Origin of the sequence: Methylobacterium sp. XJLW (genome assembly GCF_003254375.1) — a bacterium.
GTDB classification, from domain to species: Bacteria; Pseudomonadota; Alphaproteobacteria; order Rhizobiales; family Beijerinckiaceae; genus Methylobacterium; species Methylobacterium fujisawaense.
The window spans coordinates 3,653,942-3,711,612 of the sequence record NZ_CP016429.1 but is presented as its reverse complement, the minus strand read 5'-3'; the positions used below and the strand labels follow the sequence as shown (position 1 = coordinate 3,711,612).

At 69.2% G+C, this 57,671-nt stretch carries 47 protein-coding genes, 1 tRNA gene and 1 pseudogene (2 of these 49 running past the window's edge); 32 read left to right on the top strand and 17 right to left on the bottom strand.

Annotated elements, in window-relative coordinates:
* Positions 1-545, top strand: partial view of a glucans biosynthesis glucosyltransferase MdoH gene (gene mdoH / locus A3862_RS17205; RefSeq protein WP_100794094.1) — the final stretch only. 1,615 nt of this gene lie to the left of the window's left edge; the window shows 545 of its 2,160 coding nt (coding positions 1,616-2,160); the start codon falls outside the window, past its left edge; the stop codon is at positions 543-545.
* Positions 546-703: 158 nt separating this feature from the next.
* Entirely contained in the window at positions 704-871 is a 168-nt protein-coding gene (locus A3862_RS31565; RefSeq protein ID WP_164706379.1) for a hypothetical protein, read from the top strand.
* 39 nt (positions 872-910) lie between these two features.
* On the opposite strand, the gene A3862_RS17200 is transcribed toward A3862_RS31565, so the two are convergent.
* Complete coding sequence (locus A3862_RS17200; RefSeq protein ID WP_043352604.1) at positions 911-1,111, bottom strand: hypothetical protein; 201 nt, start codon at positions 1,109-1,111, stop codon at positions 911-913.
* A 285-nt stretch (positions 1,112-1,396) separates the two neighbouring features.
* On the opposite strand from A3862_RS17200, the gene A3862_RS17195 reads away from it, so the two are divergent.
* A complete protein-coding gene (locus A3862_RS17195; RefSeq protein WP_043758195.1) occupies positions 1,397-3,715 on the top strand; it encodes a Tex family protein in 2,319 nt (772 codons plus the stop codon).
* A gap of 197 nt (positions 3,716-3,912) precedes the next feature.
* Positions 3,913-5,124 (top strand): ATP-grasp domain-containing protein, encoded by a 1,212-nt coding sequence (locus tag A3862_RS17190; RefSeq protein WP_111473845.1) that lies wholly within the window; start codon positions 3,913-3,915, stop codon positions 5,122-5,124.
* A gap of 93 nt (positions 5,125-5,217) precedes the next feature.
* Here the strand turns inward: A3862_RS17190 and A3862_RS17185 are convergent, their stop codons facing one another.
* Both A3862_RS17185 and A3862_RS17180 read right to left on the bottom strand, forming a co-directional pair.
* The gene (locus A3862_RS17185; RefSeq protein WP_236961358.1) at positions 5,218-5,985 is read right to left on the bottom strand and encodes a glycosyltransferase family A protein; all 768 of its coding nucleotides are present in this window, start codon (positions 5,983-5,985) and stop codon (positions 5,218-5,220) included.
* Between the two features lie 113 nt (positions 5,986-6,098).
* Positions 6,099-6,809 (bottom strand): glycosyltransferase family 2 protein, encoded by a 711-nt coding sequence (locus tag A3862_RS17180; RefSeq protein ID WP_236952954.1) that lies wholly within the window; start codon positions 6,807-6,809, stop codon positions 6,099-6,101.
* Between the two features lie 220 nt (positions 6,810-7,029).
* On the opposite strand from A3862_RS17180, the gene A3862_RS17175 reads away from it, so the two are divergent.
* From A3862_RS17175 to tkt, 11 genes are all read left to right on the top strand, one after another.
* Positions 7,030-8,247 (top strand): flagellin N-terminal helical domain-containing protein, encoded by a 1,218-nt coding sequence (locus A3862_RS17175; protein WP_043353054.1) that lies wholly within the window; start codon positions 7,030-7,032, stop codon positions 8,245-8,247.
* Positions 8,248-8,907: 660 nt separating this feature from the next.
* A complete protein-coding gene (locus A3862_RS31560; protein WP_164706378.1) occupies positions 8,908-9,048 on the top strand; it encodes a hypothetical protein in 141 nt (46 codons plus the stop codon).
* A gap of 397 nt (positions 9,049-9,445) precedes the next feature.
* Positions 9,446-9,676 carry a hypothetical protein gene (locus A3862_RS17165; protein WP_043353056.1) on the top strand — a complete coding sequence of 77 codons (231 nt, stop codon included), beginning with the start codon at positions 9,446-9,448 and terminating at the stop codon, positions 9,674-9,676.
* Between the two features lie 108 nt (positions 9,677-9,784).
* On the top strand, positions 9,785-10,681 hold the full coding sequence (locus A3862_RS17160) for a LysR substrate-binding domain-containing protein (protein WP_043758208.1): 897 nt from the start codon (positions 9,785-9,787) through the stop codon (positions 10,679-10,681).
* Positions 10,682-10,906: 225 nt separating this feature from the next.
* Positions 10,907-11,656: an SDR family NAD(P)-dependent oxidoreductase gene (locus A3862_RS17155; protein ID WP_043758211.1), complete on the top strand. Its 750-nt coding sequence runs from the start codon at positions 10,907-10,909 to the stop codon at positions 11,654-11,656.
* Between the two features lie 10 nt (positions 11,657-11,666).
* Positions 11,667-12,530: a transketolase gene (locus A3862_RS17150; RefSeq protein WP_051044879.1), complete on the top strand. Its 864-nt coding sequence runs from the start codon at positions 11,667-11,669 to the stop codon at positions 12,528-12,530.
* Positions 12,527-13,549, top strand: a complete 1,023-nt coding sequence (locus A3862_RS17145) for a transketolase family protein (protein ID WP_043758213.1) — start codon at positions 12,527-12,529, stop codon at positions 13,547-13,549. The genes A3862_RS17150 and A3862_RS17145 overlap by 4 nt, the downstream gene beginning before the upstream one ends.
* A complete protein-coding gene (locus A3862_RS17140; RefSeq protein WP_111473844.1) occupies positions 13,540-14,427 on the top strand; it encodes an NAD(P)-dependent oxidoreductase in 888 nt (295 codons plus the stop codon). Before A3862_RS17145 ends, A3862_RS17140 begins: the two co-directional genes overlap by 10 nt.
* 131 nt (positions 14,428-14,558) lie before the next feature.
* Positions 14,559-15,575, top strand: a complete 1,017-nt coding sequence (locus A3862_RS17135; protein ID WP_043758218.1) for a TRAP transporter substrate-binding protein — start codon at positions 14,559-14,561, stop codon at positions 15,573-15,575.
* 137 nt (positions 15,576-15,712) lie between these two features.
* A complete protein-coding gene (locus tag A3862_RS17130) occupies positions 15,713-17,605 on the top strand; it encodes a TRAP transporter large permease (protein WP_043353068.1) in 1,893 nt (630 codons plus the stop codon).
* 157 nt (positions 17,606-17,762) lie between these two features.
* Entirely contained in the window at positions 17,763-19,757 is a 1,995-nt protein-coding gene (gene tkt / locus A3862_RS17125; protein ID WP_111473843.1) for a transketolase, read from the top strand.
* Between the two features lie 15 nt (positions 19,758-19,772).
* On the opposite strand, the gene A3862_RS31555 is transcribed toward tkt, so the two are convergent.
* The 6 genes from A3862_RS31555 to A3862_RS17100 form a co-directional block, all read right to left on the bottom strand.
* Entirely contained in the window at positions 19,773-19,937 is a 165-nt protein-coding gene (locus A3862_RS31555; protein ID WP_164706377.1) for a hypothetical protein, read from the bottom strand.
* Positions 19,938-20,286: 349 nt separating this feature from the next.
* The gene (locus A3862_RS17120) at positions 20,287-21,924 is read right to left on the bottom strand and encodes an acyl-CoA synthetase (RefSeq protein ID WP_111473842.1); all 1,638 of its coding nucleotides are present in this window, start codon (positions 21,922-21,924) and stop codon (positions 20,287-20,289) included.
* A complete protein-coding gene (locus A3862_RS17115) occupies positions 21,924-22,958 on the bottom strand; it encodes a TRAP transporter substrate-binding protein (protein WP_043758226.1) in 1,035 nt (344 codons plus the stop codon). Before A3862_RS17115 ends, A3862_RS17120 begins: the two co-directional genes overlap by 1 nt.
* 257 nt (positions 22,959-23,215) lie before the next feature.
* Positions 23,216-23,728 carry an ureidoglycolate lyase gene (locus A3862_RS17110; protein WP_043346533.1) on the bottom strand — a complete coding sequence of 171 codons (513 nt, stop codon included), beginning with the start codon at positions 23,726-23,728 and terminating at the stop codon, positions 23,216-23,218.
* Entirely contained in the window at positions 23,725-24,564 is an 840-nt protein-coding gene (locus A3862_RS17105; RefSeq protein ID WP_043346529.1) for a bifunctional allantoicase/(S)-ureidoglycine aminohydrolase, read from the bottom strand. The genes A3862_RS17110 and A3862_RS17105 overlap by 4 nt, the downstream gene beginning before the upstream one ends.
* Before the next feature lie 51 nt (positions 24,565-24,615).
* Positions 24,616-25,926: a dicarboxylate/amino acid:cation symporter gene (locus A3862_RS17100; protein WP_111473841.1), complete on the bottom strand. Its 1,311-nt coding sequence runs from the start codon at positions 25,924-25,926 to the stop codon at positions 24,616-24,618.
* A 173-nt stretch (positions 25,927-26,099) separates the two neighbouring features.
* Between A3862_RS17100 and A3862_RS17095 the strand changes: the two genes are divergently transcribed.
* Positions 26,100-26,981 carry a LysR family transcriptional regulator gene (locus tag A3862_RS17095; RefSeq protein ID WP_043758235.1) on the top strand — a complete coding sequence of 294 codons (882 nt, stop codon included), beginning with the start codon at positions 26,100-26,102 and terminating at the stop codon, positions 26,979-26,981.
* 281 nt (positions 26,982-27,262) lie between these two features.
* Positions 27,263-29,023 carry an acyl-CoA thioesterase gene (locus A3862_RS17090; RefSeq protein ID WP_335645379.1) on the top strand — a complete coding sequence of 587 codons (1,761 nt, stop codon included), beginning with the start codon at positions 27,263-27,265 and terminating at the stop codon, positions 29,021-29,023.
* A gap of 7 nt (positions 29,024-29,030) precedes the next feature.
* Here A3862_RS17090 and A3862_RS17085 read toward each other — a convergent pair whose 3' ends face one another.
* Positions 29,031-31,364 carry a putative bifunctional diguanylate cyclase/phosphodiesterase gene (locus A3862_RS17085; protein WP_043758239.1) on the bottom strand — a complete coding sequence of 778 codons (2,334 nt, stop codon included), beginning with the start codon at positions 31,362-31,364 and terminating at the stop codon, positions 29,031-29,033.
* 336 nt (positions 31,365-31,700) lie between these two features.
* On the opposite strand from A3862_RS17085, the pseudogene A3862_RS17080 reads away from it, so the two are divergent.
* Positions 31,701-33,319, top strand: a pseudogene (locus A3862_RS17080) (methyl-accepting chemotaxis protein).
* Between the two features lie 101 nt (positions 33,320-33,420).
* Here the strand turns inward: A3862_RS17080 and A3862_RS17075 are convergent.
* Positions 33,421-33,690, bottom strand: a complete 270-nt coding sequence (locus A3862_RS17075; protein WP_043758241.1) for a hypothetical protein — start codon at positions 33,688-33,690, stop codon at positions 33,421-33,423.
* Positions 33,691-33,773: 83 nt separating this feature from the next.
* A complete protein-coding gene (locus A3862_RS17070) occupies positions 33,774-34,724 on the bottom strand; it encodes an SGNH/GDSL hydrolase family protein (protein WP_236961356.1) in 951 nt (316 codons plus the stop codon).
* A gap of 261 nt (positions 34,725-34,985) precedes the next feature.
* Here A3862_RS17070 and A3862_RS17065 point away from each other — a divergent pair, with 261 nt between their 5' ends.
* The 3 genes from A3862_RS17065 (at position 34,986) to A3862_RS17055 (ending at position 39,315) form a co-directional block, all read left to right on the top strand.
* Positions 34,986-36,263 (top strand): lipase family protein, encoded by a 1,278-nt coding sequence (locus A3862_RS17065; RefSeq protein ID WP_052083627.1) that lies wholly within the window; start codon positions 34,986-34,988, stop codon positions 36,261-36,263.
* 147 nt (positions 36,264-36,410) lie between these two features.
* Positions 36,411-37,838 carry a hypothetical protein gene (locus A3862_RS17060; protein ID WP_236961354.1) on the top strand — a complete coding sequence of 476 codons (1,428 nt, stop codon included), beginning with the start codon at positions 36,411-36,413 and terminating at the stop codon, positions 37,836-37,838.
* 259 nt (positions 37,839-38,097) lie between these two features.
* The gene (locus A3862_RS17055) at positions 38,098-39,315 is read left to right on the top strand and encodes a flagellin N-terminal helical domain-containing protein (RefSeq protein ID WP_043346491.1); all 1,218 of its coding nucleotides are present in this window, start codon (positions 38,098-38,100) and stop codon (positions 39,313-39,315) included.
* A 554-nt stretch (positions 39,316-39,869) separates the two neighbouring features.
* On the opposite strand, the gene A3862_RS31840 is transcribed toward A3862_RS17055, so the two are convergent.
* On the bottom strand, positions 39,870-40,919 hold the full coding sequence (locus tag A3862_RS31840; RefSeq protein ID WP_205782295.1) for a hypothetical protein: 1,050 nt from the start codon (positions 40,917-40,919) through the stop codon (positions 39,870-39,872).
* 463 nt (positions 40,920-41,382) lie between these two features.
* Between A3862_RS31840 and A3862_RS17045 the strand changes: the two genes are divergently transcribed.
* The 7 genes from A3862_RS17045 to A3862_RS17015 all read left to right on the top strand — a co-directional run bounded on the left by A3862_RS17045 (position 41,383) and on the right by A3862_RS17015 (position 47,736).
* Positions 41,383-41,631, top strand: a complete 249-nt coding sequence (locus A3862_RS17045; RefSeq protein WP_075380487.1) for a hypothetical protein — start codon at positions 41,383-41,385, stop codon at positions 41,629-41,631.
* The gene (locus A3862_RS17040) at positions 41,628-41,999 is read left to right on the top strand and encodes a hypothetical protein (protein ID WP_075380488.1); all 372 of its coding nucleotides are present in this window, start codon (positions 41,628-41,630) and stop codon (positions 41,997-41,999) included. Before A3862_RS17045 ends, A3862_RS17040 begins: the two co-directional genes overlap by 4 nt.
* Before the next feature lie 758 nt (positions 42,000-42,757).
* A complete protein-coding gene (locus A3862_RS17035) occupies positions 42,758-43,183 on the top strand; it encodes a hypothetical protein (protein ID WP_043388100.1) in 426 nt (141 codons plus the stop codon).
* A 329-nt stretch (positions 43,184-43,512) separates the two neighbouring features.
* A complete protein-coding gene (locus tag A3862_RS17030; protein ID WP_043346489.1) occupies positions 43,513-43,737 on the top strand; it encodes a ribosome modulation factor in 225 nt (74 codons plus the stop codon).
* A 164-nt stretch (positions 43,738-43,901) separates the two neighbouring features.
* Positions 43,902-45,980: a sensor histidine kinase gene (locus tag A3862_RS17025; RefSeq protein WP_111473839.1), complete on the top strand. Its 2,079-nt coding sequence runs from the start codon at positions 43,902-43,904 to the stop codon at positions 45,978-45,980.
* 13 nt (positions 45,981-45,993) lie between these two features.
* Positions 45,994-46,659 carry a response regulator gene (locus A3862_RS17020; RefSeq protein ID WP_043346486.1) on the top strand — a complete coding sequence of 222 codons (666 nt, stop codon included), beginning with the start codon at positions 45,994-45,996 and terminating at the stop codon, positions 46,657-46,659.
* An 84-nt stretch (positions 46,660-46,743) separates the two neighbouring features.
* Entirely contained in the window at positions 46,744-47,736 is a 993-nt protein-coding gene (locus tag A3862_RS17015; RefSeq protein WP_043758247.1) for a DUF808 domain-containing protein, read from the top strand.
* Positions 47,737-47,904: 168 nt separating this feature from the next.
* Here the strand turns inward: A3862_RS17015 and A3862_RS17010 are convergent.
* The 3 genes from A3862_RS17010 to A3862_RS17000 form a co-directional block, all read right to left on the bottom strand.
* Positions 47,905-47,979, bottom strand: a tRNA-Gly gene (locus tag A3862_RS17010).
* A gap of 108 nt (positions 47,980-48,087) precedes the next feature.
* Complete coding sequence (locus tag A3862_RS17005) at positions 48,088-48,552, bottom strand: NUDIX domain-containing protein (protein ID WP_043378448.1); 465 nt, start codon at positions 48,550-48,552, stop codon at positions 48,088-48,090.
* Between the two features lie 13 nt (positions 48,553-48,565).
* Positions 48,566-49,261, bottom strand: a complete 696-nt coding sequence (locus A3862_RS17000) for a fumarylacetoacetate hydrolase family protein (RefSeq protein ID WP_043758285.1) — start codon at positions 49,259-49,261, stop codon at positions 48,566-48,568.
* Between the two features lie 137 nt (positions 49,262-49,398).
* Between A3862_RS17000 and A3862_RS16995 the strand changes: the two genes are divergently transcribed.
* The 3 genes from A3862_RS16995 (at position 49,399) to A3862_RS16985 (ending at position 53,154) form a co-directional block, all read left to right on the top strand.
* Positions 49,399-50,847 (top strand): FAD-binding oxidoreductase, encoded by a 1,449-nt coding sequence (locus A3862_RS16995; protein WP_043758287.1) that lies wholly within the window; start codon positions 49,399-49,401, stop codon positions 50,845-50,847.
* A gap of 258 nt (positions 50,848-51,105) precedes the next feature.
* Positions 51,106-51,399, top strand: coding sequence for a DUF2218 domain-containing protein (locus tag A3862_RS16990; protein ID WP_043352813.1), 294 nt, complete (start codon positions 51,106-51,108; stop codon positions 51,397-51,399).
* A 162-nt stretch (positions 51,400-51,561) separates the two neighbouring features.
* Positions 51,562-53,154 carry an ABC transporter substrate-binding protein gene (locus tag A3862_RS16985; protein WP_043758290.1) on the top strand — a complete coding sequence of 531 codons (1,593 nt, stop codon included), beginning with the start codon at positions 51,562-51,564 and terminating at the stop codon, positions 53,152-53,154.
* Positions 53,155-53,170: 16 nt separating this feature from the next.
* Here A3862_RS16985 and putA read toward each other — a convergent pair whose 3' ends face one another.
* Positions 53,171-56,857, bottom strand: coding sequence for a trifunctional transcriptional regulator/proline dehydrogenase/L-glutamate gamma-semialdehyde dehydrogenase (putA, locus tag A3862_RS16980; RefSeq protein ID WP_111473838.1), 3,687 nt, complete (start codon positions 56,855-56,857; stop codon positions 53,171-53,173).
* A 404-nt stretch (positions 56,858-57,261) separates the two neighbouring features.
* On the opposite strand from putA, the gene A3862_RS16975 reads away from it, so the two are divergent.
* Positions 57,262-57,671, top strand: the 5' portion of a protein-coding gene (locus A3862_RS16975; protein WP_236961353.1) for a hypothetical protein. It continues 1,510 nt past the right edge of the window; the window shows 410 of its 1,920 coding nt (coding positions 1-410); it begins with the start codon at positions 57,262-57,264; the stop codon falls past the right edge of the window.

The window sequence follows — 57,671 nt, the reverse complement described above, 5'->3', positions numbered from 1 at the left end:
ACGGCTCGATCCCGCTGCGGGACATCGTCCGCCGTCACCGCTGGCACACCGTTCTGGGGCTCGTGGCGGGAATCGCGGCCTTCGCGATCGCGACGTCGCTGTTCCTCTGGATGAGCCCGACGATCCTGGGTCTGGTGCTCGCGATCCCGATTTCCTGGGCGAGCGGACAATTGACCCTGGGCCTGGCGCTCAAGCGCCGGATGCTACTCGCCACGCCCGAAGAGGCATCGCCGCCGGAGATCGCGCTGCGGGCAGCGGCGCTTGCGACCCGCAATGCGGCTCGCGGCTACGACGACACCGATTCCCTCGTGGCGATCCACGCCGATCCCGCACTTGCGCACGCCCATGGCCGGATGCTTCCGAAGGGACAGCGGCGGCCCCGGGGCGCGATCGACGCCGACCAGACGCTGGCGGCCGCCAAGATCTGCGAGGCCGAGACGGTGGCGGAGGCACAGCTGTGGCTCTCCCAGAAGGAGCGGATGGCCCTGCTTCACGACCGGGCCCTCGTGGACCGTCTCGTGCGCCTCGAGACCAGCCAAGCCTGATCGCGGTTCGCGCCGGGATCTCGGGCGGGGCGTTCGGCGATCACGTCCTCGCGCTGTGCGCAGCCGTCGCGGCACCGGCTCAAGGGCGCGGCCGGGTGTCGAGAGAAGGGGTTAACCATTCGGATCCTAGACTCGGCCATCGTCACTCGGATCCGGTCATGACCCTGCTGTTCGTGTTCCTGCTCCTGCCGCTCGCGCTTGCCATCGTTCTGGCCCGCGGCGAGCCGGTCCGCACCATCAGCTGCCTCGGCGCGATGGGGGTGGGCTGCGTGATCGCCTGCTTGAGCGTGGCCAGCCTCCTCCGCCACCGGGCGCGGCCGACCTGAGAGGAATCGCCGTCCGGCCCGAAGCCGGGAATCGCTTCCCTACAGGAAGCCCACCGGTCGCGGACCGCCGGTCAAACTCCGCCCGGCCCGCGCAACCAGCTGGGAAAAGGCGAGCGCCGCCGCCGTCGCCTGCGCGCGGGACGGGAAGCTACGCCGCGATTCGAGCACCGGCTCGTCGGTCTCGTTGACGAGAACCCACGACCAAAGCGACCGGCTGTGCTCACGGATCTCGAATTGCACGGGCGCCTGCCTTTCCGGGACATGCGAAGGAAAAGGCTCGCATCAGCCGGTGACATCCCGATGACGACACGGGATGATCGTCACGGCTTTCGAGCCACCCGTCCGGTTCAGGGAAGTCTTCCTCCGGGTTCGGTGCGTCGCCGGCTGGAAACCATGCCGAAGCGCGTGCGGGATCCGGCTGCAGAAGCGGCGGCATGCGAACGGGCCTGACGGACGCCTTGTTTCCGACGGCTTGGCGTTTCAGGCAGACGGCGCATCCCTGCTGCGCACCCCGCCGGAGTTTCCATGAAAGCCGTCAACGCGCTGATCGCCGATGAACTCGGTGTCGGGGAGGCGCAGGTTGCCGCCGCCGTCGCGCTCCTCGATGGCGGTGCGACCGTGCCGTTTATCGCGCGCTATCGGAAAGAGAATACGGGCGGCCTCGACGACACGCAGTTGCGCCGGCTCGAAGAACGGCTCTCGTATCTGCGCGATCTCAACGAGCGGCGCGCCACGATCGTCGCGAGCATCACCGCGCAGGGCAAGATGTCTCCGCCTCTCGCCGCAGCCCTCGAGGCCGCCGATACGAAGGCGCGCCTGGAAGACCTGTATCTGCCGTTCCGACCCAAGCGGCGCTCGAAGGCCCACGCCGCCCGGGAGGCCGGCCTCGAACCTTTGGCCGAGCTTCTCCTGCGCCGGCCCGATAACGCGCCCGAGACGGTGGCGGCGCGCTACCTGTCGGACGCCCATGGCATCACCGATGTCGACGCCGCGCTGGACGGTGCCCGTGCGATCCTGATCGAGCGCTTCGCCGAGGACGCCGACCTCGTCGGGCGCCTGCGCACGGATTACTGGCGGGGCGGCCAGCTCGTCTCCCAGGTCCGGAAGGGCAAGGCGAACGAGGGCGCGAAATTCTCGGATTACTTCGCCTGGAGCGAGCGGCTGGAGCGGATGCCCTCACACCGCATCCTGGCGATCTTCCGCGGCGAACGGGAGGAGATTCTCGAGGTCGGCTTCACCGCGGAGGGTGAGGATTCCGCGCCCGGGATTCCCGGACCGTTCGAAACCGCGATCTGCCGCCGCTTCGACATCGCCCTGCGGGGCCGCCCCGGCGATTCCTGGCTCGTCGAAACCGTCCGCGCGGCTTGGCGGACGAAGATCCGGGTGGGCATCAAGCAGGATCTGCGCAACCGCCTGTTCGAGCGGGCCGAGGATGAGGCCGTGACGGTCTTCGCGGGAAACCTGAAGGACCTGCTCCTGGCCGCTCCGGCGGGCGGCCGCACCACGATGGGGCTCGATCCCGGCTATCGGAACGGCGTGAAGGTGGCGGTGGCGGATCGCACCGGCCGCGTCGTCGCGGTGGAGACCACCTATCCGCACGAGCCCCAGCGCCGCTGGCGCGAGGCGGTGGCGGCATTGGGGCGCCTGTGCCGTCTCCACAACGTAGAGCTTCTGGCCATCGGCAACGGCACGGCCTCCCGCGAAACCGAACGCCTCGCCGCGGAGATCATCGCGTCGAACCCCGATCTTCCGCTCGCGAAAGTCATGGTCTCCGAGGCCGGCGCCTCGGTCTATTCGGCCTCGGAGATCGCCGCGCGGGAATTGCCCGATCTCGACGTGTCCCATCGCGGCGCCGCGTCGATCGCCCGGCGCCTTCAGGATCCCCTGGCCGAACTGGTCAAGATCGATCCGAAGTCCATCGGCGTCGGGCAGTACCAGCACGACGTGAGCGAGGCGAAGCTGTCGCGCTCGCTCTCCGCGGTGGTGGAGGATGCGGTCAACGCCGTCGGGGTGGACGTCAACACGGCCTCCCCGGCCCTGCTGGCGCAGGTTTCCGGCCTCGGCGGCGCGATGGCGGCGCGGATCGTCGCCCATCGCGACGCCCAGGGCCCGTTCCGGACGCGCACGGCGCTCAAGAAGGTCCCGGGGCTCGGCCCGAAGACCTTCGAGCTCGCCGCCGGCTTCCTCCGCATCCAGGGCGGCGACGACCCGCTCGACGGGTCGGGCGTCCACCCGGAAGCCTATCCGGTGGTCCGCCGCATCCTCCAGGCGACGAAGAGCGACATCCACGTCCTGCTCGGCAATGCCGCCCTCCTCGGCCGCCTGGCGCCGGAGCCGTTCGTCGACGCGCGTTTCGGCCTGCCGACGGTCCGCGACATCATCGCCGAGCTCGAGAAGCCGGGGCGCGATCCGCGGCCGGCCTTCAAGACGGCGCGCTTCCAGGAGGGTGTCGAGACGATCGGGGATCTCAAGCCCGGCATGCAGCTGGAGGGCGTCGTGACCAACGTGGCCGCGTTCGGTGCCTTCGTCGATATCGGCGTTCATCAGGACGGGCTCGTCCACATCTCGGCGATGGCGCGGCGCCGGATCGCGTCGCCGACGGAGATCGTCCGGATCGGCGAGGTCGTCCGGGTGCTGGTCCTCGGGGTCGATGTGCCGCGCAAGCGCATCGCGTTGTCGATGCGGCTCGACGATCCGATCGATCCGGCTCAGCCCGCCCGACGCGGGGGCGAATCGAAGATCGACGCGCCGCGAACCCGGCCGAACGCCACCGCGGAATCCGCGCCGACCGGACCGCTGGCGGAAGCGCTCCGTCGCGCCGCCGCATCGGCGCGGCGCAGCTGACCATCGCGAGACACGAGGCAACCGCCGGCGCGGAACGGGAAGCGCCTCGGCTGACGTCCCGCATGCGCCCCGTTATGGTTAGCGCTTCGTAAACCTCCCTCCGGTCACAGATCGGGGATCGTGCCGCCCTGTGCGATCCCTGTGGCCGGATACCGGCGGCCGCATCGCAGCGGCGGCTCCCCTTCTCGGAGGCTGTGATGCAAGCGCGTGCTGCGGGGATCGACAATCCGAGCCCGATGATCGGCCCGGCACGCCTCATCAGAGCCGCCTTCGATGCTTCGGACATGGCCGCGCTGGCCCAGGAGATCCTCGCCAGATCGCCCGATGGCGTCATCGACGCCGGGGCGGCGATGGATCTGGCGACGATCCTGTTGCTGATGCACCGCACCGACGAGGCGCTGCAGCTCCAGACCGACATCCTTCAGGGCCAACGGCTCTTCTCGCTGCGTTCGAACCCGGATCAGGCGCGGGTCCGCGTGCTCATCCTCGTCACGGCCGGCGATCTCATGGCCAACACGCCGATCGATTTCCTGCTGAACGACGACGATTTCAGCCTCACCTATTTCTTCCTCTGCCCCGGCGAAGACATGCCGCGCGACCTGCCGGAGCACGATGTGCTGATCACGGGCATCGCGTATTCGAGTGGCGCCGAGCCGCTTTTGGAAGCCGTCGCGGCAGCCGCCGAAGGGTGGTCGCGGCCGATCGTCAATCACCCGCGCGCGGTTCTGAAGACGTCCCGGCACGGGATCGCGGATGCGCTCCGCGGCGCCGAGGGGATCTTGGCGCCTGCCGTCGCTCTCCTGGACCGGGCGGCGCTGAGCGCCTCGGCGTCCCGCCTTCCCGAGGGCCTGGACTATCCGGTGCTGGTGCGCCCCCTGGATACCCATGCCGGCAACGACCTCCAGAAGGTCGATCGGGCCGAGGATCTGACGCGCTACCTCGACCACGCGACCACGGAGCGGTTCTACGTCACGCAGTTCTGCGACTATCGTGGCCCCGATGGACTATTCCGAAAGCTTCGGGTCGTTCTGATCGACGGTGTCCCGTTCCTGTGTCACCTGGCCATCCGCGACCACTGGATGATTCATTACCTCAACGCCGGAATGCTCGAGGATGCCGAGAAGCGGACGGCGGAGGCCACCGCCATGGCCACGTTCGACGCCGCGTTCGCGCAGCGCCATCGCGCCGCCTTCGCCGAGATCCACCGAAGGATCGGGCTCGATTACCTGATCCTCGATTGCGCGGAGAGCTCGGATGGCCGGCTGCTGATCTTCGAGGCGGATACCGGGATGGTCGTCCACGACATGGATCCCGTGGACCTGTTTCCCTACAAGCTGCCGCAGATGCGCAGGGTGTTCTCCGCATTCCAGCAGGCCGTCCGCGGGCGCGCTCAGACGCGACCCGCCTAGGACGCGCACGGTCGTGCATTCACGCCCTTTCCGAAGCGGGCGGGCCCCGATCCAGGCCTTGCGGGAGTTCGAACGGCGGACAGGGCCGCCCTGTCACCAGGGGATGCGGCCGAAGCGGTCGATCAGCCGCTGATACTCGGCGTCGCTCTCGACTTTCGACGTCCCGCCCTGTCCGACATCCGAGGTTCCGGAGCCGGGATGCACCAGACGGCACACCAGCGGCAGGATGAAGCCGTGGCGCACGAGGTGCGTGTTGGGGCCGCCGAACCGAAGCACGTTGGCGAGCCACGGGCGGACCTGAACGGCGTTCTCGAGAGTGCCGGGCGCCGTCGCCTCGACGAGGTGGGCGCGGCGCAGGCCGGTCTCGGCGAGGCGGCCGAGCCATTCGTTGTCGTAATGCCATTTCGAGGCGGGGTTGATCGCGCCGACCTGCGCGAAGGTGGACCGACGCATCAGCCAGCCCGACGGCGTCGGGAAGTCGTTGATCCGGACGACCTCGCCGGCCTCGTCCGTCTCGACCTGGGTCGAGGAGACGAAATCGAAGCTGTCCAGGGTCCGGAGCGCGAAACCGAGATAGGGCGGCAGCCAATGGTCGTCGTCCTCCAGGAAGCCGACGAAGTCCCAGCTTTCATCGACGGCCCGGATGGCCGCGTTCAGGGCGGGGATCTGCCCCTTGCGCTCGCCGCGCACGAAAGTGATCTGCGGATGCGCGGCGAGCCGCGCCGGGATCTCGGTCTCGGGGTCGGTCCCGACGAAGAAATGGATCGTCGCCGGCCTATCGAGTTCCTGGCTGTTCGCGCTCTCGACCGCGTGTTCCAAGAAGTACTGGCCGGATTTGCCGGCCAGAGTCGAAGGTTTCATCCGGGACGGCGTGATGATCGCAATCCGCATTCCCAGGCCTCATCGTTTGGAGCGCAGCTCGCGGAAACGCGGCGCGCAGTTGCGTCGCGGCCGATCGAATTGCCGGCCGTCACTCAGAGCTTGAAGGACTGTTCGCCGATATGTCCGAGTTCCTTGCTCAGATACGGATCGCACCAGATCCGGTAGCCGGCCGCACGGACTCGGTCGCTGAAGTCGAAGTCCTCGCCGATGTTCACCCCGGCCTCCTCATCGACGCGGAACCGGAAATACGGCCGCTTGAGGCTTTCGAAGACGGTCGATTTGATCAGCAGGAAGCCGGTGGGGATCCGAGCCATCTCCAGCAGGCCCTTGGGGGCGTCGGCCGGCTGCTCCGGCAGGATTTCGCCGAGGAAATGGAAGGGCGCCGTGCGCCGGGAATAGGTCGCGCCGATGATGTCGACCTGCCGCACCAGCAGTTTGAGCAGGGCGTCCTTCGGGAAGGTCATGTCGCTGTCGATGAACAGGACGTATTCCGCATTGTGTTTCTGCGCGTATTCCAGGCCCAGGTTTCGCGCGTCGGCGACGATCGATGATTTCCCGACCACGATCGACATCGGCATCTCGCCGAGGGAATGCATCATGGATCCGAGGCTGACGGCGAAATCCGCGTGGACCATGGTCCCGCAGGGGATCGCGATTGCCACATGGGGAAATTTCGTCGGCGCGGAGGGGGCCGGGTCGCCAACATCACCGGACGCTTGAGCGATCACAGTTGAGCTCCGTACTAGAGTGTGCCCCATTTCCCTTCGCCTGCCACGCCGGATCGAGACCGGCCGGGCAGGCACCACAGAATTGGCGAGCGCCGTCGGTTATGGCCGCGGATGGTTAATGGATCTTGAACGGCGCCGTCTTCCATCAATACTTAATGGATTTCGATGGCGATTCATTAAGGATCACTTCGGTCGACTTGAGTGTCGACAATCGGATTAACCCCCACGAAACATCTGGAGCGCGATTACTGGCGTGCCCGAGAAACGGGCGCATCAAATCAGAAAGATACGACCCATGTCCTCCATCACCCTGTCGGCCGCCACGCGTCAGAACCTGCTCTCCCTGCAGGATACCGCCCAGCTGATGGCGACCACGCAGAACCGCCTCGCCACCGGCAAGACGGTGAACTCCGCCCTCGACAACCCGACCAACTTCTTCACCTCCCAGTCCCTCGACGCCCGGTCCTCGAGCCTGAACACCCTGCTCGACGGCATCTCCAACGGCGTCCAGTCGATCCAGGCCGCCAACCAGGGCATCACCTCGATCCAGAAGCTGGTCGATCAGGCCAAGTCCATCGCCAACCAGGCCCTCTCGACCCAGCTCTCCACCACCGGAACCGCCGCCAACGCCTACAGCGCCAGCACCGCCTCCCAGACGGTGCTCCTGACCATCAACGGCACCTCCGTGTCGGCCAACGTCGCCGCCTCGTCGAGCATCAGCGCCACCGTCGCGGCCCTGAACTCGGCGGTCAGCTCGGCGTCGACCTCGTCCAGCGGCTCGTTCGGCGCAGGCGCGATCTTCTCGATCGACAGCACCGGCACGAAGATCGTCCTGAACGCCCAGGCCGACGTGGAGTTTCAGAACTCCGGCAGCCAGACGGCGCTCGGCTTCACCGCGTCGAGCACCACCGCCTCGACCTACGGCACCGCCGCCACCACCGTCGTCTCCAGCGACCTCTCGGTCTCCGGCGTTTCGCAGCGCGCTTCTCTGGCGAGCCAGTACAACAACCTGCTCAACCAGATCACGCAGCTCGCCGGCGATGCCAGCTACAACGGCGTCAACCTCATTGCCGGCAAGGGCAATGACATGAACATCAAGTTCAACGACACCGGCAGCTCGACTCTGAACGTCGCCTCGGTGGATGCCACGGCCAGCGGCCTGGGCCTGTCGTCGATCACCAACTCGAACAGCACGGCCAGCCAGAACGGCCTCGGCAACTTCCTGTTGAACTCGGACGTCAACAAGACCCTGTCGACCCTGACGAGCGCCGGCAACGCGCTGAGCTCCGCGGCGAGCGCGCTCGGCTCGAACCTGTCGGTCGTGCAGAACCGCCAGGACTTCTCCAAGCAGCTGATCAACGTGCTGCAGACCGGCTCGGCCAACCTGACCAACGCCGATCTCAACCAGGAAGCGGCCAATTCCCAGGCGCTGTCGACCCGGCAGTCGATGGGCATCTCCGCCCTGTCCCTGGCCAACTCCGCGCAGCAGGGCGTCCTCCAGCTCCTGCGCTAAGCGGCACGCGGTTCGAAACGACGGCCGGCCAGGGTTCCTGGCCGGCCGTTCTCGTTTGGGCGCGATCGGATGGATTGACCGGACGGACGAGATGCGGATCCGCTCCGTCCGCTCTCGCAACGGCCAACCGCCCATCGAGCCCGGACCCGGCATTTCCGCGGCTTCGGCCGCAATCCACATCGCGATCACGCGATCCCGCACGGTCCCGGTTGCACCTGCCATCGCCATCCGCTCCAGGTGGCGAAGGTCTCCGTCGGCCCGTGCACGGCACCCTGAACCCGGCGCTCGCACAGCATCGACGCCGACGGACCGATCGGCGTGATCCAAAGCGCGATACGCCCGCAGGCTTGCCAAGCTTGACCATATGCGCCAGCCTCTACGCAGTTCATACGGATCGATCCGAGCCGGAGCGCCGATGCTGGTGAATCACGAGCGCCGCCTTCTCATCCGAGCAGCCGAGACTGTGGGACACCGGATTGCGGTCTGCAGACAGGCGAACGCGTCCTGGCCCGGCGACCACAGCCGGCTCCTCGCGCTCGAAAGCACCGGTCATCTCCGACGGGTCGACCATTGCGGAGACTCGGAGGGTACGGTCGCCGTCTGGCAGATCACCCCAGCCGGACTGGTTCAGCTTCAGATGCTGACGTCGGGAGCTCACTGATGGCGTCCATCAAGATCCGTGCAACCGATGACGGGACCTTCGTGGTCTATCGGAATGGCGCGGTCGTGGCCTCTGGTCTGACTCGCTGGCAGGCCGAGCGCTGCGCCACAGTGCTCGGCTGGATCGCGCAGGGTCATTGAGGACGCAGCCATAGCCCTTCGCCGCCCCCGCCTCTGAACGGATTCTGTCGGCCCGGGCGCCCTCTGCAAACGGCGAAATCTATTCCAAGCGAAATCGGCGCTGATCCGGGCCTTTCCGCTGCGATGTCGTCGACGGCCTCAAATTCGCGCATCGCGTGCGGACGTTGACCGATCGAACATCTCTGTGCGGCCGTTCATCCGGGAGGCTCGGACGCCCATCGCTGGCCATGCTGCACGACGTCTTCAGACGAAACGATCGGCGCGCGACGGGCAAGATCGTCGGGAAGATCAGCGAATCGCGGAGTTCTTCGGGTAACGAATTTTTAATCCTCACGGCAGGATCATCCTGCCATGGCCCGGCACATGATCCAGGCCACGTCGATCGGGCGAGGCTCCGATGATCGTGTTGATTGCGGCGGCGATCGCCGGTGGACTCGCGACGGCGGCGATTCTCGCGCCGGTCAGCGGTCTGGCCGCGCTGATCCTCGTGCCCCTCGCGGCCAGTGCGTCGGCCATTTTCGCGGGCATCTCCATCGCGTGGCGCGGCGCTCACGAGGATACCGATCGTCACGGCGGCCGGGCACGGTCCGATGGGATGGCGGTCGCGCCGGTGCGTATCCATCGCTGACGGTCGACTTGATCGTCGCGCCGCCACGGCGTCGCGCGCCGGGCCGCAGCCTGCCCGCGAGATCGGCACCATTGCCAGGATCGGGGACCAAAGCCCATTCTGCTCGGGATGAGGCCACCCGTCCCCCTCTCCGCGATCCGGATCTTTGAGGCCGCTGCCCGGCGACGCTCGTTCAAAGCCGCAGCCGGCGAATTGAACCTGTCCCCGAGCGCGGTCAGTCACGCCCTCCGCAAGATGGAAGAAGCCCTGGGCGTCGTTCTGTTCGAGCGCGTCGGGCAGGGCATCGTGCCGACGCCGGCCGGTGAGGCGTTGAGCGATCATGTCGGGCGCGCCTTCGCGGAGCTCAACCGCGGCTTCGACCTCGTGGCGAATCGCGGGCCGCAGCTGCTCAGGCTGCACTGCGCGCCGAGCTTCGCCGCGCAGTGGCTCGCCCCGCGCCTCGCCCGGTTCCTCAGCGCCCATCCGGGCTTCGAGGTCCGCCTCGCCGCCGGCATGGATTACGCCCGCTTCATCACCGACGAATTCGACGCCGACATCGTCTACGGACCGCCCCGCGGGGAAGGTCTGCTGCGCATGCCGCTGGGCCCGGAAACGGTGACGCCGCTCTGCGATCCCGCGCGGGCGGCCCGGATCCGCGAGCCGGCCGACCTCCTGACTCAGACCCTGATCCAAAGCGACAACAAGCAGGTGCGCTGGACGCACTGGTTCGAGCGGAATCTGCTTGCCGCGCAGCCGAACGCGGGCATCCGCTTCGATCGGAGCTTCCTGGCCCTGGCTGCCGCCGCCGACGGGCTCGGTGTCGCCCTGGAATCCACCCGCCTCGCCGAGCGCGAGGTCGCGGCCGGCCGCCTCGTCGCGCCGCTGGCCGGACGGTCTCAGGACATCAGCTACGTCGGTCACCATTTCGTCTGCCCCGCCGATGTGCGCCGGCGCGCGCCGCTGCGGGTCTTCGCGCGGTGGCTGGCCGAGGAACTCGGGATCACGCTGAGTCCCGACCTCGCCTGACGCGGCGACAGGTGACCGGGATTCACCTGCGCGTGCAAATTCCGCGTTTGTCGCGGAGGCAGCGCGTCGGCACTCTCATCGCAACAAAACAGGCGGGAGGAGACGACGCCGCAGGCCGCTCGATCCAAGGGCTCGGTCCCTGGAATCGCAGCCGCCGGCCGGACGCCCCTTCCGTCACGACGACAGGTCCGATCCCGCGCTGTCGCGGGTCGCCGGGAGGGATCCATGCTGTTGAACGACCGGGTGTGCGTCATCACTGGGGCGGCCTCCGCCCGCGGCATCGGCAAAGCCACCGCACGGCTCTTCGCAAGCCACGGCGCCCGCGTCGCCGTTCTCGACCTCGATGCGGGCCAGGCCGAGGCTGCCGCTCGCGACATCGGCCCGGGCCATATCGGCCTCGCCTGCAACGTCACCGACCGGGCGGCCTGCTCGACGGCGGCGGAGGAGATTATCGGCCGCCTCGGGCGCATCGACGTGCTGGTCAACAATGCCGGCATCACCCAGCCCCTGAAGATCATGGAGATCGGGCCGGAGAACTACGACGCGGTCACCGACGTGAACCTGCGCGGTACGCTCTACATGAGCCAGGCCGTGATCCCGGCGATGCGCGGCCAGGGCTCCGGCGCGATCGTGTGCATGTCGTCGGTCTCGGCCCAGCGGGGCGGCGGCATCTTCGGCGGCCCGCATTACAGCGCCGCCAAGGGCGGTGTGCTGGGCCTCGCCAAGGCCATGGCCCGGGAGCTGGGTCCGGACGGCGTGCGGGTGAACTCGGTAACCCCCGGCCTGATCCAGACCGACATCACCGGCGGCAAGCTCACGCCCGAGCTCAAGGTCGAGATCGCCAAGGGCATCCCGCTGGGGCGCCTCGGCGTGGCGGACGACGTCGCCAATGCCTGCCTGTTCCTCGCCTCCGACCTGTCCACGTACATCACCGGCGCGGTGATCGACGTGAACGGCGGCATGCTGATCCACTGAGGAGGTCGCCATGGCGATCGACGTCCCGACCGAGCGGCCGCGCGCCGGCTCCAACGTGCCGCTGAGCGAGCGCGCCTACCGCATCCGCCGCCACGCCCTGCGCATGGGCGAGGTCCAGGGCCAGGGCTACATCGCCCAGGCGCTCGGCATCGCCGACGTTCTGGCGGTGAGCTACTTCCACGCGCTCACCTACCGGCCCGAGGATCCCGAATGGGAAGGCCGCGACCGCTTCCTGCTGTCGATCGGCCACTACGCCATCGCCCTCTACGCCGCCCTGATCGAGGCGGAGATCCTCCCCGAGGACGAGCTGACGAGCTACGGCGGCGACGACAGCCGCCTGCCGATGTCCGGCATGGCCGCCTACACGCCCGGCATGGAGATCACCGGTGGGTCGCTCGGCCACGGGCTCGGCATCGCGGTCGGCATGGCGCTGGGGCTGAAGCGGAAGAACTCGAACAGCTTCATCTACAACCTGTTCTCCGACGGCGAACTCGACGAGGGCTCGACCTGGGAGGCGGCGATGTCGGCCGGCTCGTTCAAGCTCGACAACCTGATCGGCCTCGTCGACGTGAACGGCATGCAGGCGGACGGCGCCTCGCACGGGGTGCTCGATTTCGAGCCGCTGGCGCCGAAGTTCGAGGCCTTCAACTGGTTCGTGCAGCGGGTCGACGGCAACGACATCGACGCGCTGGTCCGGGCCTTCGACGCCGCGCGCCACCATCCGGGCCCGCAGCCCCGGATCATCATCTGCGACACCCGCATGGCGAAGGGCGTGCCGTTCCTCGAGGCGCGCGAGCGCAACCACTTCCTGCGGGTCGAGCCGGACGAGTGGCAGCGGGCCCTGGCGATCCTGGATGAAGGGAGGGTGCGGTGAGACGCTCCAAATACGAGAAACCCGCCCCCCGCACCGGCGGCGGCGCCAAGACCTCGGCGATGATCGCCTCGCTCGCCGCCCCCGGACAGCGCACGAAGGCCGCGCCCTTCGGCCACGCCCTGGTCGAGCTCGCCAAGACCCGGCCCGACATCGTCGGCCTCTCGGCGGACCTATCGAAATACACGGACCTGCACATCTTCGCGCAGGCCCATCCCGAGCGGTTCTACCAGATGGGGATGGCCGAGCAACTCCTCATGAGCGCCGCCGCGGGCTTGGCTCGTGAGGGGTTCACGCCCTTCGCCACCACCTACGCGGTCTTCGCGGCGCGGCGCGCCTACGACTTCATCTGCCTCGCGATCGCGGAGGAGAATCTCGACGTCAAGATAGCCTGCGCCCTGCCCGGCCTGACCACCGGCTACGGCCCGAGCCACCAGGCGACGGAGGATCTCGCGATCTTCCGCGGGATGCCGAACCTCACGATCATCGACCCCTGCGACGCCCACGAAACCGAGCAGGTCGTCCCCGCCATGGCGGCCCATAAGGGACCGGTCTATCTGCGGCTCCTGCGCGGGAACGTGCCCCTGGTGCTCGACGAGTACGGCTACCGGTTCGAGTTGGGGAAGGCCAAGACGATCCGCGACGGCCGCGACGTCCTGGTGATTGCATCGGGCCTGATGACCATGCGCGCCCTGGAGGTCGCCGAGGCCCTGCGCGACGACCGGGTCGACGTGGCGGTGCTCCACGTGCCGACGATCAAGCCCCTCGACACGGCGACGATTCTGCATGAGGCCGGGCGCGGCGGCCGGCTCGTGGTGGTGGCCGAGAACCACAGCGTGATCGGCGGCCTCGGCGAGGCGGTGGCCGGTCTCCTGATGCGCAACGGCGTGATGCCGGGCCGCGGCTTCCGCCAGATCGGCCTGCCGGACGAATTCCTCGATGCCGGCGCCTTGCCGACGCTCCACGACCGCTACGGCATCTCGGCCGCCGCGATGGCGCGGAGCATCCGCGCATGGCTCTGACCCGCATCGCCCTCGTCGGCCTCGGCGCCATGGGCCTGCCGATGGCGACCAACCTGGTCGCGGCAGGTTTCGCGATCCGCGGCTACGACCTACGGCCCGAGAGCCGCGCGGCCTTCGCGGCAGCCGGCGGAGTTGCGGCCGAAAGGCCGGCCGCTGTCGCCCAGGGCAGCGACGCGCTCCTTCTCATGGTGGTGAACGCCGCGCAGGCCGAGGACGTGCTGTTCGCCCAGGGCGCCCTCGACGCAATGGAACCGGACGGCATCGTGGCCCTGATGGCCACCTGTCCGCTGAAAGCGGTGGAGCACCTCGCCGAGCGCGTGGCGGCGACCGGCCGCCGCTTCGTCGACGCGCCGGTCTCGGGCGGCGTCGTCGGTGCGAAAGCCGGCACGCTCACGATCATGGCGGCGGCGCCCGCGGAGACGCTGGCCGCGCTGAGGCCGGTGCTGGAGGCCCTGGGCGACCGGATCTTCCATGTCGGCGAGCGGCCCGGACAGGGCGCCACCGTCAAGGCCGTCAATCAGCTCCTGTGCGGCGTGCATATCGCCGCCGCCGCCGAGGCGCTGGCCCTCGCCGGGCGCGTCGGCGTCGACCGCGACGTGGTCCTCGAGATCCTCACGGGCTCCTCCGCCGCCAGCTGGATGCTGCGGGACCGCGGCCCCCGGATGCTGGAGGACGAAACGCGGGTCACGAGCGCGGTCGACATCTTCGTGAAGGACCTCGGCATCGTGCTGGAGGCCGGCCGCGGCGCCGGGGCGGCGCTGCCGCTCGCGGCGCTCGCCCATCAGCTCTTCGTCTCGACCTCCGGGCGCGGCGACGGCGCCGCCGACGACAGCCAGGTGATCCGCGCCTACCGCCTGCTCAACGGCGACGGCGCCTGACGCGCCGCGCAGGGCGCGCGACGACGGCGCCGGGTCCGCACCCGCCGCCCCGGACAGCAATGCGGGTCGCACGCTCCACCGACGGTCAACGGCGGGGATCGGGCGGCCTGGACCACCCAGGGAGTGAAACCATGCGCGACACCCGTCTCAGTCGCCGCAGCCTGCTCGTGGGCGCGGCCGCACTACCGGCCTTCGGCATCCTCACCCGGCGCGGGCAGGCCGCCGAGTTCACCTACAAGCTCGCCAGCGGCCAGGACCCGACCCATCCGGTCAACATCCGGGCCCAGGAGGCCCTCGACCGGATCCGCGAGGCCACCAACGGCCGCCTGGAGATCAAGCTGTTCCCCGCCAACCAGCTCGGCTCGGACACCGACCTGCTGGCGCAGGTCCGCAACGGCAGCGTCGAGTTCTTCAACCTCGCGACCTCGATCCTCGCCACCTTCGTGCCCGCCGCGAGCCTGCCCAACACCGGCTTCGCGTTCAAGGATTACGACGCCGTCTGGTCGGCGATGGACGGAGGCCTCGGCACCTATGTCCGGTCCGAGATCGCCAAGACGCCGATCCTGACCGTGTCGAAGGTCTGGGACAACGGATTCCGGCAGATCACCTCCTCGACCCGCGAGATCCGGACGCCGGAGGATCTGAAGGGCTTCAAGATCCGCGTCCCGCCCGCGCCGATGCTCACCTCGCTGTTCAAGGCCTTCGACGCCGGCGCGGCGCCGATCAATTTCAACGAGCTGTACTCCTCGCTCCAGACCAAGGTGGTCGAGGGCCAGGAGAACCCGCTCGCCATCACGGCCACGACCCGGCTGTACGAGGTGCAGAAATCCTGCAGCCTGACCGGCCATGTCTGGGACGGCTACTGGATCCTCGGCAACAAGCGGGCGTGGCAGCGCCTGCCCGAGGATCTGCGCACCATCGTCTCGCGGGAACTCGACCGGTCGGCCGACGCCCAGCGGGCCGACGTCGCCAAGCTCAGCGTCTCCCTCCGGGAAAGCCTGGCCGCGAAGGGCATCGCCTTCATCGACGTCGACCGCGCGCAATTCCGCGCGGCCCTGGGGCGGACGAGCTTCTACAAGGACTGGAAAACCAAGTACGGCGACGTGGCGTGGTCGCATCTTGAGGACGTGTCGGGCAAACTGACCTGACGCGCTTTCCGCCGGATCGGGTAACGGTATCGGAGAACGAAGGCGCGCCGAGACGCACCACAAGAAACACGCGAAGACGCACTCGGAGACGTTCCCGCCGGCAGCGGCATCGGGAGCGGTTCCGACGGGAGGGCGCCATGCAGATCGATATTGCGGCTGTCGAGACGACGGCAGGGGTAGAGTTGTCCGGTCCGCCCCTGCGCGCCGGAAGCTGGCTGCGCCGGCTCGATGCCGGGCTCGGCTATCTCGTGGAGATCCCCGCGGCGCTGCTCGTCCTGGCCGAGATCGCGGTGCTGCTCGGCGGCGTGGTGAGCCGCTACGTGTTCCGCGAACCCCTCGTCTGGTCGGACGAACTCGCCTCGATCCTGTTCCTGTGGCTCGCCATGCTGGGCGCCGTGGTCGCCTTCCGGCGCGCCGAGCACATGCGCATGACCGCCTTCGTGGCGATGAGCGGCCCGCGCCTGCGCGCCTTCCTGGAGACGGTGGCGCTGGTGGCCGGCCTGATCTTCGTGGCCCTGCTGCTGGAACCGGCCTTCGAGTTCGCCAGCGAGGAGACCTTCGTCCAGACGCCGGCGCTGGAGCTGAACAACGCGTGGCGCGCCGCCGCCCTGCCGATCGGCCTCGGCCTCATGCTCGTGGTTGCGGTGATCCGCCTCCTGGAATCCGCCGATTGGCGGCTGACCGCGGGGGCGCTCGTGCTGGGCGGCGGAGTCGCCGCCGGCCTCTTGGCGCTTCAACCCTGGCTGAGGGACCTCGGCAATCTCAACCTGCTGCTGTTCTTCGTCCTCGGCGTCGGCGCCCTGGTCTTCTCGGGGGTGCCGATCGCCTTCGCGTTCGGCCTCTCGACCTTCGCCTACATCACGCTCACCACCGACGCGCCCTCCATGGTGGTGGTCGGCCGCATGGACGAGGGCATGAGCCACCTGATCCTGCTTGCGGTGCCGCTCTTCGTCTTCCTCGGCCTCCTGATCGAGATGACCGGCATGGCCCGCGCCATGGTGGGGTTCCTGGCCTCGCTGCTCGGCCACGTCCGCGGCGGCCTGCACTACGTGCTGGTCGGGGCGATGTACCTCGTCTCGGGCATCTCCGGTTCGAAGGCCGCCGACATGGCGGCGGTGGCGCCCGTGCTGTTCCCGGAGATGAAGGCCCGCGGCGCCAAGGAGGGTGACCTCGTGGCCCTTCTCGCCACCACGGGCGCACAGACCGAGACGATCCCGCCCTCGATCGTGCTGATCACCATCGGCTCGGTCACCGGCGTATCGATCACCGCCCTGTTCACCGGCGGCCTCCTGCCGGGCCTCGTCCTCGCCGTGACTTTGTGCGCGCTGGTCTGGTGGCGCTACCGCCGGGAGGACCTTAGCCACGTCGCCCGGCCGTCCGGACGGATCATCGGTCGCGCCTTCCTGGTGGCGATCCCGGCCCTGGCGCTGCCCTTCGTGATCCGCTTCGCCGTGGTCGAGGGCATCGCAACCGCCACGGAGGTTTCGACTATCGGGATCGTCTACGCGGCGCTGGCGGGCCTGCTGATCTACCGCCAGTTCGACTGGCGGCGGCTCTACCCGATGCTGGTGACCACCGCGACCCTGTCGGGGGCGATCCTGCTGATCATCGGGGCGGCCACCGGCATGGCCTGGGCGCTGACGCAGTCGGGCTTCTCGCAGACGCTCGCCGAGGTGATGAAAAGTCTGCCCGGCGGAGCCCTTGGCTTCCTGTTCGTCTCGGCCGTCGCCTTCATCATCCTGGGCTCGGTGCTGGAGGGCATCCCGGCCATCGTCCTCTTCGGGCCGCTGCTGTTCCCGATCGCACGGGCGGTGGGCGTCCACGAGGTCCACTACGCCATGGTGGTGATCCTCGCGATGGGCATCGGCCTGTTCGCCCCGCCCTTCGGCGTCGGCTACTACGCGGCCTGCGCGATCAGCCGGATCCACCCCGATGCCGGGATGCGCCCGATCGTCGGCTACATCGTGGCCCTGCTGATCGGCCTCCTCGCCATCATCCTCGTCCCCTGGTTCTCGATCGGCTTCCTCTGAAGGCGCCTGCGCGAACCTGAAGGCTCTGCGCCCCGGCGGATGCCGGATCGGCGCGGGACGGCGGGTCAGAACACAGACCGAGATCCATCCCGGGCCGCTGCGGTGCCGCCCGGGCGGCCTTCGCGCGCCGAAAATTCGCACCGCCCGAGCCAGACCCATGCCCGACACGCCCGATGCCCTGCTTACGGCCCGGATGGCCGACGCGATCCGCTTCCTCGCCCTCGACGCCATCGAGCGGGCTGGGGACGGGCATCCCGGCGCGCCCCTCGGCTGCGCCGAGATCGCCGTGGCGCTGTTCACCCGCCATCTGCGCTGCAACCCCGCCGACCCGGTCTGGCCCGACCGCGACCGCTTCGTCCTCTCGAACGGCCACGGCTCCATGCTGCTCTACGCGGCCCTCCATCTCGCCGGCTATGAAGGCCTGCCGATGGAGCAGATCCGGCGGTTCCGCGAGCTCGGCGCCCACACCCACGGCCATCCGGAAATCGCCCCGGAACTCGGGATCGAGGCGACCACCGGCCCGCTCGGACAGGGCATCGCCAACTCCGTCGGCATGGCGGTGGCCGAGGCCAGGCTCGCGGCGACCTTCGGCTCCGATCTGGTGGATCACCGCACCTACGCCCTGGTTGGCGACGGCTGCCTGCAGGAAGGCATCGCCCACGAGGTGATCTCGCTGGCCGGCCATCTGCGCCTGGGAAAGCTCACCTTCCTGTGGGACGACAACCGCATTACCGACGACGGCGCCACCGACCTGTCGATCTCGGAGGACGTCCGCGCGCGCTTCCGCGCCGCCGACTGGCAGGTGATCGACGCCGATGGGCACGACGTCGAGGCGGTCTCGGCGGCGATCCGGCTCGCCCAGGGCGACCCGCGCCCGACCCTGATCGCCTGCCGCACCGTGATCGGGCGGGGCCTGCCGCGCCTCGAGGGCCAGCGCGGCGCCCATGGCGGGCGCGTGCTCGCCAGTGACTGCGCCGAGGCGCGGGCCGCCCGGGGGTGGGATCACCCGCCCTTCACCGTGCCCGACGATGTCGCCGCGGCGTGGCAGGCCGGCGTTTCCGGCCGCAACCGCGACGGCTACACCACCTGGACGAGGCGCCGGGACGCCCTGCCGGCCGAGGTGCGGGCGGAATTCGACCGAGTTTCCGACGCCCGCCTTCCTGAGGGCTGGCATGCGCCGCTCCGCGGGCTGCGCGACCGCTTCGCCGAGGCCGGGGCGGCGCGGCCCAGCATCGAGGTCTCCGCCGAGATCGTCGCCGCCCTGTCCGACGGCATGCCCGAACTGTTCTCGGGCGCCCCGGATCTGGAGGGGCCGACGAAGCACAAGGGCGCGCTCCACGCCTTCACGGCCCAGGACCGGTCGGGCCGCTACCTGCATTACGGCATCCGCGAGCACGCGATGGGCGCGATGATGAACGGCATCGCGGCCCATCGCGGGCTGGTGCCGGTGGGCGCGACCTATCTGGTCTTCTCCGACTATATGCGGCCGTCCCTGCGCATGGCGGCGCTGATGAACCTGCCGGTCATTACCGTCTACAGCCACGATTCGATCGCCATCGGCCGCAACGGACCGACCCATCAGCCGGTCGAGTACCTCGCGTCCCTGCGGGCCATCCCCAACATGCTGGTGCTGCGCCCGGCCGACGCGGTCGAGACCGCCGAATGCTGGGAGATGGCCCTGGCCAACCGGACCGGCCCGACATCGCTCGTCTGCTCGCGCCAGGCTCTGCCGGCACTCCGCGGGCCGGGCATCGAGGAGAACCGGAGCGCGCGGGGCGCCTACGTTCTGGCGGAGGCCTCGGGTCCCCGGCGGGTGACGCTGATCGGGACCGGCTCGGAGGTCGCGCTGGCGCTTACGGCTCGCGCGATGCTGCAGGCCGAGGGTGTGCCGACCGCCGTCGTCTCCATGCCCTCCTGGGAAGCCTTCGCCGCGCAGGATGCCGCGTATCGCGCGAGCGTCATTCACCGCGATACCGTGCGGGTGGCGGTCGAAGCCGCTCTTCGCTTCGGCTGGGACCGCTGGATCGGCGAGGATGGCGGCTTCGTCGGCATGACCGGCTTCGGCGCCTCGGGCGCGCCGGAAGACCTGTTCCGCCATTTCGGCATCACCGCGGAGGCGGTGGCGGAGACTGCACGGGCGCGCCTGCGCTGAGACGCGCCTGAGGACTCAGATCATGCCGGCGCCGCCGGTGCGCACGATGCGGTCGCGCTGCTCGGCGTAGCGCCCGGCCGCGGCGCGGCGCATCGCGACGCCGAAGCGCCCGGCGATCTGCGCGAGGAGCGGCCCGCCGCTCTGGGTGCGGAAGCCGACGAGATTCGCGAGGGTGGTCATCGTACCCGATCCCGGTCATGCCCGGGCGGGGCGCCCGGCGTATTGCGATGCAATATGAGCCGGTTTGCGAGCGCGTGTCAGAGGCTGCGCGTTCGGGCTGTCATGCAGCGAAAACATGCTTTCGGGATGGGACGTTAACAGACGCCGGAATCAGGACGGTGTGGCGATCTCGGCGACGTGTGCAGTGCGGTCTGCACAGCCCGCTCAATGCGCAAGCTGCACTGTGGTGGGTCTGGACGTCTCCGCGGGCAGCGAAGCGATCCAGCGGTGCCACGGCCGCCGATCTCCCGCGACGCCGATCTGCGTCGCCGCGCGCGCGACGATGCCGTGAGAGCCGTCCGCCAGACGTCTACCGATCCGACGCCTGGGCCGGCTTTTCGAGGGGCAGATCACCGCGCGACTCGAGTTCCGCGCGGATCGCGCGCTTCGTCACCTTGCCGTAGCCGGATTTCGGAAGGGCTTCCCAGAAGAACACACGCCGGGGCAGCTTGTAGCGGGCGACCGCGGCGGACAGCCACGCGATCAATTCCCCCTCTTCCACCGACGCCCCGGGACGCGCGACGCAGACCGCAACACCGACTTCGCCCCAGGCGCGGTCGGGCACGCCCAGGATCGCGGCCTCGGAGATCGCCGGATGCGTCAGGAGCTTCTCCTCGATCTCGCGCGGATACACGTTCGAGCCGCCCGAGATGTACATGTCCGAGGCGCGGCCGGTGATGAACAGGAAGCCTTCCGCGTCGCAATGGCCGAGGTCCCCGGTCCGGAACCAGCCGTCGCGGAACGCCGCCGCGTTGGCCTCCGGGTTGTCGTAGTAGCCCGCGAAGACGGCCGGGCCGCAGACACAGATCTCGCCGGTCTCACCGGGCGGCAATTCGCGCCCCTCCGTGTCCTGGATCTGGACCTGCATGCCCGTGCGTTCGACGCCGCAGGTGCCGACCTTCACATCGGGGCCGTCCTCGGCCGCGTGCAGGCGGGGCGGCAGCACGGTGATGTTGCCGGTCACCTCGCCGAGGCCGAAATACTGCACCAGCACCGGGCCGAGCACACGCAGCGCGTGCTGCTGATCTGCCCTGTACATCGGTGCGCCCGCGTAGATCACGTGCCGCAGGCTGGAATGATCGTGCGCCTCCACGGCCGGATGTTCGGTCAGCAGCTTCACGATGGTCGGCACGGTGAAGAGGTTCGCGATGCGCCAACGCTCAACGAGCGCCCAGACCTCTTCGGGATCCAGCCGCTCGCCGGCGGTGAGCACCGTCTTCGTACCGGCCGCGACCTGCGCGAGCTGGTGGATGCCGGCGCCGTGCGAGAGGGGGGCCACGACCAGGGACGCGTCGGCCTCGGTGGTGCCCGGCATCAGGTCGCAGAGGTGATTGGTGACGACGAAGGCCATCTGGCCGTGTGTGAGCACCGCCGCCTTCGGCCGGCCGGTCGTGCCGGACGTGAAGAAGAACCAGCACGGATCGTCGTGCTCGACGTCGGAAACGGACGCGGCGCGGCCCAGATGTTCGGCGACCAGCGCGTCGTAATCCGCCCCGAAGGCCGTGCCGCCGATCTCGACGACGCAGTTCAGGTCCGGGCAGGCCGCGCGCACGGCGGCGGCATGGTCCGGAAAGCCGGCCCCGCAGATGAGCGCGGAGGCACCGCTGGCGCTCGCGAGATACGCGACCTCCGACGGCGTCTGCCGGAAGTTGGTCGGCACCCAAACGGCGCCGAGCCGGAAGCAGACGAACATCGACTCGAACAGCTGGTTGCTGTTGCGCGCCTGGACCAGGACGCGGTCGCCCTTGGTCACGCCGCGGGCGGCGAGCGCCGCCGCCATGGCGTCGACACGGGCGTCGAGCTCGGCCCAGGTCCAACTGCGCGCGCCCCAGGCGAGCCCCACCGCATCCGGGAAGCGGCGCGCGGCCCGGCGCAGGAAGTGCGCGAGGTTCATCACCCGCCGGGAGCACGGCGCGACCCCGCCGCGCGGCGCCCCCGCGGCGCTCATCAGGTGAGCTTCCCGCAGGCCTTCTCCAGCAGCGACCAGCCCTCGTCGCCGTACCGCCCCTTCCACTCGGCGTAGAATCCGGCCTTGCGCAGCTTGTCGCGGAAGGGCTCCGGATCGGGCTTGTTGAAGACCATGCCGTTCTTCGAGAGCTCCGCCTGCAGGTTGGCGTTGAGCTGGGCGACGTCGGCGCGCTCCTTCATCCCGGCGGCGTTGATGTGGCGGGCCACCGTCTCGCGCAGATCCGGCGGCAGCCGCTCCCAGGCGCGGCGGTTCGCCAGGAACCAGTACCCGTCCCACATGTGGTTGGTGAGCGAGCAGTACTTTTGCACCTCGTAGAACTTCGTCGTGGAGATGACCGCGAGCGGGTTCTCCTGGCCCTCAACGATCTTGGTCTGCAGGGCCGAATAGGTCTCGTTGAGGTTGATCGAGGCGGGCGCGGCGTCGAAGGCCTTGAACATCGAGGTCCAGAGCGGCGAGACCGGGACGCGGATCCGGAAGCTCTTGAAATCGTCGGGCGTGGCGATCGGCCGGGTCGACGAAGTGGTCTGGCGGTAGCCGTTGTCCCAGATCTTCTCCATGGCGACGAGGCCGGACTTGGCGATCTGCTGGCGGACCCAGGCGCCGAGCTCGCCGTCCATGGCCGGCCAGACGGCGTCGTAGCTCGGGAAGGCGTAGCCGATGCCGTTGATCGACGCGTTCGGGACCAGGGTCGAGAGGATCAGCGGCGACATCGTGAAGAACTCGACGCTGCCCGAGCGCAGCTGGCTCAACGTGTCGGTGTCGGAGCCGAGCTGGCTCGTCGGGAAGATCTTGAGGTCGAACCGGCCGCCGGTCTCCGTGCGGAGCGCCTCCGCCATCTCGCGGGCGCGGATGTTCATCGGGTGCGTGTCGGGCAGGTTGTTGGCGTATTTGTAGGTGAACTCCGCCTTCTGCGCCCGCGCCACGTGCGGCGCCGCCACGGTGCCGGCGATGAGCGCCGTCGAGCCGGTGGCGAGGAATCGCCGGCGGGACAGGGGCGTGCGGGACAGGGACATGGCGGCCTTTCCGGTGCGGGCCCGCGGGCCCGGCGTTTCCTCGGGTCCGCGTTGGTGCGGACTCCATCGTTGCGGCCTCGATAGCCGCTGGCCGGTGCCAGTCAACGGACTTTCGCGGCCCCACCCCCGGGATTGATTGCATCTGGGCGCCCCTGACACGCCGAGCGCCGCCAAAAGCGGTCCCCACCGCGCGAGACCGCCTGCGCGACGGAATCGCCGTCGTTTCGGCGCGCCACGGGCGCGGTCTGCGTCCGCCTTCAGTCCAGGCCGGGCAGATGGACCGTCCAGGGCTCGGCGAAGGTGTGTTCCTCGAGGTTCACGCCTGGGCCGCCGCGGTCGACCACGACGAAATCCTGTGGCTGACCGTAGGGCGTGAGCACCCCGTGCCACGTGTTGCGCGCGTAGCAGATTCCCTGGCGGGGCGCGGTGACGAAGGCCTGCGGCCGACCGGGCCGGCCCTCTTCGTCCGGGCAGACCACGACCAGGAACGGCGCCGCGCTCAGCGGCAGGAACGCCTGCGCGCCGAGCGGATGCCGCTCCACCAGGCCGAGGCGCAGCGGCAGCGGATAGGGCTGCGCCTCCACCAAGCCGATCACCACGCGCGCGCCCTCCCCCACGACCTCGATCTCGGCGAGATCGTGGAAGCGGCGCGCCATCCCGGCATTCATCGGCCGCGGCTCCACGGCAGCCGCGTCGATGACCGTGCCGAACGGGGCGAAGGCCGCCGCGGTCAGAGGCTGGGCGACGATCCTGCGCGCGTCCGCGCTCAACGGCCGAGTCCGCGCGGCGCGAGCGCCGGATGGCGGTTGACGTCCTTGTAGAGGAGGTAGCGGAACGGGCCGGGCCCGCCCGCGTAGCAGGCCTGCGGGCAGAAGGCGCGCAGCCACATGAAGTCGCCCGCCGCGACCTCGACCCAGTCGCGGTTGAGCCGGTAGACCGCCTTGCCCTCCAGCACGAACAGCCCGTGCTCCATCACGTGGGTCTCCTCGAACGGAATCGAGGCGCCCGGCCGCAGGCTGACGATGTTCACGTGCATGTCGTGGCGCAGATCGTCGGAGCCGACGAATCGGGTGGTCGCCCAGGCGCCGTCGGTGCCGGCCATGCCGGTCGGCTCGACCGCCGATTCGTGCGTCACGAACGAGGGCGGCGCGTCCAGCCCCGCCGCCGGCTGGTAGGCCTTGCGGATCCAGTGGAAGCGCACGGGCCCATCGCCGTCGTTGCGCAGGGACCACGCCGCGCCGGGGGAGAGATAGGCGTAGCTGCCCGGCCGCAGGGCGTGCCGGGCGCCGTCGAGGGTGAGGCTCGCCGTGCCCGCGACCACGAACAGCACGCCCTGCGCCTGAGCCTCCGGCTCGGGAGTCTCGCTGCCGCCGCCCGGGGCGACCTCCATGAGGTACTGGGCGAAGGTTTCGGCGAAGCCCGAGAGCGGCCGTGCCAGGATCCAGGCCCGGGTCCCCTCCCAGCCCGGCAGGAGGCTCGTGACGATGTCGCTCATCACCCCGTGGGGGATGACCGCGTAGGCCTCGGTGAACACGGCGCGGCCGGTCATCAGCGCCGTCTGGCCGGGCAGGCCGCCGCACGGGGGGTTGTAGGCTCCAGCGCTCATGGTCGGTCTCCGGGATTCGGCTTCAAGCTGTAATCGGCTGCCCCGGATCGGTCACGCGGTGTGCGGCTGCGCGACGGGGGCCTCGAGGATTGCCGCGGTGTCGGCCGTGTCCGCGCCGTTCAGGACCCGGTGAGCCTGGGCGCGATCGATATCGCCCTCCCAGGCTGCGATGACGACGGTCGCCACGCAATTGCCGATGAGGTTTCCGAGGGCACGGGCGATGCCGACGAACCAGTCGACCGACAGGACGAGGACCAGACCGATCACTGGGATCTCCGGGACCGCCGACAGCGTCGCGGCGAGGACCACGATCGCCGAGCCGGGCACGCCGTGGGCGCCCTTGGACGTCAGAAGGGCGATGCCGAGGATCAGCATCAGATGACCGAAGGACAGGTCGGTGTTGGTCGCCTGCGCGATGAACACCGTGGCCAGGGTCAGGTAGAGCGAGAAGGCATCCAGGTTGAAGGAGTAGCCGGTCGGGATCACGAGGCCGACGGTCGATTCCTTGATGCCGAGCCGCTCCATCTTGCGCATGACCTGCGGCAGCACGCAGTCGGAGGATGCGGTGCCGGCCACGACGGTCAGTTCCTCGCGCAGATAGGCGAGCAGCTTGAAGATGCTGAAGCCCGCGAGCCGCATGATGCCGCCGAGCACGACGATCACGAAGGCCGCGACGCCCCCGTAGAACAGCACGACCAGCATGCTGAGCTGCTTCAGGGATCCGACGCCGTACTTGCCGACCGTGAACGCGACGGCGCCGAGCACGCCGAGCGGCGCGAGCCGCACGATGAAGCCGATGATCCGGAACAGGACTTCGGTGATGCGCTCCAGGCTGTCGGCCAGGGGCTTGCCGCGCTCGCCGAGGAGCGAGAGGCCGGACCCGAACAGGATCGCGAGAAGCAAAACCTGGAGGATGTCGCCCTTCGCGAAGGCGTCGACGAAGGTCGTCGGCACCAGCTTCATCAAGAAATCGACGGTTCCCGTGACCTGTCCGACCCGATCGGTGTAGCTGGAGAGCGAATTGGCATCCAGCTTCGCCAGGTCGACGTTCATGCCCTGGCCGGGCGCGAAGACGTAGGCGAGGACCAGCCCGAGCGCGAGCGCGATGGTCGTCACCACCTCGAAGTAGATCAGGGATTTGAGGCCGACGCGCCCAACCTTCCGCAGATCGCCGGCGCCGACGATGCCATGCACCACGACACCGAACACCAGCGGCGCGACGACCATCTTGATGAGCTTGATGAAGACGTCGCCGAGGGGCTTCAGGCTGACTGCAAAGTCCGGCCACAGCCGCCCGACGAGGACGCCGAGGACCAGGGCCGCGACCACCTGCCCGAAAAGCGACCCGAACACGCGCTGCATCGCAATTCCCCTGGGCAGCCTCGGACTGGCGACCGAAGCCCGATGGCGGCGCGCGGGGCGATCGTGACGCGCAGCATCGTTTCGATTTGCCGAGCTGCAAAATCGTTCCGGCCGATCTAGACGTCAAATATCTTTTTCATTCCAATTGATAGGCGGGGCATATAGATGGCGGGATGGAACTCCGGCATCTCCGCTATTTCGTGGCTGTCGCCAAATATCTGAGCTTCACGGCCGCCGCAGAGAGCCTCGGCGTGGCGCAACCACCCCTCAGCCAGCAGATCCGCGACCTGGAGGATGAGGTCGGCACTGCCCTCTTCGAGCGGACCACGCGGCGGGTGACGCTGACCCGGGCCGGCCACGATTTCCACGTCCAGGCGCTCGCCATTCTGGAGCGGGCCGGCGAAGCGGTGGAACGGGCGCGTGCCATCGGCGCGGGCACCGCCGGCATCATCAACATCGGCCTGACCGGCTCGATGTTGGCCGGCCCGCTCGGCCCGGCGCTCCGGGACTTCGCTCGCACCTATCCGGCGGTCGATCTCCGGATCCACGAGATGTCGCCGGATCGGCAGATCGCGATGCTGAAGTCCGGTCAGACCGACCTGAGCTTCCTGCGGTGCCCCCCGGAGGATGCCGATCTGGTCCGCGTCTGCGCGTGGACCGAGACCGTACGGGTCGTCCTGCCGAGGGGCCACCGCTTGGCGACGGGCGCGCTCCGCCTCTCCGACCTTCGCGACGAGCGATTCGTCTTCCTGCGGCTCTCGGATTCCCTGTTCGCCAACTACCTGTGGGATTGCTGCGCAGAGGCCGGGTTCGTCCCCTCCATCACCTATCAGGCCGTCGAGGCGGCCTCGTTGACGAGCTTGGTGGCATCGGGGCTCGGCATCGCCATCATCCCGGAATTCGTCGCCCGTCTGGCGCATGCGGATGTGGTCTACAGGCCCCTCGAAGGGCCGCCCATCCGCGCCGACGTCTTCGCGTTGTGGATGGCCCCGAAGGCTCCGCTGATCGGCAATTTCGTCGATCTGGTTCGCAGCGGCCCGGCGCCCGCCGATTAGGCAAATCGCCCGGGAACCCGCGACGGGTCGTGCGCCCAAGGCCCAAACGCGTGCCCATCGGGACGCAGCGAGCGGAAATGTGCCCGCGCTGAGCCGCAGCAGCGGCTTGTCGACAGGTCGATGCATTTTCGTGCAGGTAAGATCTTATATTCGCCTTCTTTTTTGCCGGACATATTCCCGAAACGAGTCTGATACGCTATTGCAACACTCGGTACGGAGCGCTCGCGGCCACAATGCCTTCCCAATTCATTCGCTCAGCGACCTGGGCGCCGACGATTGCTTTGTCGTGGTTCTGGGGGCTCGGATTTTTCTACGCGATCCACGTGACCCTCACGTATGGATGGCTCGGGTTTCTTGCCTTCGCTCTGCCGAATGCCACGGGCCTTGGCCTGTTCGGATGGCTACTCGGCGCTCCCCGGCGGCGCATCGACACGATTGTCGCGTCCGTGCAGGGTCCCTACGCCCTCCTGTTCCTCGGGGCCCAGTTCTTCGCCGTCGCCATCACGATCTTCGGCTTCGCCGCCTATGCGTGGCTTCCGCTGTTCGGCCGCGACTCCGTGGTCGGCCTGGTCGCCCTGATCCTCATCGCCTGCTCGATCGCGCATGCGGTTCCGCTGCGCGGCCTCCGGACGATCCACGGCGTCGCCCTGGTCCTCGGACTGTCGGCCTGCGCGCTGCTCTTGGTTGACCTGCCCCGGCATCCGGACGGCTGGACGGTCCCCGCCTTCGACGAGCGCTTCTACGGTCTGGTCGTGCCCTCCCTGGTCGGCTTCCTGCTCGGCCCGTGGATGGACATCCAGCATTGGCAGCGCGCCCTCGAGATCCGGCGTTCGGGGGGATCCGTGCGGGTGGCCTATGTCACCGGCGCCGTCCTGTTCCTCGGACTGCTGACGCTCAATGCCCTACTCGCAGCGCGGGCGGGGCTCGGCGTGCCGGTCGTCTCGTCGGACGGGCTGCCGGGGGCCTATGCGGCCGTGGCGCAGGCGATCGGGCGGGAATCCGTGGCGGGTGCGACAGCCGCCTTCGTGGTCTGGACGGCGATCGCGGCCGCCACCACGATCGACAGCTTCTACAACGCCACGCGGTGGCTCGGGACCTCGGTCACGGCGCGCAGCAATTCGCCGCTTCTCGCCTTCGTGCCGGCGGGACTCGTGTCCTCACCGGTCTGGATCCTGGGCGCGGCGCTCGCCACGGCGGCGGCGGCGATCTGGGCGAATCTCTCACTCCTCTACCTGATGATGCCGTTCGCCACGCTCCTCGTCGGCGCGGCGGCCTGTCTCGTCTGCGAGACGCTCGGCGCGACGCGGCGGTACGACTCGGTCCTCAACGCCATGATCGGGGCGACGGCGTGCCTGATCTTCGTCACCGGCTATCTGGCGCCGAGTTGGGCGCTCCTGGCCATCGCGCCGCTCATCGGGCTGATCGGTGCCCTGCCGATGATCGCACAGATCCTCGGATGGCGCGCAACGCAGCCGGCCGACACGTTGATCCCGGCGGCGGAGCGGGCGCCGCGGGCGGCGCCGGTGCCCGTCGCGCTCGACCGGCCCGACACCGTCGCCTCCCACGGCTTCGACGGCCACTGGTTCGTTCTGCGCCTGATTCCGACCTATGACGATACGAATTCGGTCGGAAACGTCTATTTCGCCAATTACGTGCGCTGGGTCGGCAAGGCGCGCGAATTGTTCTTCAACGTCTGCATGCCGGATTTCGACCTGAAGTCGACGGACTTCTACATCCTGACGAAGTCCTTCCATCACGACTTCCGGCGGGAGGCCATGGAGTTCGAGCCGGTCACCGTCCGGATCTCCATCGCGAGCCACAACCGGAAATTCGTGACCTTGGCGCACGAGATCCACAGCGAGGTCAACGGCCTGCTCGGCCGCGGCGAGCAGTCGCTGATGTTCGTGGATACCGTCCACTACCGGCCCCTCGATATCCCGCGCACCATCGTCGAGGGCTTCCTGCCCTACTGGCCGAAGGTGTCGCCCCACGCGGTCACGGGCGAGCCCAGCCCGGCCGGCGTGGCGCCCCTCGGCGCCTGACGGCACCTCACGCCGCCTGGACGGCGGTCGGAAGCAACTTGCGGCTGCGCGCGAGAACCGCCGCCTGCTCGGCCGGCAGCGGCTTGCTGAAGAGATAGCCCTGGAATTCGTGGCATCCCTGGTCGAGGAGGCAGATCCGCTGCGCGTCCGTCTCGACCCCTTCCGCCGTGATCGTCATGTCGAGGCGCGTCGCCATGTCGATGATGGCCCGCACGATCGCGGCGGCGCTGCCCTCGTGCGGCAGGTCGCGGACGAAGCTCTGGTCGATCTTGATCTTGTCGAAGGCGATCCGGCGCAGATAGCTGAGACTCGAATAGCCGGTCCCGAAATCGTCCAGGGACAGGCGCACGCCCATCTCACGCAGCCTGGACAGGGTGGCGTTGATCGCCGGCGTCGCCTCCAGGAACACCGACTCGGTGACCTCCAGTTCCAGGCGGGCGGCGGCCAGTCCACTCGTCCGCAAGGCAGAGCGCACGAGGTGCGGCAGATCCGAATGCCGGAACTGGCGGGGGGAGAGGTTGACGGCGATCCGGACATCCTCCGGCCAGCCGGCGGCGATCCGGCAGGCCTCTCGGAGGATCCATTCCCCGAGGGGGATGATGACGCCGGTCTCCTCGGCGAGTGGAATGAAGTCGCCCGGCGAGACGAAGCCCCGTGCGGGATGCTTCCATCGCAGGAGCGCTTCGAAACCGCCCACGCGGCACTCCTTGGCCGACACGATCGGCTGGAAGTAGAGGACGAACTCGTTCCGATCGAGCGCGCCGCGCAGATCGGACGTCAGGGCGCGCCGCGCCTCGATCCGCTCGTCCATCTCGGCTTCGTAGAACCGGTAACCGTTCCGCCCCTCGCTCTTCATGCGGTAGAGAGCGAGATCGGCCCGCCGCATGATCTCCTGGCATCCGTCCTGCGGCGCGATGGCGATCCCGATGCTGACACTGACGGTCAGCCGAATGCCGTCGACGGTGAATGGCGAGGCGAGCGCCTCGACGATGCCGCTCGCCAGGGACTCGATGGCGTGCAGGTCCCGGGCGCTCCGCCCGGCCGCGAGCACCGCGAACTCGTCACCCGCGAGGCGGGCGAGTTGCACGTCGGCGCTCTCGAAGCCCCGCAGCCGCTCGGCCACGGCTGTGAGGAGCTTGTCGCCGACGGCGTGGCCGAACGTGTCGTTGACGCTCTTGAACTCGTCGAGGTCGAGGGCGAGCACGGCGAACCGGTCGCCCTGCGCGAGTCGTGCCCGGGCCGTCTCCTGAAGCTGGTGGAACAGAACCCGGTTGGGGAGATCGGTCAGGGAATCGTGCAGGGCGAGATAGGACAGGCGCTCCTCGGAGCGCCGCTTCTCGGTCACATCGGAGCCGACGCCGCGATAGCCTGAGAACACGCCGGCCCGGTTGAAGGTCGGCTTTCCGGAGAGGCACCAGGTCCGCCGCTCACCGGCGATGTCGAGTTGCAGGTGGAGATTCCGGAAGACGCGTCGCTCCGCGATGCAACTCCAGAGAGCCGTGCTCGAATGGCTTTTGGGCGGCGCCAGCGGCGGGAGCAGCAGGCGTTCCAGCGGCAGGCCCATGAGCTGTCGCTCGGAGGAACCGGCGACCTCGATCAGGCGCGGGGAGACGTGCTGCAGCCGCAGGTCGGCATCCGTCTCCCAGAGCCAATCGCTGGCACTTTCCTCGAACTCGTTGAGCAGGAGATGGGTGAATTCCTGCTGCCGCTCCAGCTCGATCTGCGCGATGACGCGCATCGTGAGCAGACGGCTGAGGTGCAGGATCGTGAAGCAGATGAAGCTCGCATAGAAGAACAGCAGAACGCCGACATAGATGTAGAAGGCCTCGCCCGTCGCCGCGAGGGCGATGAACGAGCCGACGATGATCAGGCCGGCATACCCGATGGCGACTCGGGGCAGCACCGCCGCGCTCATCCCCGTCGCGATCAGGCCCGCCATGCTGGAGGCAATCAGGAGCCGCCCATTCGGATCGGCCCCGGCGAACAGCATCACCGGGATGGAGGCCAGGAGAAGGCCATAGATCTGCGCGGCGAGGACGAGCCGTTTGACGAAAGAGGATGGCACCTCGAGCGGCTTGGGCTGCGAGCGCCAGCGCCAGCACTGCCGGAGCGAGACGACCGCCAGCGGCAGGACGAGGGCCTCCAGGCCCGCGAGATAGACGCGGTTCCCGGGCTGCCAGAACAGGTAGACGATGACCTGTACGACGCTCAGGCTCACGAGAATCGTGAAGGGCACCAGACGAAGGGCGACGTCGAGCTGCTCGATCCGCGCGCGTGCCCTGAGGTTCGCGTCGAGTGGATCAGCCTTGCGATCGGTATCGATCAGGAAAGAAATCAGCATCTCCCGCGACACAAATGCTCGTTGCAAAACCGTTACGATCAAGAACTCCGGATATCAGCGCTTAGATGCATACGAATTCGTTCGACCGCACAAGTTCAACTTGCTCGATGGTGAACAATTCGTAAATTCCGGCCTGGAGTTCGGCAGCTGCCCCTCCGGTGATCACGGCGCCCAGGCGGCGGTATCCGAACCAGGCGACCGTCGTTGCGCCATTTGCCGGGGGCGGGACGGAGGGCCGTCCCTCGCATCGACCGGGCGACGGCGCTAAGAGGCCCCGATGCCTCGATCGCGGCCCATCCGGCGCCGTCCGCAGCTCCGAGCAGGATGAAGCAGACCATGCCCCAATCGCTGGGTCTCAACCGCATATTGGGCGGTGCCATCGGGATCATCGCGCTGGTCTCGGTCCTCAGCAGCGGTGCGGTCCTGGTCACAGGCGATCAATTGCGGGACGCAACCGACGCGCGAAGCCGGTCAAACCAGCTGGTTCGCGCCCTCGACAGCTTCCGCGCGGCCATGCTCAACCAGGAAACCGGGTTGCGCGGCTACCTGATCACGGGGCGCGACGGCAGCCTGGAACCGTACCGAGCCGGCCGTCAGACGCTGGACGAGGCGATCGACCGGCTGAGGGGCCTCGTCGGTCAGGATGCGGAGCGGACACGCCTGCTCGCCGCCGCAGTGGCGGCGGCTCGCAGCTGGCAGACCGAGGTCGGCGAGGCGGCCATCCGCATGGCGGCCGATCCGGCGAAACGGGCCGAGGCGGTCCGCATCGAAGCCGACGGTCAGGGCAAGCAGCTGTTCGACACCTTCCGCGAGAAGCTGTCGGCCATCGAAGGCCTCGAAGAGGTGGTACGGACGGCTCTGGCCGAGCGCGTGGCCCGTGGCGAGCGCAACGAGAGCATCGCCCTGTGGGGCGGAACGCTCATCACCCTCCTGATCTGCCTGGGGATCGGTATCGCCATCAACCGTCTCATCGTCCAGCCGCTGGTGCGCGTGATGGCCTTCGTCGGCCGCGTCGGCGAGGGCGACCTGTCCAGCCAGTTGGCTGTTCGCGCCGGCGGTGAAGTGGGCCGACTCGCAGCGACGCTGAACACGATGGTTGCGGGTCTGTCGGATCTGGCGCGGACCAACCGGGCGGCGACGGCGGACCTGAACGCGGCGGCGGCGGAGATCCGCGCCTCGGCGCAGGAGCAGGCGGCCTCGGTGGAGCAGCAATTCGCGGCGGTGCAGGAGACGGCGGCGACGGTCGACGAGATCACCCATTCGGGCGCGCAGATCAGCAAGCGGGCCACCGAGGTGATCGCCACCGCCCAGGCGACCGCGCAGACCTCCCGCCAGGGCCTGCGCGCCGTCTCCGACACCGCCAAGGCCATGGAGGCGATCCGCGAGCAGGCGGAGGCGGTGGCCGGCAACATCGTCAGCCTGTCGGAGAAGACCCAGACGATCGGCGACATCATCGAGACGGTCAACGACATCTCGGAGCGCACGCACCTGCTGGCGCTCAACGCCGCCATCGAGGCGGCGGCGGCCGGCGAGAGCGGGCGCAGCTTCGCGGTGGTCGCCTCCGAGATGAAGCTCCTGGCCGATCAGGCCAAGGCGGCCACCGGCCAGGTGCGGGGGATCCTGGGCGAGATCCAGCGGGCATCAACACCTCGGTGATGCTCACCGAGGAGGCGGTCAAGCGCGCCGCCGCCGGCAAGACGCGCTCGGACACGACGCAGCGGACCATCGAGGAGATCACCGCCCGGGTGGAGGAGAACGTCCAGACCTTCCAGCAGATCGTCGCCTCGACCAACCAGCAGCAGCTCGGCATCGAGCAGGTGATGGGCGCGCTCCAGAACATCCGCCAGGCCAGCCAGCAGACCGCGGCCGGCACCCGGCAGGTCGAGGCCGCCTCCGCCAACCTCACCGAACTCGCCCAGGCCCTCATGGCCCTCGCCGAACGCTACCGGAACTGAGGCGGCGCGCCCCTTGGCCGGATCGTCCAGTCCCGGTTCTGCCGACCCGGCCCTTCGCTTCGTACGGACCGAGTGGGACCGAGTGTCGGGCCCGGGGCGGTTCAGCTGCGACGGGCGGAGCGATGGGCCGGCCGGCGGGCGCCGGCATCCGCACGCCGGCGTGCGGCCCGGACGCGCTCGATGTCGGTTATCCCGACCGGACTGGGCGGCGCGTCGCGGGTGAACGGCATGCGACTGCGGACATCGCCGTAATAGTCCGCCCCCCCCATTCCGAAGCTGCCCGCAACCACGGCTCCGTCCAGGCGCGTATCGCCGGCTGCTGCGCCCGTGGCGATGAGGACGAGGACAGGGGCGGCGAGGAGGAGGCGCATGGAAGCATCTGGCCGCCAATCTGCGGCAGCTTTGCGACGGTTGCCGTCACGAGCGCGTCCCGGGCTGTCGGGCCGTCTTCGGTTCAGGCGTCCGGGTCGCCGTGGGGGGAGCGGGTCGGACGCGGGTGCGGCTTCTGCCAACCCGTCCGCCCTTGCGCGAAGCCGACTTCAAGAAAGTGGATCAGCGGATTGACGCCTGCGGCGCGGACATCGGCGTTGGCTTCGAGATAGCCGTCGGTGCTGAACTGTCCGCTCGGGTCTCGCCCCTCGCGCCATCCCAGATCGAGGTAGTGCCGCGCCAACCCGTGGGGATACCGACACGTGTCGGCGTACCAGCTCCTGTAATATTCTTCATCGAAACCCGGGAGCGCGCTGTCCAGGTAGGGCTCGGATTTGAAGTGCGTCCGGACGTGGCTGGCGATGCGGGCGGCGACGGCCGTGTAATCCCGCGGGTAGGTGCCATCGACGAAGGCGTCATCCTCGGCCAAGCCGAAACGGGCGCCGCGCAATCCCGCAAACGGATCGAAGAACGAGACACCGCGGCGCACGCAGACAGCGCGGAGGCAATCCGAATAGACTTCGACCGCGGCAGGGTCGCGTTCCGATGCCTTCGCGGCAGGGGTCGGGGGCAACGCCGCCACGAGCGTATCGAGGGTCCAGGCCTGGAGGCGATCGACGATCCGGTCTGTCTGCCCGAAGAAGTCGTCGGTCGCCGCCTTCGACAGCGCCGAGCGGGCACGGATGTCGTTGGTCCCGATGATCAGGACGGCGAGCAGAGCCGGCAGGGGCGCGCGCAACAGATCGAGGGCGCGGCCACAGGAGCGCGCCGTCGCTCCGGCGATGCCCGCGTTCAGGACGGGGCGCGGAACGATCGGTCGCGGCATGAGCGCCGCATGCGCGTCTCCGACCAGAACGATGCAGCCGCTCGGCGCAGCATCGAAGCCAGCCTGGATGTGGCCGAGCCCGTGACGTCGGAGGGCGCCGGTGCGAAACGCCCTCAAGGCCCCCGAAAAGCGCATGCGAATCTTGAACACTGCCCCCGCGTCCCGCACCGTAGGAGGTTCAGTTTTCACAAGTCCAGTCTTTCTCCAGCCTGCCAGCGCCTTTTGACCTCGCCCCCCTTGTCATGGGAGGGAGATCCCCAGGACGTCCGGATGATGAATGATGGCTCGCGGCGGAACCGTCTTCGCCGGCGGGCTGTTGAGGAGCCCGCTCGGTCGTGCAATGGAGCGCGCGCCCATCGGCGCCGTCGACCGCCACAATGCTTTCGCGTGCTCAGGTCCTTGTCCGATCCTATGGTCCGCGGCTACTTATCGTTCACCCCATTCAAGTTGAGAGACCTTCATCCGGCACCGGTCGGGCGACGGCACGTTTTCTTCATTCACGGCTTCGACGCCCGCAGCGGGATCCGGTTTCCTGCGTTCTTCAAACGGGAACTCGGCCGGCATACGGCCCGGTTCGGAACCATGCCACGCGCGGTCTCAGAGATCCGGACCAGCGCCGACGGTCTCAGCCGGACCTGGACGGTCGGCCCGCCGGCCGATGGCGACGGCGCCGCCGTCTGTTGCGAGACCTTGATCTGGAGCGACATTGTCCACGCGGATCTCTCCCGGCCCGTGCTCCGCCAGCTGGCGCTGCTGGCAAGAAGCGTCGTTTCGGGGCTCGCACAGGGGTTGTTTTTCAAGACGGCGCGCTTCGGATGGCCCTACACCCTGCTGAGCGCTTTTCCGTTCTTCGTCGTCTTCGTCGTCCCGGCCCTGCTGATCTCGGCCGGCACGGCGCTCTTCGCCGTCCTGAAACCGTTATCGCCGATGGAAACGGTCGGGGCGGCGCTGATCTGCGCCGTGGCCGCGGGCGCGGGTCTCTACGCCATCCGCAAGGCGCTGGGCCGGCTGTTCTTCTGGCATATCCTGAGCATACGCATCTTCTTCTGGCAGCATGCCACGGGCCGGCGACCGGATTACGAGGCGCGAATCGCGCTCTTCAGCGAGCGAATCCTGACGGAACTGGCACAATGGCGTGCGCATCCGGCGGAGGCGCCCGATGAGGTCATGATCGTCGGTCATTCCCTCGGCGCTGCCATGGCCGTGGAGGTCGCTGCCCGGATCCTCGCGCGCCTCGGTACGGACGATCGGCCCCTACCCCGCCTGTCCCTGGTCACGCTGGGCTCGGGGCTTCCCTTCGTCGCGTTGCCGAAAGAAGCCGTGGGAATCCGCGCACGCATCGCGTCGCTCGTCTACAGCGACCGCATCGTCTGGTGTGACTATCAGGCGCCGCAGGATTGGCTCAACTGCTACGGGTTCAACCCCATTTTCGACATCGGTCTCGAGAGACCGGCCTTTCTCGCCCACAATCCATTGATACGATCGGCTGGGATCAAGGACCGGATACCGGAATGTGACTACAAGCGCTTGCGTCTTCGGCCGTTCCACATGCACTTCCAGTTCCTGAAAGCCAATTTCAGGCCCGGAGAATACGATTTCTTCGAGATGATCCTGGGCCGGCAATCGCTCCTGGGTCGCGCCCTCCGTCCGAACTGCCGGCGCCCCGTCGCCTCTGCGCAGGATTCATAGGGTCGGCGCCGGTCGGACGCCGCCCCACCCGCGATCCAAGCGTTCAGGCCGTCGGCAGCAGGGCCGCCTTATTCAGGTCGCCAGTCTCGGGACAGGTGCTCCGGCCGGCGTTGAAACGGACGGCGCGCATCGCGGGAGATCGTGAGAGTGAAGCCCGGTTCTGCCCTGCTCATCGGCGCCCTTTTCGCCCTGGTGCTGGCGTCGCTCGCCCTGCCGGCTCGGGTCGAGGCCGACTGGAAGGGACCCGACGCGCAGCCCCTCTTCGTCAACGAGGCGAATCCGGCCGGCTACAATTACGCGCCCAGCATCATCTCGGAGAACGGCGTCACCGATTTCTGGTGGTGCGGTCAGGGCCAGACCGATGTCATCTTCCATCGATCCTACGACCCGCAGACCGGCTTCTCGCCGGCCCGGATCGTGTTCAAGCCGACGCCCGGCTCCTGGAACCGCCAATACGTCTGTGATCCCAGCGTGATCCGGGGCCGCTTCGTCAACCCCGGGGATGGCCAGACCTACACCTATGCGATGTACTATTCGGGCGCGGACAACCAGCCTGGGAACAACAATCAGACCGGTCTCGCTTTCTCGAACGACAAGGTGACGTGGGTCGACTATCCCGAACCGGTCATCAGGCCGCTCAACCCGGCGGTGGCGCAGGGCAATTACGGCACCGGTCAGCCGGCGTCGTTCACGGACGGCAAGTCCGGTCTCTTCGTCTTTACGACGGACCTCACCGGACCACAGGGCGTTGCCGGCTTCGGCGATCTCTACGTCCGTCACACCGCGGACGGCATCCATTTCGGGGCGCCGGTGCGGATCCCCAACGGGACGACCGATGGAGCGACCATCAATCCGAACTCCGATTTCGCGTACGATGCCAAGACGGGAGACGTCTACGTCATCACCGGGCTTCCGGGTCGCGTGTGCCATCAGGTGGCCTGCAAGGATCCGGCCCGCAACCCCGACCGCGAGACCTACCAGATGGGCCTGTTCAAGATGCCCTTGAAGGTCCTGTTGAGCGGGTCACCGGCACGTTGGACGCCGCTCGGCTATCTGAACTCCGACGTGACCGGCTTCTATCTCAATCACAGTCCGGGCTTCCGGCGGGACGGTACGGGGAGCCTCACGCCCTTCCTGCCGGACATCACCGTCTTCTTCTCGGGCGGCGACCCTTACCCGGGCACGTGGCGGATCGCCGAGGCGCGCGCGACCCGCGGTGCCGACCGTCTCCCCTTGCGGCGCGCCATTGGTCCCGCCGGACATTGGGTCACGACGGGCTATGTCGCGCCCGCCTACAGGGCCGAGGGCAGCGTCGGCAGCGTCTTGACGCTTTCGGCCCCCGGGACCGCAAGACTGATGAGTTGCGTGGCGGGACAGGATCACTTCCTCAGCCGGGACGTGCGCTGCGAGGGGCAGACCCCGCTCGGGCAGACCGGCTTCGTCTACGAGGCCCCCAGGCCCGGCAGCCACCCCATCTACCGCTGCAATGCCGGCGGTCGCGATCACTTCGTATCGACCCTCGCGGGCTGTGAAGGGCATACGACCGAGGGCCTGCTCGGCTACGCACTCGATTGACTTCCCTTCGCGCGGCTCGCCGTACCGGTCCGACCACTGAGATATCAGGCGGCATGAGCGACCGCGCGTGATCAAGTCTCCAATCGGCCGATACCGGCCTGTGCTGCAGCGGGCAGATGAGCCTAGCGCCGGCGCAGGGTTTCGGAAGGAGCGGCGGGGCGCTGAAAATACTCGCGCAGTTAATCCGTATTTAACCTTAAGCGGTATTCTTAAGCGATCCCCGAGAATCGGGTTGCTCCGGTTGGAAAGTTAGCGATCCATGTCTTCCATCACCCTGTCGGCCGCGACACGCCAGAACCTGCTCTCCCTGCAGGATACCGCCCAGCTGATGGCGACCACGCAGAACCGCCTCGCCACCGGCAAGACGGTGAACTCCGCCCTCGACAACCCGACCAACTTCTTCACCTCCCAGTCCCTCGACGCCCGGTCCTCGAACCTGAACACCCTGCTCGACGGCATCTCCAACGGCGTCCAGACGATCCAGGCCGCCAACCAGGGCATCACCTCGATCCAGAAGCTGGTCGATCAGGCCAAGTCCATCGCCAACCAGGCCCTCTCGACCCAGCTCTCCACCACCGGAACCGCCGCCAACGCCTACAGCGCCAGCACCGCCTCCCAGACGGTGCTCCTGACCATCAACGGCACCTCCGTGTCGGCCACCATCGCCGCCTCGTCGAGCATCAGCGCCACCGTCGCGGCCCTGAACGCCGCCGTCAGCTCGGCGTCGACCTCGTCCAGCGGCTCGTTCGGCGCAGGCGCGATCTTCTCGGCCGACAGCACCGGCACGAAGATCGTCCTGAACGCCCAGGCCGACGTGGAGTTTCAGAACTCCGGCAGCCAGACGGCGCTCGGCTTCACCGGATCGAGCACCACCGCCTCGACCTACGGCACCGCCGCCACCACCGTCGTCTCCAGCGACCTCTCGATCTCCGGCGTGTCCCAGCGCGCTTCTCTGGCGAGCCAGTACAACAACCTGCTCAACCAGATCACGCAGCTCGCCGGCGATGCCAGCTACAACGGCGTCAACCTCATTGCCGGCAAGGGCAATGACATGAACATCAAGTTCAACGACACCGGCAGCTCGAACCTGAACGTCGCCTCGGTGGATGCCACGTCCAGCGGCCTGGGCCTGTCGTCGATCACCAACTCGAACAGCACGTCCAGCCAGAACGGCCTCGGCAACTTCCTGTTGAACTCCGACGTCAACAAGACCCTGTCGACCCTGACGAGCGCCGGCAACACGCTGAACTCCGCGGCGAGCGCGCTCGGCTCGAACCTGTCGGTCGTGCAGAACCGGCAGGACTTTTCCAAACAGCTGATCAACGTGCTGCAGACCGGCTCGGCCAACCTGACCAACGCCGATCTGAACCAGGAAGCGGCCAACTCCCAGGCGCTGTCGACCCGGCAGTCGATGGGCATCTCCGCCCTGTCCCTGGCCAACTCCGCGCAGCAGGGCGTCCTCCAGCTCCTGCGCTAATCCTGCGCTGAGCCTTCGTCACATCATCGCCATGGCGGCCGGAGCGACGCTCCGGCCGTTTGCATGAGGAGCGTCGGACAACGACGGGTTCCTTTCGAACGCCGATGGCATCGCGGGCCGCAGCCGATACGGCGTGAGAGGCTGCGCCACGCCCCGAATACCGACGCGCTTCGGCAAGCGCGTCCTCGAAACCATTCGGCAGCCCGCCAGCCTAAGCTGGGGCGGATCCATGGGTGCGGTCCCCGAGGATGCGGGAATCGTATCGATTACGCTTTCAGCGGCAGGGACCCGATCGTCTCCACGATGCATTGCGGCTTAGAGATCGGACAACCCGACGGATTTCTCGTCCGTCGGCTCGCCCGGCTTCGAACAAGCCCTGTGACTGGGGCGCAGAGAAGGGATCATCTTCCCTACGGTGGGCAGGCGAGGTCGCCGCCCGGCCATCTGTTCTGCGCGGCCAAGTCCTGAAGACGCTGGCGCGTCAAAGCGATCTTGCATGCCCCGGCAAGCATCGGGGCGAGTCTGCCGTTGTTCCCGGGCGTCGTGGTGTCGGCTCACGGTTGGTCGGCGTCCGGGACCGCGCCGCGGGCGCGGAAGCCGTAATATCCGCGGTCGGCGTCGAACAGGACATCGAAACCGTTCAGGACGTGCAGCCCCGTATTGACGAAGGGTTGCGGGCGCGTGGTGTTCAGAACGATGCGCTCCGGTGCGAGTCCCGTGGCGTGGTCGCCGACGGTGACCGTGTAAGCGGCGGCGGCGCCGAAGCGAAAACGCAGCCGCGTTCCGGGAAGGAGCGCACTGTGACCGGTCGCGTCGGTCTGAAGGCTGGTGGCCACCTCCGAGGGCGGCAGGGTCAGGAACATGGCAGTGACGCCGGTGTCGAGCAGTGCCCGGCCGCAGGCGCCCGGCTCCTGACCGTCGACGGAAATGCACACGGGCAAGCCCAGCCAGTCGCCCGGCACGCGCGGGTGGGGATCGAGCTTGACGAAGCGGTAGCGGCCGTGGGTGTTTGCGCGCGTCAGGCCGACATGGACGCCTCGGGCGGTGAGCACGTAGCCGCGCCGGATCGCACCGGGGCCGGACGGCTCTGCATTGAGCAGGGGATTGGTGTCGGGCGTGCTCTGGCTCTGGCTGTCGTCCTCGCGGCCGAATCCGATGCCCAGCATGGCCACGTGCTCCGGCGCCTCTTCCGGGGTGCAGTGGCGGGCCTGCGCGGTGCAGGCGATGCGGTCGACCGCGAGGACCGGGATCGGCCGCGTCGCCACGCTCTCGCCGTCGCGGCCCCACAGGGTTACCGGGACGCGTATCCAGCGGCCGATCATGATGCGGCCGGAGCTCGTATAGGTGATGCGCCCAGGCTGGCTGGGCAGCGTCGCGTTGTCGGGGATGCGGCTGGCCGAGACCACGATGCCGGTCGAGCCGGTATCCACCAACACGGGCCGGACCGCGCCGCCGAAGGAGAGCCCGAGCCGCGGCGACTGCGCGATGGCGTCGCCGGGTTGCGGTGCATTTAGGAAAGGCAGGAACACGCCACGCCGGTCCTCCAGATAGCTCGGGCCGTCGTCGGCCTTCGCGAACTTGGCCGGTCCGAGGAGCCCGGCCACAGCGAAACCCGCGCTCAGGACAGCCAGACCCGATCTTGCGCCGTGACCGCGCGCCTGAGCGTCGCCGCGGGGACGTTGCAAAGCCTGCCGCATACCGGTCCTCCGCGGGACGATATCTGAGCGATCCCGCTCACATGCTCGGCCCTTCCGGGCAACGCTTCAATCCACGCGCCCTTGATGGGCGGCGAGCCAGCGCCGGCTGAACGGCAGCGCGATCCGTGCATCCACGGTGTGACATTGTGTCCTGATCCCGCGGCGGATAATCCTGTCGTGCGCCCGAACCGGGTGCACCCCGTGTCGAGGATCATGAGCTCGGGCCGCGACCCGGGGCAGGAGGACGTTCTTGCCGAGAGCCGAACCGGGATCTGCCCGGACGTCCGCCGCCCGCACCGCGATCACTCCGTTCGGCCTGATCGGCCAGAGCCGAATACGACCAGCCCGGGCAGCACCCGATCCGGCGGCCTTGGCCGAGACCGCCCACGGCGCAGCCGTGATGATCGGCAAGAACAGCGTGAGGCAGACCACGACGGTCGGCGAAATCCTGACGCTGCCCGTCACGACCGGCGCGACGCCCCGTCACCGCCGCGGCCACGGGAACTCGCATGGGGCGCGACCGGTGCAGACGGGCATCGACCGGATCGCCCCCGCCCGCCGGCCGGACGATGCGCATTTCCGACCAATCCGCGCCCGCCCGAAGGAGGATGTCCGATGAACGCCCTCGAGACCAAATGGCCGGGCCGGTCCCGCCGGCGTCTGCGCGTGATCCTGATCCTGACGGTCGTCGCGTGGCTGCCGGCTCTGCCCTTCGCCGCCGGTGCCGCGCTGACCAGCCTCACCGGCTGCCAAGTCAACGAGGCAAACACGTATCCCTGCCCGGTCGCCGGTCACGATATCGGCGAGCTGCTGTACGGGCTGATGATGACGGGGTGGGTGTTGATCGCCTTCCTGCCGTTCATGGCCCTGACCCTGCTGCTCGCCGCCGTGCAGGGCTTGCTGATGCTGGTCGGAGCGTTGCGGCGGAGAGGAGAGACGCGTCACAAAACGCACGATCGGGCGCGCCATGATCTTCGTGGAGGATGAAGGCGTCAGCGCGATTAGTCGAGGCGCCGGCCTCGCGGAGGCCGCGGGTCTCCGACGTCGGCCCGGCCGCGCCGCCGCACATGGGGTTACGAGGTCGTCCGGCGGCCGAGCACGCGGGGCATCCGCCTCGGTGACGGCTCTCCCTGGGTTCCGGCCATCCGCAGGCTTCTCCCAATTCTAAACGCCCGGCTACGCCCAGGGTCCGTTGGCCTGAGGCCAGTCCAGGCCGTGCCACCGTCTCTCGGTCCAGACCGGACTGTGCGCGTGCGGGACCTCGGAGAGATCGGACGCGAGCAGGCCGCCTCCGAATCGCGCCCAGTCCTCTAGCGTACGCGTCCGGCCGGCCTGCGGACCGTGCCGCTCCCGCGTGGTCTTCAGCGGGGATCCCACGCGCCCGCAACGCCGATACCAGTTCCGCGCGCGCCGCACGGGCAGGCCCACCGCCAGCTTCATGCCGTTCCCCCTGGCGCGACCATGCGGCGAGGCGCCCGCAGCCCCGTCGACCGGGGCTCCCTACCGCCAAGCTAAGCCAGGCCTTCAGCGCAAGCATGTCGGGCCGACCCTGACACGTCTGCCGATCTCTCCGACTGCTGATCGGGCCAGCGGACCACAGATGGGACGGCGGGACAGTGGCCGGAGACTTCGATCTTCGTCCGCCGCCTTCGGGGCACGCCGCCGCGTTCGACGGCGGCGAAGGCTCGGTTCCCCGTCCGACCGTGGCCGCACGGTCGTCCTTCCTCTTCCGTGGAGTTCAGCCCATGAAACGTCTTGCGATCACCCTGACGGCGCTTTCGAGCCTCGTTCTGTTTGCGCCGTCGAGCGAAGCGCGGCCCTACGGTCACGGCCCCGGCCTCCATCACGGGCACCACCATCTGGGCCATGGCGCCTGGAGAGGGCGACGCCACGGATTGCACCATCACCGCCTCCACCGGCACCACATCCACCGGTTCCGCCCACACCACAGGCGGTATCGCGGTTATCGGGGTGTGACCTTCCGCCCCTCCGCCTATGGCTACCGGCCGCACGCCTACGGCTACGGCGGTCCCCGTGGGTACCGCGGGCCGGGTTTCGCCACCGGCCTCGGCCTTGCGGCGGCGGCTGCCGGGCCGAACCTCTATCGGCCGGTCTACAGCCGTCCCTACGGCTACCGTTACGCGCCGGCCGGCTACGGCTGCGGCTTCTAGGAAGCCCTTCGGAATCCGGGAAGCCGACGTGCGGCAGCCTCCCGGATCCGCCGGCGATGAAGGCTGTCCGGGTGAACCCTGCGCAGGATCCAGCAAGGAACCGCGGGCGTCCCGACAGGCGTCGACGCTCAACGACCGCATGATTTGCCGCTCGGGTGCCGCTTTCGCGCAATGGTCAACGGATGATCGTCTGCACAGCGTGTCGGGATAACCCCGACACGCGTCGGTGAGAGCAGCATCGCGACCTGAAACAGCTTGCTCGACCGTTCGAACTGCGCGCTTCTCACGGTGCGGGACATCATCCCGAGCAGCCGGAGAGATCAGCGCCCATGCTCATGGACATCGTCAAACAGGGGGCCCGCGCGCGTTCCGTCGGTCGGCCCCGCGATGCCTGTCCGTATCCCGGCGAGTCGCGCGAGCGCCGCGCGTGGTTCGAAGGCTATGACGGCTCCTCCTGGGCCGTTGCGACGCGGATGCCGCATCCGGCCCGGATGCTGCCCGGATCGGCGCTGTGCGACACCACCCTCGCTTCGGACGCACTCCCGCCGGCTTGATCGCGGGGCGACTTTTCCGCGACAGAGCGCGTGGCACACGGGCCGGGACGGGGACTCGGGAGGCAGGTGGCGATGCGCTCGGGACGGCGAGACAGGAAGGCCGAGCCGCCTGAGCGATGGAGGTCTGATTCGCCTTGGCGCGCTGCGTGCCCGCGCCCGGGCCCATGAACATCCGACCCCGCGACGCCGCCATCCACGGGTCTCAGCCCCCGCTGAGCCGCGGCAGCCGCCGGACCTTCATCGCCCTCGCCCTCGCGGCGGCCATACCGGTCCTGTTGCTGAGCGGCTGGGTCGCCACGCTCATGGCGCAGCAGCAGCGCGACCTCGCCCGGAACGCTGCGGTCGCCAGCGCGACCCGTGTGGCCGAGCGGGTCGCCTCGGACATTGCAGCCCAGATCGCGGTTCTCGAAGCGGAGGCCGCCTCCGCCACCCTCGACCGACCGGATCTCGCGGCCTTCTACGCCGAGGCCGAGCGGCTGAGGCAGGCGCATCCGCTGTGGGAGACGGTGGAACTCGCCGGTCCGGACGGCGCTCAGATCGTCAACCTGCTCCGCTCCCTCGAAGAGGAACTGGGACCGACTTCGGACCGGCAGAGCTTCGACGCCGTGGTGCAGACGCGTCAGCCGGTGATCGGCGGCATCGGTCCGGCCGGCCTGATCTCCGGCAAGCGCCTCGTCGCCCTTCGCGTCCCGGTCATCCGCGACGGGATCCTGCGCTACGTGCTGTCGGTCCGGCTTGCCACCAACGCGGTGAGCTCGATCCTGCGGGATGCCGGTGCCCCCGAGGGCTGGGTCGGTACCATCGTGGATGCGGACGGGAACACCATCGCCCGGACCCGGGCCGAGGTCGAGGAACTCGGCCACCCTGCGAATCCCGCCTTGCAGGCGGCGATCCGGCACGCGCCCAACGGATTCTACACCGGCCCGACGCTGGAGGGCGCGAATGTCGAGGTGGTCTACCGGACGCTGAAGCACACCGGCGGCTGGTCGGTGCATTTCGGGATGCCGGTCGCCACACTCAATGCCCCGGTGTCACGGTCGTATGTCGTGCTGGGCGGCGGCAGCTTCGTCAGCATTGGCCTCGCCTTGGCGCTGGTCGGATTGGTGGGCCGCGACATGGCGCAGCGCCGTGCGGGCGAGCAGGCCCGGTTCTCCCTCGCCCTCCGGTCCAGCGAGGAGCAGGGCGCGGTCGCCGCCGAGGCCGCGGAACTCGGCACGTTGCGCTGGGACACCGTCGCGCGCCGGGTGACGGGTTCTGCGCGCGCGGCCGAGCTTCTGGGGTGGCGGGCGGCCGCGGAAGGGCGCGACAGCGCCGTGGACGCCGATACCGTCCTGCAGGCGGTCGAGCCGGAGGATCGCGGGCGCCTGAGCGAAGCCCTGCGCCGGAGCCTCGCGGAGGGTACGCCGCTCGACGTCGAGTTCCGCGTGAACCGGCTCGATCGGGAACCGCGCTGGGTCCGCGTGGCCGGTCGCGTGCCACAGCTTCACGAGGACACCCCGGATGGGCTGATCTACGGCGTGGTCTCGGATATCGAGCCGCGCAAGCGCGCCGAGGCCGAACGGTCCGCGCTGCTCCGCCGCCTCGGCGAGGCGCAGGAGAACGAGCAGCGCCGGATCGCGCGGGAACTCCACGATCAGGTCGGCCAGACGGTGACCGGCCTGTCGCTGGGCCTCAAGAGCATGGAGCGGCTCCTGGCCCGCGGTGCCACAGCCGAAGCCGGAAGGCAGATGGAGTGGCTGCAAGCGCTTGCCGGGGAGATCGGACGCGACATCCATCGGGCTGCCGTCGACCTGAGGCCGACCGCCCTCGACGATCTCGGCCTGCGCGAGGCGCTCGCGACCCTGCTGCGCGACTGGAGCCAGCGGCACGGGATCCGCGCCGATCTGGAATGCCTGAACGAGGCGACCCGTCTGCCGGCCGCCATCGAGACGGCCGTCTACCGGATCGTGCAGGAGGCCCTCACCAACGTGCTCAAGCATGCCCGCGCCGCGAGCGTCAGCGTCTCCGTGGAGAAGCGCACCACCGAGATGCGGGTCGTCATCGAGGATGACGGCGTCGGCTTCAACGCCGAGGACCTTCGCGACCGTTCCGGCAGCGATGGACAGGCCAAGCTGCGGCTGGGACTGTCCGGGATCCGCGAGCGCCTGTCCCTTCTCGGCGGGACACTCACGCTGGAATCGTCCCCGGATGTCGGCACAACCCTATTCGTGACCATTCCCGTACCGCACCATCCCGAACCCTGAGGAGAAGCGCCCGATGGATCGCATCCGCGTCGCCCTGGCCGACGACCACCCCATCGTCCTCGCCGGGATCCGGACGCTCCTGAACGCCGACCCCGAGATCGAGCTGGTGGGCGAGGCGACGAACGGCAGCGAGGCGCTGCCGATGATCCATGCGGCCGATCCCGACGTCGCGGTGGTCGATGTTTCGATGCCCGGTCTCAACGGGCTCGAGCTCACCGAGCGCGTGGCGGATGCGTGTCCGCGGACGCGCGTACTGGTTCTGACGGTCCATGAGGATGCGGCCTACGTCCAGCCGCTGCTCAAGGCCGGCGCCCGGGGATACCTGCTCAAGCGCTCGGCCGCGGAGGATCTGCTCCGCGCGGTCCGCGCCGTCGCCGCAGGCGGCGTCTATCTCGACCCTTCGGTGGCGAGCCATGCCCTGGCGCATCCTGCGGCTGACTCCCGGATCTCGGTGGCCGAGCCTGCCGCAGACGCGCTGAGCCCGCGCGAGACGGACGTCCTTCGCCTGATCGCCCAGGGCTTCAGCAACAAGGAGATCGCGCGCCGCTTCGATCTCAGCGTCAAGTCCGTGGAGACCTACAAGGCGCGGGCCGCCGAAAAGCTCGGCCTGCGCACGCGTGCGGAGATCATCCGTTACGCGGCCGCGCACGGATGGCTCGATGCCCTGGCCCTGCGCTAGGAGCCGCGATTCTTTGAGCGCGACGGATCAAATCGCGGCGCGGTTCGTCTGTCTGGCGGACCGAATACGGATGAGGGGAGACGTGTGAGCGTCGGATTGATTGCCCTGCTGGACGATGTCGCCTTCATGGTCAGGAGTGCGGCGGCGTCCCTCGACGACGTGGCAGGCCAGGCCGCGAAAGCCGGAACCAAAGCGGCCGGTGTCGTCATCGACGATGCGGCGGTGACGCCCCGCTACGTCGTCGGCTTCGCGGCGGAGCGCGAGCTGCCCATCGTCGGCAAGATCGCCGTCGGATCGCTCCGCAACAAGCTCCTGTTCCTGCTCCCGGGCGCCCTGGCGCTGAGCGCTTTCGCGCCCTGGGCGATCACGCCGCTCCTGATGCTGGGCGGTGCGTATCTCTGCTACGAAGGCACCGAGAAGGTCTACGAGGGCCTCTTTCCCCATCGCGCCCACGGCGACGCGGCGGACCACGCGGACGGCGCCGGTGGCGCTGCGGCCGGAGAAGAGCGCCGCGTGGCGAGCGCCATCAAGACCGACTTCATCCTCTCGGCCGAGATCATGGCCATCACCCTCGCGGCCTTGCCGGACGGCAGCTTCTGGATGCGGGCGGCCGTTCTGGCCATCGTTGCTCTGGGCATCACCGTGGGCGTCTACGGCGTGGTCGCCGTGATCGTGAAGGCTGACGACGCGGGCTTGGCTCTGGCCCGCAGCACGGCCGGGCCGCCGCTCGGAAGCCTCGTCCGCGGGCTCGGCCGCGGCGTCGTCAAAGGCATGCCGATCCTGCTCGGACTTCTGGCCGTCGTCGGTACGGCGGCCATGATCTGGGTCGGCGGCGGGATCCTGATGCACGGCCTGGAGACCTACGGCCTGGCATGGCCCGCGCACGCCGCCCACGACGCGGCGACGGCAGCGTCCGCGCGCCTGCCGTTCGCCAAGGGCTTCGTCGAATGGCTGGTCACCGCCCTCGCGTCGGGCCTGATCGGGCTGGTGGTCGGCGGCCTGCTGATTCCGCTCACGAGCTTCGTGCTGGCGCCGACGTGGCACGCCCTGTCGGCCCTGCGGAAGCAGACTGCCTGATCCGAGAAACGTCGAGGCCAAGCGGTACGGTGGTCCCGACGGTCACCGTATTGCTCGGCCTCCTCCGGAGCCCCATGGCCCGGCGGTCGAGGATGCTTCTGCAGGACCCAGAAACGACAAAGGCCGCAGAGCTGCGGCCTTGTAAGTCGATCGTATGGTTGGGAAAACTGGAGCGGGCGAAGGGATTCGAACCCTCGACCCCAACCTTGGCAAGGTTGTGCTCTACCCCTGAGCTACACCCGCTCACTAGCGCCGCGCCGCCTGGACTTTCGTGCCGGCGGCCCCCGGCGCGGCTCTCTAAACACCATTCCGGCGGACGACGCAAGCGCCCTTTTCGCGAACCGTGACGATTTACCAATTCGGGTCCGGCGGGAGGCCTTCGTGGATCTCGCGGAGCCGGGCGCGGGTCCCCCGGGTGGTGCCCTCGGGCAATGCGTCCAGCGCGAAGAAGGCGCATTCGGCGACCTCCCGGTCCGGCGCCTTGGGACGCAGCACCGTGAAGGCCGGCAGGACGAACAATGCGACGTGATCGCGGGGGGCGGCCACCACATTCCGGTAGAGGGCATGCAGGCGCGGCTCCCCCTGGGGCACGATCTCGGCCTCCTCGCGGAATTCCCGCACCATCGCGTCGCGCACGGCCTCGCCGCGCTCCACACCGCCGCCGGGCAGGTGCCAGCCGCTGACATAGGTGTGGCGCACGAGGGCCACACGTCCCGCCCCGTCCAGGGCGACGCCGCGCACGCCGAGGGTCATGCCCCGGGACGCGAGAGCCCCGAGGTGGAACAGGCGCCGCAGGAGCGGCCGGTCGAGGAGCATGCGGGTGCGCGGCTCAGACGACGTCGAGGGTGATCTCGCCGAGCCCGGCGATCGCCGCGACCATGCGCTGACCGCGCTGGACCGGGCCGACGCCGGCGGGCGTGCCGGTGAAGATCAGGTCGCCCGGTTGCAGGGCGAAGTAACCCGACAGGTAGGCGATCTGCTCGGCGACGGACCAGATCATGTCGGCCAGGTCGCCCTTCTGACGAATCTCGCCGTCCACCGACAGCGTGATCGCGCCCCGCGCCGGATGGCCGAAAACGGAGACCGGATGCAGCGCGCCGATCGGGCCGGACCCGTCGGCCGCCTTGGCGGTGTCCCAGGGCCGCGACATCTTCTTGGCCTCGTCCTGGACGTCGCGCCGGGTCATGTCGAGGCCGACCGCGTAGCCGTAGACGTGGTCGAGGGCGGTCTCCGCCGGGATGTCGCTGCCGCCGCTGGCGAGGGCCGCCACCATCTCGACCTCGAAATGGTAGTTGCCGGTCTTCGGGGGGTAGGCGTGAGGCGTCGGCTCGGAACCGACGATCTGCAGGGCGTCCGCGGGCTTCATGAAGAAGAACGGCGGCTCCCGGTCGGGGTCCGCCCCCATCTCGCGGGCATGGGCGGCGTAGTTGCGGCCGACGCAGTAGACGCGGCGCACGGGAAACAGGTCGCTGCTGCCCACGATGGGGAGCGCGATGCGTTGCGGGTTCTGGATGACGGAGAGCATCTCTGCCTCTGCGGTGGATCATCCGGACGGCCCGGCGCGACGACGCCCGGGCCCTACATCATCGTTGTAAGGTCCGCACCGGCGCGCGCCATACCGGAGCTTGCGTACCCCCGCCTCTGGCCTACAGAATCTTTGCGATGACCCCGACAGCCGCCCTCGACACCCTGCTGACCGCCCTGCGGGACGGGCTCGGCGCGCGGCACGTGCTGACCGATCCGGACGCCCTGGCGCCCTACCTGACCGAGAGCCGGCGCCTGTTCACCGGATCGGCCCTCGCCGTGCTGCGGCCCGGGAGCACCGAGGAGGTCGCCTTCGCGGTCCGCGCCTGCACGCAGGCCGGCATCGCGGTCGTGCCGCTCGGCGGCAATACCGGCCTGACGGGCGCCGGGGTGCCGCAAGGAGGCGTGGTGCTGTCCCTGGAGCGCATGACCCGGCTGCGGGCGGTCGATTCGGTGGATGCCACCATCACGGTGGAGGCCGGGATGATCCTGCAGGACGTGCAGGACGCGGCCGAGGCGGCCGGCATGCTGTTTCCGCTCTCCTATGCGTCCCGGGGCTCGGCCCGGATCGGCGGCGGCGTCAGCACCAATGCCGGCGGGATCGCGGTCCTCGCCTACGGCAACGCCCGCGACCTCGTCCTGGGGCTCGAGGTCGTGCTCTCGGACGGACGCGTCTGGAACGGGCTCAAGTCCCTGCGCAAGGACAATGCCGGCTACGACCTGAAGCAGCTCTTCATCGGCTCCGAAGGCACGCTGGGCATCGTCACCGCGGCCGTGCTGAAGCTGTTCCCGCGGCCGCGCTCCACGAGCGTCGCCTTTGTCGGGCTCGATTCGGCCAGGGCCGCCCTCGACCTGTTCGTATTCCTGCGGGCGCGGATGGACCGCGACCTGACGGCCTTCGAATACCTCCCGCCCTTCGCCCTGGAGATCGTGCTGCGCCACGTCCCGGGGACGGTGCAGCCGCTGCATGGCGCGCACGGCGCCTACGCGCTGATCGAGGTCGCGTCCGCGCGCCCGGATGCCGACACGCAGGCCGAGCTGGAATCCGCCCTCGGGCAGGCCCTGGCGGACGGGGTGATCGCGGACGCCACGATCGGCACCAGCGGCGCCCAGAACGCCGCGCTCTGGCGTCTGCGGGAGGGCGTTCCCGAGGCGCAGACCCGCGAAGGCGCGTCGATCAAGCACGACGTGTCGGTACCGCTGTCGCGGCTCCCCGCGTTCTTGGAGCAGGCAGGCGCGGCCTGCACGGCGGAGATGCCCGGCCTGCGACCCTGCGGATTCGGCCATTTCGGCGACGGTAACATCCATTTCAACCTGTCCCAGCCGCCCGGCATGGCGGCGGCGGAATTCCTGGCCGAATGGGGCCGGTTCAACCGGATCGTTCACGACATCGTGCACGACCTCGGCGGTTCCATCGCCGCCGAGCACGGGGTCGGCTTGATCAAGCGCGAGGAGCTCGCCCGCTACGGCGATCCGGTCGGGCTCGACCTCATGCGGCGCCTGAAGGCCGCCCTCGACCCCGAGGATCTGCTCAACCCCGGCAAGGTCCTCATCCGGGACGACCGCGACGCTTCGACGGCGCGCTGAGCAATTTTGTGCATCGCGCCATAATTCGGCGCGGAGCCGGGTGCAGGACAGCAACGCCGCGCCGTCATCCGCCGGGGTGGCCCGCTGCGTTAAGCCGCTGCTAACGCTTCGGACAGACCTTCACCGTAGACGACAAAGACGGGTCCTTCGGCGCCAGGCATGGCAATTGCTCAGAGGCCTTCCTATCTCGCAGATGCGAGATCGAGCGACGAACCGTCACCGACAGGCTGTTTTCATATCTCTTTGGAGACCGACGGAATGCCCACCTCTCAGGCCCGCGTGCAGACCAACGAGGCGAGCCGCTACCTGCAGCAGCTCTGCCGGCACTGGAGCCACAAGTTCAAGGTCGAGGCGACGCCCGTGCACGGCACCGTGCCGTTCGGCGAGGACCGCGTCTGCACCTTCGACGCCGAGCCCGACGCCCTGGTGATGCGCATCGACAGCTCCGACCCGGTGAACCTCACCCGGCTGGAGAACGTCGTGGCCGACCACCTCGCCCGCTTCGCCTTCCGCGAGAGCCTCGGCGACATCCGCTGGTCGCGCGCCGCCTGACGGCCCGCGCAGCGCGGTCACGTTCGACCCGTCCGGCCCCCGGCCCGGGCGGGGTCTCGCGATCCGGAACGGCCCGCAGCGGTGGCGCACCAGGTGGCGCACCACTTGCACGCGAGTCCGGCTTGCGGCCAGATCGGTCGCCGCCGAGGCCGGGATCGATCCATGAAGCGACGCACCCTGCTGACAGGCGCCGGAGCGCTGGTGGCCGGGACGCTCGCCCGTCCGGCCCAGGTGCGGGCGGCCTCCGCGACGACGCTGCGCTTCGTGCCCTACGCGGATCTGGCGCTTCTCGACCCGATCATCACCACGAACTACGTCACGCGCACCCATGCGCTGATGGTGTTCGATACACTCTACAGCCTGGATGCCGCCTACCGGGCCCAGCCGCAGATGGTCGCGGGCCACGAGGTCACGGCCGACGGCCTCACCTGGCGCCTGACCCTGCGGGACGGCCTGCGCTTCCATGACGGCACGCCGGTCCTCGGCCGCGACGTTGTGGCGAGCCTCAAACGCTGGTCGCAGCGGGACGCCTACGGTGGGGCGCTGTTCGACACGGTGGACGACCTCTCGGCGCCCTCCGACACCATGGTGCAGTTCCGCCTGAAACGGCCCTTCCCGCTCCTGCCGGACGCCCTCGCCAAGCCGACCTCCTATGTCCCGGTGATCATGCCGGAGCGCCTGAGCGCGACGCCGGCGACGCAGGCGGTGCCGGAGATCGTCGGCAGCGGCCCGTATCGGTTCGTCGCCGCCGAGCGGGTTCCGGGCTCGCTCAACGTCTACCGCCGGTTCGAGGAGTATCGACCCCGTCCGGACGGGACGGCGAGCTTCACCGCCGGACCGCGCATCGCGCATTTCGACCGCATCGAGTGGCGCACGATCCCCGACGGCGCGACCGCGGCCGGCGCCCTGCGCTCGGGCGAGATCGACTGGTGGGAGCAGCCCCTCGTCGATCTCGTGCCCGACCTGATGCGCCAGCCGGCCGTGCGGGTGGATCTGGTGGAGACCGCGGGGCTGATCGGACAGATACGCCTCAACCACACCCTGCCGCCCTTCGACAATCCCGCGATCAGCCGCGCGCTGCTCTCGGCCGTCGACCAGACCGAGATGATGGACGCGGTCGCCGGCAGCGACCCGGCGATCCGCCGCGGGCCCGTCGGGATCTTCACCGCGGGTGGTCCAATGGCGTCGTCGGCCGGCATGGCGGTGCTCACCGGCCCTCGCGACCTCGCCGCCGCGAAGCGGGCGCTCGCCGAGGCGGGCTACAAGGGCGAGCGGGTGGTGCTGCTCTCCGGGACCGACGTGCCGCGGATCAACGCGATCTGCGAGGTGATGGCCGATGCCTGCCGCAAGCTCGGGATGAACCTCGACGTCGTCGCCACCGATTGGGGGACCGTGAACCAGCGGATCCTGAACGCGAAGCCCCTGGATCAGGGCGGCTGGTCGATGTTCGGGATCTTCTCCGGCGGGCTGGACCATCTCTCACCGGCCTACCATCTGGCCGCCCGCGGGAACGGCCGCGCGGGCGTCCCGAGCTGGCTCACGGACGCCCCCCTGGAGGAGATGCGCAGCGCGTGGTTCGCCGCGCCGGACCTCGCCGCCCAAAAGGCCCTCGCGGCGCGGATTCAGGCGCGCGCCCTGGAGGTTGGCGCCTATCTCCCCTGCGGTCAGTATTTCCAGCCGACCGCTTACCGGCGCGACCTCGAAGGCATGCTGACCGGGCTGCCGCTGTTCTGGAACCTGCGCCGGTCGGCCTGAGCGCGCAGCCGTCGGGTCACCCGACGCTCATCAGGCTGGCATTGCCGCCGGCCGCTGCGGTGTTGATCGCTGTGGAGATTTCTTCGACCAAGCCCGCGGGATCGTAGAGATCGCCGGCCGCCAGCGCCTCCGGCTCGCGGGCCTGGAGCGGCAGGATGGCTCCGTCGCGGGCCGCGATGGCGGCGTTGAGATCCCGCAGGGCCGTCGCATCGCCCGCGAACAGGACGCCCTGGACGTCGCCCGCGCGGTCGAGATCCGGAGCCCAGGCGATCCGGGCCGCGCACACCGCCGGCAGACCGTCCAGGGCCGCATCGCTGCCGCCGGCGGCGACGATGACCGCCGCGTTGCCGGTGCCGAGGATCGCCCCGAGCTGGAGCAGGAGCGCCGTCTCCGTCGCCGCGATGGCGGCGACGCGCCCGCGCGGACGCAGGGCGTACAGATTGCGCTCACCCACCGGTCCGGCCAGCGCGATCGGGGCGGATCCGGGATAGCGGACGGTCTCCAGCCTCTCCGCGAGGTCGTGGCGATGGCGCGACCGCAGCCACGCCACGTAGGGGCGCAGCGCCGCCTCGTCGGCGGGCAGCCCGTCGCGGGCGGCGGCGGGCGGTCTCCGCATCAGCCGGCCGAGGGCCAGCGGGCCCCCGGCCTTGGGGCCCGTCCCCGACAGGCCCGAGCCGCCGAAGGGCTGCACGCCCACCACCGCGCCGATGATGTTGCGGTTCACGTAACGGTTGCCGGCCCGCACGCGGCCGAGGACGTGGTCGATGGTCTCGTCGACGCGGCTGTGCAGCCCGAAGGTCAGCCCGTAGCCGGTGGCATCGATCGCCGCGAGGAGCCTGTCGAGGGTATCCCGACGGTAGCGCAGCACATGCAGCACCGGGCCGAACACCTCCTGCTCGACATCGGCGACCGCCCCGATCTCGATCAGCGTCGGCGGTACGAAGGTCCCGGCGCCGGCCTCGGGCGGCAGGGGCAACTGCTCCACGGGAAACCCCCGCGCGCGCAGGCTCGCCACATGATCGACGAGGCGGGCGGCGGCGTCGGCGGTGATGACCGGTCCGACATTGACGGCGAGGCGCCGCGGGTCGCCGACCTGCAGCTCCCGCAGGGCGCCCTTGAGCATGTGCAGCGTCCGGTCGGCGATCTCCTCCTGCAGGCACAGGATCCGCAGCGCCGAGCAGCGCTGGCCCGCGGAATCGAAGGCCGAGGCGATCACGTCGGCCACCACCTGCTCGGCGAGCGCGGAGGAATCGACCACGAGGGCGTTCTGGCCGCCGGTCTCTGCGACGAAGGGCACCGGCTCGCCGAAGCGGTTCAGCCGCCCCGCGAGTGCGCGCTGGATGGCCTTGGCCACCGCGGTCGAGCCGGTGAACATCACGCCCTGCACGCGCGGATCCGCGACCAGAGCGGCGCCGACACGGCCGTCCCCCGGCAGCAGGTGAAGGGCATCCGCCGGGATCCCGGCCGCGTGGAGCACGCGGATCGCCGCGGCGGCGATCAGGGGCGTCTCCTCCGCGGGCTTGGCCAGGACCGTGTTCCCCGCCGCGAGGGCGGCCGCGGCCTGCCCGACGAAGATCGCCAGGGGGAAATTCCACGGCGCGATGCAGGCGACCGGGCCGAGCGGCGCGTGCGCGTCGCCGAGGATTCGCTCGGCCTCGGCGGCGTCGTAGCGCAGGAAATCGACCGCCTCGCGGATCTCCGCCACGGCGTTCGCGTAGGTCTTGCCCGCCTCCCGCACGATGAGCCCGATCAGCGCCGGCATCTGCGCCTCGAAGGCGTCGGCGGCCCGCCGCAGGCAGGCGGCGCGCGCGGCCGCCGGCGTCGCCGCCCAGCCGGCGGCGGCCGCTTCCGCCCGGGCCAATGCGCCTGCGACCGCCGCAGCCGTCGCCGCCCGGGCGAAGCCGACGACGTCCCGGTGGTCGGCGGGATTGCGCACGGGCTCGTCGGCCGCCGCGTCGTCCTCGCCCGACGGCACCGCCCGCCAGACGGTGCGCTCGCTCGCCAGCAACCCCTCCGAGAGATCGGCGAGGGCGGCCTCGTCGGCGAGGTCGAGACCGGCGGCGTTCATGCGGTGCGAACCGTACAGGTCCCGGGGAGCCGCGATCCGCGGATGCGGCGCCCCGGGACACGGCATGGCCTCCACGGCGGTGACGGGGTCGGCGATCAACGCCGCGATCGGCACGGCCGCGTCGGCGACTTGGTTGACGAAGGAGGTATTCGCCCCGTTCTCCAGAAGCCGCCGGACGAGATAGGCGAGCAGGGTCTCGTGCGTGCCCACCGGCGCGTAGATCCGGCAGGGGCGGCGCAGGCGCTCTCCGGCGACCACGGCCTCGTAGAGCGGCTCGCCCATGCCGTGCAGGCACTGGAACTCGTACTGGCCGGGCCGAAAATCCGGGCCTCCCATCTCGACGATGCTCGCCAGGGTCTGGGCGTTGTGGGTGGCGAATTGCGGGAAGACCGCGTCCAGAGCCGCGAGGAGCCGACACGCGCAGGCGAGATACGAGACGTCGGTGTGAAGCTTCCGGGTGAAGACCGGGAAATCCGCCAGACCGTCCACCTGCGCCCGCTTGATCTCGCTGTCCCAATAGGCGCCCTTGACCAGACGCACCATCAGCCGCCGACGGCTTCGGCGGGCGAGATCGATCAGCACGTCGATGACGAAGGGACACCGCTTGCCGTAAGCCTGGACCACGAAGCCGAGCCCGTCCCAGCCGGCGAGGTCCGGATCGAGGGCGAGCCGCTCCAGGATATCGAGAGACAGGTCGAGGCGATCGGCCTCCTCGGCGTCGATGTTCAGGCCCATCCCGTAGCCCTTGGCGAGGCGGGCAAGGTCCCGCACACGGGAATGGAGTTCGGCCAGGACACGGTCGCGCTGCGACCGCACGTAGCGGGGATGGAGCGCCGACAGCTTGATCGAGATGCCGGGTCCGAGGAGCACGCCGCGGCCGGCGGAGGCCGCCCCGATCGCCCGGATCGCCTCCGCGTAGGCGCGCCGGTAGCGTTCCGCATCCTCGGCGGTCACGGCAGCCTCGCCGAGCATGTCGTACGAGTAGGTGAAGCCCTTGGCCTCGCGCCGCCCGGCATGCCGCAGGGCCTCGGCGATCGTCCGCCCGGCCACGAATTGCTCGCCCATCATCCGCATGCAGAGATCGACGCCGGTGCGGATCACCGGCTCACCGCCGCGGGCGATCAGGCGGGTGAGCGCGGCGGACAGGCCGGCCTCGTCCCGGGTCGCGGCGAGCTTGCCGGTGACGAGCAGGCCCCAGGTCGCCGCGTTCACGAAAGGCGACGGGCTGTGCCCGAGATGGGCCGCCCAGTCGCCGCCCGCGATCTTGTCGCGGATCAGCGCGTCCCGCGTCGCCGTGTCGGGGATTCGCAGCAGCGCCTCGGCGAGGCACATCAGCGCCACGCCCTCCTGGCTCGACAGCGCATATTCTTGGATCAGCCCCTCGACGCCGCCGCGGCGCCCCTGCCGACGCAGGGTTTCGACCAGGCGTCCCGCATGTTCGGCGACGCGCCGGGCGGCCTCGGGCGACAGGCGGGCCTGATCGAGGAGCGCCGCCACACACTCGCTCTCGGGCCGCCGACAGGCCGCGGTCACGGCCTGCCTCAGGGGCGACCGGTCCGGCAGGCCGGCGGCGAGCCGGCGGGAGGCAGCGCTCGCCCCGACGGCCGCAGCTTCGACGACGCCGGTCCCGGACATGATCCGTCCCTCCGACACGGCACGATGCCGCGCCGTTACGACCTCAGGCTACACAATCCGGGCGCCGCGTCGAAGCCGGGGTGCCGACGGAAAGGCTTGGCCCGACCAGACCGTCCCGGGCGGTCACGGTCACGCGGCCTCACCTTTCAGGAGCGAAGCCTGCGCCTGCGCGAGATCGGATCCCGTATGCAGGGATGCCCCGGCGATGAACTAGGTCAATCCATAGGCTTCCGCCCACATAAGATCTTGTCGTATGTCTTGGCCGTATATCGATCTGCTAGCCGCGAATTACATGGGACTATATTGAAATATATTCAGGCATTCAATTGTTTTGCACATCCGGATTGTCCGCCCTCGGTTGCGGACTGCTCGGGTCAGAGCCCACGTCTCGATGAGGACGCCGCATGCCGCGTTTGGAGATCACCGGCACCGAACGACGCTACAACACGGTCGCAGCCATCGAAGACAAGGGTGCGTGGCAGATGGTCATGCCCTTTCCGCGGGCTTCGATCCGCGCCGCCGCCCTTGTCGGCGATGAGAGGCTGGTCTGCCTGTCCGAAGACGGGGAACTCTGCCTGATCGCGTGGCGCGCGCGCCAAGATGTTGTGCGGCGGCGCCTGCCGCGCGGGGATTCCTGTGCCCGTAGGCTGTTCGTCACGCGCGATGCCGAGCTGATCGCAGCCTATGTGAGCCATGTTCCGAGTGACGAGATCCAATACCTCCACCGCCTCGTCGTCCTGCGGGCGGCGGATCTCGAAATCCTGCTGGATGGGCGGGGGATCACCTGGCCGTCCGACGGTCCGATCGGACGTCT

Excerpts from the sequence above, each read along its gene's own strand:
- A3862_RS17150 (WP_051044879.1), top strand. The coding sequence starts at position 11,667 with ATGGCGATCGACGTCCCGACCGAGCGGCCGCGCGCCGGCTCCAACGTG.
- A3862_RS17120 (WP_111473842.1), bottom strand. The coding sequence starts at position 21,924 with ATGAGCGCCGCGGGGGCGCCGCGCGGCGGGGTCGCGCCGTGCTCCCGG.
- A3862_RS17065 (WP_052083627.1), top strand. The coding sequence starts at position 34,986 with ATGGTCCGCGGCTACTTATCGTTCACCCCATTCAAGTTGAGAGACCTT.
- A3862_RS16990 (WP_043352813.1), top strand. The coding sequence starts at position 51,106 with ATGCCCACCTCTCAGGCCCGCGTGCAGACCAACGAGGCGAGCCGCTAC.
- A3862_RS17160 (WP_043758208.1), top strand. The coding sequence starts at position 9,785 with ATGAGGCCACCCGTCCCCCTCTCCGCGATCCGGATCTTTGAGGCCGCT.
- A3862_RS17115 (WP_043758226.1), bottom strand. The coding sequence starts at position 22,958 with ATGTCCCTGTCCCGCACGCCCCTGTCCCGCCGGCGATTCCTCGCCACC.
- A3862_RS17025 (WP_111473839.1), top strand. The coding sequence starts at position 43,902 with ATGAACATCCGACCCCGCGACGCCGCCATCCACGGGTCTCAGCCCCCG.
- A3862_RS17000 (WP_043758285.1), bottom strand. The coding sequence starts at position 49,261 with ATGCTCTCCGTCATCCAGAACCCGCAACGCATCGCGCTCCCCATCGTG.
- A3862_RS17005 (WP_043378448.1), bottom strand. The coding sequence starts at position 48,552 with ATGCTCCTCGACCGGCCGCTCCTGCGGCGCCTGTTCCACCTCGGGGCT.
- A3862_RS17030 (WP_043346489.1), top strand. The coding sequence starts at position 43,513 with ATGCTCATGGACATCGTCAAACAGGGGGCCCGCGCGCGTTCCGTCGGT.
- A3862_RS17105 (WP_043346529.1), bottom strand. The coding sequence starts at position 24,564 with ATGAGCGCTGGAGCCTACAACCCCCCGTGCGGCGGCCTGCCCGGCCAG.
- A3862_RS17020 (WP_043346486.1), top strand. The coding sequence starts at position 45,994 with ATGGATCGCATCCGCGTCGCCCTGGCCGACGACCACCCCATCGTCCTC.
- putA (WP_111473838.1), bottom strand. The coding sequence starts at position 56,857 with ATGTCCGGGACCGGCGTCGTCGAAGCTGCGGCCGTCGGGGCGAGCGCT.
- A3862_RS17165 (WP_043353056.1), top strand. The coding sequence starts at position 9,446 with ATGATCGTGTTGATTGCGGCGGCGATCGCCGGTGGACTCGCGACGGCG.
- A3862_RS17140 (WP_111473844.1), top strand. The coding sequence starts at position 13,540 with ATGGCTCTGACCCGCATCGCCCTCGTCGGCCTCGGCGCCATGGGCCTG.
- tkt (WP_111473843.1), top strand. The coding sequence starts at position 17,763 with ATGCCCGACACGCCCGATGCCCTGCTTACGGCCCGGATGGCCGACGCG.
- A3862_RS16985 (WP_043758290.1), top strand. The coding sequence starts at position 51,562 with ATGAAGCGACGCACCCTGCTGACAGGCGCCGGAGCGCTGGTGGCCGGG.
- A3862_RS17190 (WP_111473845.1), top strand. The coding sequence starts at position 3,913 with ATGCAAGCGCGTGCTGCGGGGATCGACAATCCGAGCCCGATGATCGGC.
- A3862_RS17055 (WP_043346491.1), top strand. The coding sequence starts at position 38,098 with ATGTCTTCCATCACCCTGTCGGCCGCGACACGCCAGAACCTGCTCTCC.
- A3862_RS17185 (WP_236961358.1), bottom strand. The coding sequence starts at position 5,985 with ATGAAACCTTCGACTCTGGCCGGCAAATCCGGCCAGTACTTCTTGGAA.
- A3862_RS17130 (WP_043353068.1), top strand. The coding sequence starts at position 15,713 with ATGCAGATCGATATTGCGGCTGTCGAGACGACGGCAGGGGTAGAGTTG.
- A3862_RS17175 (WP_043353054.1), top strand. The coding sequence starts at position 7,030 with ATGTCCTCCATCACCCTGTCGGCCGCCACGCGTCAGAACCTGCTCTCC.
- A3862_RS31565 (WP_164706379.1), top strand. The coding sequence starts at position 704 with ATGACCCTGCTGTTCGTGTTCCTGCTCCTGCCGCTCGCGCTTGCCATC.
- A3862_RS17135 (WP_043758218.1), top strand. The coding sequence starts at position 14,559 with ATGCGCGACACCCGTCTCAGTCGCCGCAGCCTGCTCGTGGGCGCGGCC.
- A3862_RS16995 (WP_043758287.1), top strand. The coding sequence starts at position 49,399 with ATGACCCCGACAGCCGCCCTCGACACCCTGCTGACCGCCCTGCGGGAC.
- A3862_RS17095 (WP_043758235.1), top strand. The coding sequence starts at position 26,100 with ATGGAACTCCGGCATCTCCGCTATTTCGTGGCTGTCGCCAAATATCTG.
- A3862_RS17035 (WP_043388100.1), top strand. The coding sequence starts at position 42,758 with ATGAAACGTCTTGCGATCACCCTGACGGCGCTTTCGAGCCTCGTTCTG.
- A3862_RS17195 (WP_043758195.1), top strand. The coding sequence starts at position 1,397 with ATGAAAGCCGTCAACGCGCTGATCGCCGATGAACTCGGTGTCGGGGAG.
- A3862_RS17100 (WP_111473841.1), bottom strand. The coding sequence starts at position 25,926 with ATGCAGCGCGTGTTCGGGTCGCTTTTCGGGCAGGTGGTCGCGGCCCTG.
- A3862_RS31560 (WP_164706378.1), top strand. The coding sequence starts at position 8,908 with ATGGCGTCCATCAAGATCCGTGCAACCGATGACGGGACCTTCGTGGTC.
- A3862_RS31555 (WP_164706377.1), bottom strand. The coding sequence starts at position 19,937 with ATGACCACCCTCGCGAATCTCGTCGGCTTCCGCACCCAGAGCGGCGGG.
- A3862_RS17075 (WP_043758241.1), bottom strand. The coding sequence starts at position 33,690 with ATGCGCCTCCTCCTCGCCGCCCCTGTCCTCGTCCTCATCGCCACGGGC.
- A3862_RS17040 (WP_075380488.1), top strand. The coding sequence starts at position 41,628 with ATGAACGCCCTCGAGACCAAATGGCCGGGCCGGTCCCGCCGGCGTCTG.
- A3862_RS17155 (WP_043758211.1), top strand. The coding sequence starts at position 10,907 with ATGCTGTTGAACGACCGGGTGTGCGTCATCACTGGGGCGGCCTCCGCC.
- A3862_RS17085 (WP_043758239.1), bottom strand. The coding sequence starts at position 31,364 with ATGCTGATTTCTTTCCTGATCGATACCGATCGCAAGGCTGATCCACTC.